The 56,796-nt window shown below is 53.7% G+C and carries 58 protein-coding genes and 2 pseudogenes (1 of these 60 only partly in view); 34 read left to right on the top strand and 26 right to left on the bottom strand.

From position 1 onward, the window contains the following. Window positions 1–502: 502 nt before the first annotated feature. The 17 genes from AC19YQ_RS20480 (at window position 503) to galE (ending at window position 19,623) form a co-directional block, all read left to right on the top strand. The gene (locus AC19YQ_RS20480) at window positions 503–943 is read left to right on the top strand and encodes a low molecular weight protein-tyrosine-phosphatase (RefSeq protein WP_500595813.1); all 441 of its coding nucleotides are present in this window, start codon (window positions 503–505) and stop codon (window positions 941–943) included. A 40-nt stretch (window positions 944–983) separates the two neighbouring features. Continuing rightward, window positions 984–3,212, top strand: coding sequence for a polysaccharide biosynthesis tyrosine autokinase (locus AC19YQ_RS20485; RefSeq protein WP_500595814.1), 2,229 nt, complete (start codon window positions 984–986; stop codon window positions 3,210–3,212). 755 nt (window positions 3,213–3,967) lie between these two features. After that, window positions 3,968–5,449, top strand: coding sequence for an MATE family efflux transporter (locus tag AC19YQ_RS20490; protein WP_500595815.1), 1,482 nt, complete (start codon window positions 3,968–3,970; stop codon window positions 5,447–5,449). A 14-nt stretch (window positions 5,450–5,463) separates the two neighbouring features. Then, window positions 5,464–6,447 carry a nitroreductase family protein gene (locus tag AC19YQ_RS20495; RefSeq protein WP_500595816.1) on the top strand — a complete coding sequence of 328 codons (984 nt, stop codon included), beginning with the start codon at window positions 5,464–5,466 and terminating at the stop codon, window positions 6,445–6,447. Between the two features lie 17 nt (window positions 6,448–6,464). Beyond that, window positions 6,465–7,586 (top strand): polysaccharide pyruvyl transferase family protein, encoded by a 1,122-nt coding sequence (locus tag AC19YQ_RS20500; RefSeq protein WP_500595817.1) that lies wholly within the window; start codon window positions 6,465–6,467, stop codon window positions 7,584–7,586. Window positions 7,587–7,660: 74 nt separating this feature from the next. Further along, on the top strand, window positions 7,661–8,983 hold the full coding sequence (locus tag AC19YQ_RS20505; protein WP_500595818.1) for an O-antigen ligase family protein: 1,323 nt from the start codon (window positions 7,661–7,663) through the stop codon (window positions 8,981–8,983). Beyond that, the gene (locus tag AC19YQ_RS20510; RefSeq protein ID WP_500595819.1) at window positions 8,980–9,954 is read left to right on the top strand and encodes a glycosyltransferase family 2 protein; all 975 of its coding nucleotides are present in this window, start codon (window positions 8,980–8,982) and stop codon (window positions 9,952–9,954) included. Before AC19YQ_RS20505 ends, AC19YQ_RS20510 begins: the two co-directional genes overlap by 4 nt. A 125-nt stretch (window positions 9,955–10,079) precedes the next feature. Further along, entirely contained in the window at window positions 10,080–11,255 is a 1,176-nt protein-coding gene (locus AC19YQ_RS20515; RefSeq protein WP_500595820.1) for a glycosyltransferase, read from the top strand. Further along, window positions 11,248–12,444 carry a glycosyltransferase family 4 protein gene (locus AC19YQ_RS20520; RefSeq protein WP_500595821.1) on the top strand — a complete coding sequence of 399 codons (1,197 nt, stop codon included), beginning with the start codon at window positions 11,248–11,250 and terminating at the stop codon, window positions 12,442–12,444. Before AC19YQ_RS20515 ends, AC19YQ_RS20520 begins: the two co-directional genes overlap by 8 nt. Continuing rightward, a complete protein-coding gene (locus AC19YQ_RS20525) occupies window positions 12,437–13,204 on the top strand; it encodes a WecB/TagA/CpsF family glycosyltransferase (RefSeq protein WP_500595822.1) in 768 nt (255 codons plus the stop codon). The genes AC19YQ_RS20520 and AC19YQ_RS20525 overlap by 8 nt, the downstream gene beginning before the upstream one ends. Window positions 13,205–13,258: 54 nt before the next feature. Continuing rightward, on the top strand, window positions 13,259–14,383 hold the full coding sequence (gene gmd, locus AC19YQ_RS20530) for a GDP-mannose 4,6-dehydratase (RefSeq protein ID WP_500595823.1): 1,125 nt from the start codon (window positions 13,259–13,261) through the stop codon (window positions 14,381–14,383). A 2-nt stretch (window positions 14,384–14,385) separates the two neighbouring features. Further along, window positions 14,386–15,360 carry a GDP-L-fucose synthase gene (gene fcl / locus AC19YQ_RS20535; RefSeq protein WP_500595824.1) on the top strand — a complete coding sequence of 325 codons (975 nt, stop codon included), beginning with the start codon at window positions 14,386–14,388 and terminating at the stop codon, window positions 15,358–15,360. Next, window positions 15,361–15,585, top strand: a complete 225-nt coding sequence (locus AC19YQ_RS20540; protein ID WP_500595825.1) for an NUDIX domain-containing protein — start codon at window positions 15,361–15,363, stop codon at window positions 15,583–15,585. It abuts the gene before it with no gap. 56 nt (window positions 15,586–15,641) lie between these two features. Next, entirely contained in the window at window positions 15,642–16,553 is a 912-nt protein-coding gene (locus tag AC19YQ_RS20545; RefSeq protein ID WP_500595843.1) for an IS5 family transposase, read from the top strand. Between the two features lie 178 nt (window positions 16,554–16,731). Then, the gene (locus AC19YQ_RS20550; protein ID WP_500595826.1) at window positions 16,732–16,962 is read left to right on the top strand and encodes an NUDIX hydrolase; all 231 of its coding nucleotides are present in this window, start codon (window positions 16,732–16,734) and stop codon (window positions 16,960–16,962) included. Between the two features lie 24 nt (window positions 16,963–16,986). After that, complete coding sequence (locus tag AC19YQ_RS20555) at window positions 16,987–18,417, top strand: mannose-1-phosphate guanylyltransferase/mannose-6-phosphate isomerase (RefSeq protein ID WP_500595827.1); 1,431 nt, start codon at window positions 16,987–16,989, stop codon at window positions 18,415–18,417. A 183-nt stretch (window positions 18,418–18,600) separates the two neighbouring features. After that, window positions 18,601–19,623: a UDP-glucose 4-epimerase GalE gene (gene galE / locus AC19YQ_RS20560; protein ID WP_500595828.1), complete on the top strand. Its 1,023-nt coding sequence runs from the start codon at window positions 18,601–18,603 to the stop codon at window positions 19,621–19,623. 422 nt (window positions 19,624–20,045) lie between these two features. On the opposite strand, the gene AC19YQ_RS20565 is transcribed toward galE, so the two are convergent. Genes AC19YQ_RS20565 through AC19YQ_RS20580 form a run of 4 tightly spaced genes read right to left on the bottom strand, consistent with a single transcriptional unit; the run spans window position 20,046 to window position 21,767 of the window. Further along, window positions 20,046–20,321: a type II toxin-antitoxin system RelE/ParE family toxin gene (locus AC19YQ_RS20565; RefSeq protein ID WP_016502317.1), complete on the bottom strand. Its 276-nt coding sequence runs from the start codon at window positions 20,319–20,321 to the stop codon at window positions 20,046–20,048. After that, window positions 20,321–20,593, bottom strand: a complete 273-nt coding sequence (locus AC19YQ_RS20570) for a CopG family ribbon-helix-helix protein (protein WP_016502318.1) — start codon at window positions 20,591–20,593, stop codon at window positions 20,321–20,323. Before AC19YQ_RS20570 ends, AC19YQ_RS20565 begins: the two co-directional genes overlap by 1 nt. A gap of 13 nt (window positions 20,594–20,606) precedes the next feature. Continuing rightward, on the bottom strand, window positions 20,607–21,020 hold the full coding sequence (locus AC19YQ_RS20575) for a hypothetical protein (protein WP_016502319.1): 414 nt from the start codon (window positions 21,018–21,020) through the stop codon (window positions 20,607–20,609). Between the two features lie 6 nt (window positions 21,021–21,026). Next, window positions 21,027–21,767, bottom strand: coding sequence for a GIN domain-containing protein (locus AC19YQ_RS20580; RefSeq protein ID WP_019334897.1), 741 nt, complete (start codon window positions 21,765–21,767; stop codon window positions 21,027–21,029). A 314-nt stretch (window positions 21,768–22,081) separates the two neighbouring features. Here AC19YQ_RS20580 and AC19YQ_RS20585 point away from each other — a divergent pair, with 314 nt between their 5' ends. Then, entirely contained in the window at window positions 22,082–22,321 is a 240-nt protein-coding gene (locus AC19YQ_RS20585; RefSeq protein ID WP_081791613.1) for a hypothetical protein, read from the top strand. A 720-nt stretch (window positions 22,322–23,041) separates the two neighbouring features. On the opposite strand, the gene AC19YQ_RS20590 is transcribed toward AC19YQ_RS20585, so the two are convergent. The 4 genes from AC19YQ_RS20590 to AC19YQ_RS20605 all read right to left on the bottom strand — a co-directional run bounded on the left by AC19YQ_RS20590 (window position 23,042) and on the right by AC19YQ_RS20605 (window position 25,536). Beyond that, entirely contained in the window at window positions 23,042–23,836 is a 795-nt protein-coding gene (locus tag AC19YQ_RS20590; RefSeq protein WP_048377547.1) for a SprT-like domain-containing protein, read from the bottom strand. Between the two features lie 133 nt (window positions 23,837–23,969). Further along, window positions 23,970–24,359: a hypothetical protein gene (locus AC19YQ_RS20595; protein ID WP_048377548.1), complete on the bottom strand. Its 390-nt coding sequence runs from the start codon at window positions 24,357–24,359 to the stop codon at window positions 23,970–23,972. 5 nt (window positions 24,360–24,364) lie between these two features. Beyond that, complete coding sequence (stbB, locus tag AC19YQ_RS20600) at window positions 24,365–25,087, bottom strand: StbB family protein (protein WP_048377549.1); 723 nt, start codon at window positions 25,085–25,087, stop codon at window positions 24,365–24,367. Further along, complete coding sequence (locus tag AC19YQ_RS20605; RefSeq protein WP_048377550.1) at window positions 25,084–25,536, bottom strand: hypothetical protein; 453 nt, start codon at window positions 25,534–25,536, stop codon at window positions 25,084–25,086. Before AC19YQ_RS20605 ends, stbB begins: the two co-directional genes overlap by 4 nt. Window positions 25,537–25,965: 429 nt before the next feature. Between AC19YQ_RS20605 and AC19YQ_RS20610 the strand changes: the two genes are divergently transcribed. The 4 genes and pseudogenes from AC19YQ_RS20610 to AC19YQ_RS20625 all read left to right on the top strand — a co-directional run. Further along, entirely contained in the window at window positions 25,966–26,352 is a 387-nt protein-coding gene (locus AC19YQ_RS20610) for a hypothetical protein (protein ID WP_048377551.1), read from the top strand. Then, complete coding sequence (locus AC19YQ_RS20615) at window positions 26,352–27,905, top strand: type IV secretion system DNA-binding domain-containing protein (protein ID WP_048377552.1); 1,554 nt, start codon at window positions 26,352–26,354, stop codon at window positions 27,903–27,905. The genes AC19YQ_RS20610 and AC19YQ_RS20615 overlap by 1 nt, the downstream gene beginning before the upstream one ends. 10 nt (window positions 27,906–27,915) lie before the next feature. Then, the gene (gene mobF / locus AC19YQ_RS20620; protein WP_048377553.1) at window positions 27,916–30,882 is read left to right on the top strand and encodes a MobF family relaxase; all 2,967 of its coding nucleotides are present in this window, start codon (window positions 27,916–27,918) and stop codon (window positions 30,880–30,882) included. Window positions 30,883–30,911: 29 nt separating this feature from the next. Continuing rightward, window positions 30,912–31,527 (top strand): annotated as a pseudogene (locus tag AC19YQ_RS20625) (LysR substrate-binding domain-containing protein); the annotation flags it as partial. Window positions 31,528–31,533: 6 nt separating this feature from the next. Here AC19YQ_RS20625 and AC19YQ_RS20630 read toward each other — a convergent pair. Continuing rightward, window positions 31,534–32,463: a LysR substrate-binding domain-containing protein gene (locus AC19YQ_RS20630; RefSeq protein ID WP_009682420.1), complete on the bottom strand. Its 930-nt coding sequence runs from the start codon at window positions 32,461–32,463 to the stop codon at window positions 31,534–31,536. Between the two features lie 381 nt (window positions 32,464–32,844). Between AC19YQ_RS20630 and AC19YQ_RS20635 the strand changes: the two genes are divergently transcribed. The 7 genes from AC19YQ_RS20635 to AC19YQ_RS20665 all read left to right on the top strand — a co-directional run bounded on the left by AC19YQ_RS20635 (window position 32,845) and on the right by AC19YQ_RS20665 (window position 39,422). Further along, window positions 32,845–33,615, top strand: a complete 771-nt coding sequence (locus tag AC19YQ_RS20635; RefSeq protein ID WP_009682421.1) for an ABC transporter substrate-binding protein — start codon at window positions 32,845–32,847, stop codon at window positions 33,613–33,615. Between the two features lie 116 nt (window positions 33,616–33,731). Next, a complete protein-coding gene (locus AC19YQ_RS20640; protein WP_009682422.1) occupies window positions 33,732–34,421 on the top strand; it encodes an ABC transporter permease in 690 nt (229 codons plus the stop codon). Further along, complete coding sequence (locus AC19YQ_RS20645; protein ID WP_009682423.1) at window positions 34,418–35,131, top strand: ABC transporter permease; 714 nt, start codon at window positions 34,418–34,420, stop codon at window positions 35,129–35,131. The genes AC19YQ_RS20640 and AC19YQ_RS20645 overlap by 4 nt, the downstream gene beginning before the upstream one ends. 27 nt (window positions 35,132–35,158) lie before the next feature. After that, on the top strand, window positions 35,159–35,926 hold the full coding sequence (locus AC19YQ_RS20650; protein WP_009682424.1) for an ABC transporter ATP-binding protein: 768 nt from the start codon (window positions 35,159–35,161) through the stop codon (window positions 35,924–35,926). A 23-nt stretch (window positions 35,927–35,949) separates the two neighbouring features. Continuing rightward, entirely contained in the window at window positions 35,950–37,062 is a 1,113-nt protein-coding gene (locus tag AC19YQ_RS20655) for a DUF2817 domain-containing protein (RefSeq protein ID WP_095003307.1), read from the top strand. A 186-nt stretch (window positions 37,063–37,248) separates the two neighbouring features. Beyond that, the gene (locus tag AC19YQ_RS20660) at window positions 37,249–38,322 is read left to right on the top strand and encodes an aromatic ring-hydroxylating dioxygenase subunit alpha (protein ID WP_009682426.1); all 1,074 of its coding nucleotides are present in this window, start codon (window positions 37,249–37,251) and stop codon (window positions 38,320–38,322) included. Then, on the top strand, window positions 38,319–39,422 hold the full coding sequence (locus AC19YQ_RS20665) for an FAD-binding oxidoreductase (protein WP_009682427.1): 1,104 nt from the start codon (window positions 38,319–38,321) through the stop codon (window positions 39,420–39,422). Before AC19YQ_RS20660 ends, AC19YQ_RS20665 begins: the two co-directional genes overlap by 4 nt. A 72-nt stretch (window positions 39,423–39,494) precedes the next feature. Here AC19YQ_RS20665 and AC19YQ_RS20670 read toward each other — a convergent pair. The 15 genes and pseudogenes from AC19YQ_RS20670 to AC19YQ_RS20740 form a co-directional block, all read right to left on the bottom strand. After that, window positions 39,495–39,689 (bottom strand): annotated as a pseudogene (locus tag AC19YQ_RS20670) (phospholipase D-like domain-containing protein); the annotation flags it as partial. 27 nt (window positions 39,690–39,716) lie between these two features. Continuing rightward, window positions 39,717–39,845, bottom strand: a complete 129-nt coding sequence (locus AC19YQ_RS20675) for a hypothetical protein (protein WP_254925078.1) — start codon at window positions 39,843–39,845, stop codon at window positions 39,717–39,719. Beyond that, entirely contained in the window at window positions 39,835–40,161 is a 327-nt protein-coding gene (locus AC19YQ_RS20680; protein WP_053070061.1) for a TrbM/KikA/MpfK family conjugal transfer protein, read from the bottom strand. Before AC19YQ_RS20680 ends, AC19YQ_RS20675 begins: the two co-directional genes overlap by 11 nt. Before the next feature lie 29 nt (window positions 40,162–40,190). Further along, window positions 40,191–41,105 (bottom strand): lytic transglycosylase domain-containing protein, encoded by a 915-nt coding sequence (locus AC19YQ_RS20685; RefSeq protein ID WP_048377555.1) that lies wholly within the window; start codon window positions 41,103–41,105, stop codon window positions 40,191–40,193. Further along, window positions 41,089–42,117, bottom strand: coding sequence for a P-type DNA transfer ATPase VirB11 (gene virB11, locus AC19YQ_RS20690; protein WP_048377556.1), 1,029 nt, complete (start codon window positions 42,115–42,117; stop codon window positions 41,089–41,091). The genes AC19YQ_RS20685 and virB11 overlap by 17 nt, the downstream gene beginning before the upstream one ends. A gap of 9 nt (window positions 42,118–42,126) precedes the next feature. Further along, the gene (locus AC19YQ_RS20695) at window positions 42,127–43,386 is read right to left on the bottom strand and encodes a TrbI/VirB10 family protein (RefSeq protein WP_048377557.1); all 1,260 of its coding nucleotides are present in this window, start codon (window positions 43,384–43,386) and stop codon (window positions 42,127–42,129) included. A gap of 2 nt (window positions 43,387–43,388) precedes the next feature. After that, window positions 43,389–44,168, bottom strand: a complete 780-nt coding sequence (locus AC19YQ_RS20700; RefSeq protein ID WP_053070063.1) for a TrbG/VirB9 family P-type conjugative transfer protein — start codon at window positions 44,166–44,168, stop codon at window positions 43,389–43,391. A gap of 27 nt (window positions 44,169–44,195) precedes the next feature. Further along, window positions 44,196–44,861 (bottom strand): VirB8 family type IV secretion system protein, encoded by a 666-nt coding sequence (locus AC19YQ_RS20705; RefSeq protein WP_048377558.1) that lies wholly within the window; start codon window positions 44,859–44,861, stop codon window positions 44,196–44,198. Continuing rightward, the gene (locus AC19YQ_RS20710; RefSeq protein WP_048377559.1) at window positions 44,861–45,721 is read right to left on the bottom strand and encodes a TrbL/VirB6 family protein; all 861 of its coding nucleotides are present in this window, start codon (window positions 45,719–45,721) and stop codon (window positions 44,861–44,863) included. Before AC19YQ_RS20710 ends, AC19YQ_RS20705 begins: the two co-directional genes overlap by 1 nt. Continuing rightward, window positions 45,709–46,098 (bottom strand): hypothetical protein, encoded by a 390-nt coding sequence (locus tag AC19YQ_RS20715; RefSeq protein ID WP_048377560.1) that lies wholly within the window; start codon window positions 46,096–46,098, stop codon window positions 45,709–45,711. Before AC19YQ_RS20715 ends, AC19YQ_RS20710 begins: the two co-directional genes overlap by 13 nt. After that, window positions 46,091–46,303, bottom strand: a complete 213-nt coding sequence (locus AC19YQ_RS20720) for a hypothetical protein (protein ID WP_048377561.1) — start codon at window positions 46,301–46,303, stop codon at window positions 46,091–46,093. The genes AC19YQ_RS20715 and AC19YQ_RS20720 overlap by 8 nt, the downstream gene beginning before the upstream one ends. A gap of 29 nt (window positions 46,304–46,332) precedes the next feature. Beyond that, window positions 46,333–47,019 carry a TrbJ/VirB5 family protein gene (locus tag AC19YQ_RS20725; RefSeq protein ID WP_095003316.1) on the bottom strand — a complete coding sequence of 229 codons (687 nt, stop codon included), beginning with the start codon at window positions 47,017–47,019 and terminating at the stop codon, window positions 46,333–46,335. Beyond that, window positions 47,019–49,673: a VirB4 family type IV secretion/conjugal transfer ATPase gene (locus tag AC19YQ_RS20730; protein WP_238938553.1), complete on the bottom strand. Its 2,655-nt coding sequence runs from the start codon at window positions 49,671–49,673 to the stop codon at window positions 47,019–47,021. The genes AC19YQ_RS20725 and AC19YQ_RS20730 overlap by 1 nt, the downstream gene beginning before the upstream one ends. A 16-nt stretch (window positions 49,674–49,689) precedes the next feature. Next, complete coding sequence (locus AC19YQ_RS20735; RefSeq protein WP_082149917.1) at window positions 49,690–49,989, bottom strand: VirB3 family type IV secretion system protein; 300 nt, start codon at window positions 49,987–49,989, stop codon at window positions 49,690–49,692. After that, the gene (locus AC19YQ_RS20740) at window positions 49,986–50,456 is read right to left on the bottom strand and encodes a TrbC/VirB2 family protein (RefSeq protein WP_053070065.1); all 471 of its coding nucleotides are present in this window, start codon (window positions 50,454–50,456) and stop codon (window positions 49,986–49,988) included. Before AC19YQ_RS20740 ends, AC19YQ_RS20735 begins: the two co-directional genes overlap by 4 nt. Window positions 50,457–51,370: 914 nt before the next feature. On the opposite strand from AC19YQ_RS20740, the gene AC19YQ_RS20745 reads away from it, so the two are divergent. The 5 genes from AC19YQ_RS20745 to AC19YQ_RS20765 all read left to right on the top strand — a co-directional run bounded on the left by AC19YQ_RS20745 (window position 51,371) and on the right by AC19YQ_RS20765 (window position 55,317). Beyond that, on the top strand, window positions 51,371–52,138 hold the full coding sequence (locus AC19YQ_RS20745) for a ParA family protein (RefSeq protein WP_048377563.1): 768 nt from the start codon (window positions 51,371–51,373) through the stop codon (window positions 52,136–52,138). A 10-nt stretch (window positions 52,139–52,148) separates the two neighbouring features. Continuing rightward, entirely contained in the window at window positions 52,149–53,057 is a 909-nt protein-coding gene (locus AC19YQ_RS20750; protein WP_048377564.1) for a ParB/RepB/Spo0J family partition protein, read from the top strand. Next, on the top strand, window positions 53,054–53,404 hold the full coding sequence (locus AC19YQ_RS20755; RefSeq protein WP_048377565.1) for a TrfB-related DNA-binding protein: 351 nt from the start codon (window positions 53,054–53,056) through the stop codon (window positions 53,402–53,404). The genes AC19YQ_RS20750 and AC19YQ_RS20755 overlap by 4 nt, the downstream gene beginning before the upstream one ends. A 223-nt stretch (window positions 53,405–53,627) precedes the next feature. Further along, window positions 53,628–54,251: a recombinase family protein gene (locus tag AC19YQ_RS20760; protein WP_048377566.1), complete on the top strand. Its 624-nt coding sequence runs from the start codon at window positions 53,628–53,630 to the stop codon at window positions 54,249–54,251. A gap of 514 nt (window positions 54,252–54,765) precedes the next feature. Continuing rightward, window positions 54,766–55,317, top strand: coding sequence for a helix-turn-helix domain-containing protein (locus AC19YQ_RS20765; RefSeq protein ID WP_032901689.1), 552 nt, complete (start codon window positions 54,766–54,768; stop codon window positions 55,315–55,317). Window positions 55,318–55,509: 192 nt separating this feature from the next. On the opposite strand, the gene istB is transcribed toward AC19YQ_RS20765, so the two are convergent. Both istB and istA read right to left on the bottom strand, forming a co-directional pair. Next, window positions 55,510–56,313, bottom strand: a complete 804-nt coding sequence (istB, locus tag AC19YQ_RS20770) for an IS21-like element ISPsy20 family helper ATPase IstB (protein ID WP_029241171.1) — start codon at window positions 56,311–56,313, stop codon at window positions 55,510–55,512. Then, window positions 56,306–56,796, bottom strand: partial view of an IS21 family transposase gene (gene istA / locus AC19YQ_RS20775; RefSeq protein ID WP_102619021.1) — the end only. The gene runs 1,009 nt beyond the window's last position; only the last 491 of its 1,500 coding nucleotides appear in the window; its start codon lies beyond the right edge, outside the window; it ends in the stop codon at window positions 56,306–56,308. The genes istB and istA overlap by 8 nt, the downstream gene beginning before the upstream one ends.

Genomic DNA, 56,796 nt, shown 5'->3' on the forward strand with positions numbered 1-56,796 from the left:
GAGCACTCAAGCACGTTAAGCGTCATTGAATATGAATTGGACCATGTGCTTTTAGCATTTAGCATTTAGCATTTAGCATTTAGCATTTAGCATTTAGCATTTAGCATTTAGCATTTAGCATTTAGCACAGGCTGTAGGCCTCAGGCATCAAAGCAATGACAAATGTTATTTTACGTCAGGCTTAATGTAAAACTGTTATCTATTGCCTCTTCTTGCCGGCTGACTCAGCTTGCAAGGTATGCTAGCTATAATTTAGGGGCTGCTGTTGCGGGGAATTCGCAGTTAGAATTTTTCACCATCGTAAATTCGTATATCATGGCAAATGCTGAGGCACGTCTGACCAGGGTCTCTGCAAAGAGAGGTCATTCCAGCACGCTGTCATGAAAAAGAAACAACTTGACCATTACCCTTGGAAACTGTTGTTCATCGGTAAACAACAGCAGGCCGAATAGTGGCGAATTGATTCTCCCGGGCGAGCACTGACGGCATAAAGGAAGTTGTCTTGTTTAAGAAAATTTTGGTTGTCTGCATAGGCAATATCTGCAGAAGCCCCACCGCCGAAAATTTATTGCGCACTGCCCTGGAATCGACAGACATTGTCGTTAGCTCCGCAGGCCTTCACGCGCTCAAGAATAGTCCCATCGATGCTACTGCCCTGAGTGTCCTTGAAGAACATGGTCACATCTCGCACGACCATCGCGCCACGCAACTGACCTCGGCAGCCATCAATGAATCTCATCTGTTCCTAGTGATGGAACACCAGCACATCAACGCGATCCTCAGCATCGCGCCGGCGGCCCGAGGGAAAATTTTCCTGCTGGGCAAGTGGCAGGACGACCGTGAAATCAAGGATCCATACCGTCAAGGCAAACCTGCTTTTTTGCATGCTTATGCGTTGATTGAAACAGCCGTACACGCATGGGCCAAGCGTCTTGCACGCTGAGCCACCTCCCAGAATACCGCGAAGAAGATAGAACCGACTTATGCAGCAGTTACCCGATTTAACGCCCCATGACAACGTTGATGATGAAATAGACCTGATGGGGCTATTGGGCACGCTGCTCGATCATAAATGGTTGATTGCCGTGATAACCGTTGTCTTCATGGCCGCAGGGGTTGCTTACGCAATGTTGGCCACCCCGGTGTATCGGGCGACAGCCTTGATCCAAGTCGAAGCCAAGAAAAATGATATGCTGGGTTTCTCCGACGTCGGCAGCATGTTAGGCAAGGAATCCCCTTCTGCCACAGAAATCGAACTGATCAAGTCGCGCGTCAACATCGGCACCGCTGTCGACAATCTGAACCTGGACCTTGAAATCGAGCCGAATCGCTTTCCGCTTGTGGGTAACTTTATTGCCCGTCACTTCAAAGCAGACGCGGACCACACCGTCGCCAGCCCTTGGTTTGGCATGAACAATTTTGCCTGGGGGGGCGAAATCCTGACGATCTCCGAACTCGAGCTCCCACAAGAGTTGCAGGGCAAGAAACTGACCCTGGTTAGCCGTGAGGCGGGCAACTTTACCCTACTCGATGAAGACGACAACCTGTTAGTCAAAGGACAGGTGGGTCAAGCCTATTACCAGGACGGCATCAAGCTGCAGGTTGAAGCGCTGCAAGCCAACCCAGGCACAATCTTCAACGTTGTCCGTATGCGGCGCTTGACTAGTATCTTAAATTATCAAAACGTTTTGGATGTAGCAGAGCGCGGTAAAGAATCCGGAATGATCGGGCTGGCTCTAGAAAGCAAAGCTCCCGAAAAAGCTATTCAAATCCTCAATGAAATCGCAAGGGTCTATGTACGGCAAAACATTGAGCGAACCTCGGCCGAAGCCGCGCAGAGCCTGGAGTTTCTCAAAGATCAACTGCCCCAGGTCCGTAAGGACCTGGAAAAAGCTGAAACTGCGCTGAATCAGTTTCAGATTCGCAGCAAATCCATTGATATCAGCTTGGAAGCCAAGGCCATTCTCGACCAGATCGTGGCCCTCGATACCAACATCTCGGTGCTCAAACTGCAGCAAGCTGAAATGGATCGAAAATTCACCCGACAACACCCGGCCTACCGGGCATTGCTAAGTCAGATAGGCGAGTTGACCGCGAAACAAAATGGCCTGGCCAAAAAAGTCGAGGGCCTTCCAACAACACAACAGGAATTGCTAAGCCTTACTCGCGACTTGAAAGTCAGCACCGACATTTATACCCAACTCCTGAACAAATCCCAGGAACTGGACGTCATGCGTGCCGGTACTGTCGGCAATGTGCGCTTAATCGACACCGCGGACGTGGACCTGCGAGATCCGGTAAAACCGAAAAAAGCCCTGATCGTACTCATTTCGACCCTTTTTGGTGCCTTCCTGGGTGTTGCACTGGTACTGTTCCGCAAAGCCCTTAACCGCGGCGTGGAAAATCCAGCTGAAATCGAAAAACTCGGTTTGCCGGTGTATGCCGCGATTCCACTCAGCATGCTGCAGAAAGTGGAAGACGAAAAAAATACCCGCGGTCGCGGGCGCCCCAACAACGCTACGCCATTGTTGGCTGCTAGTCATCCCACAGACATGGCAATTGAAGGCCTGCGCAGCCTACGAACCAGCCTGCATTTCGCAATGCTTGAAGCAGACAACAACCGCTTGATGATTTCCGGTCCCAGCCCCAAGGTCGGTAAAACCTTCGTCTCGGCCAACCTCGCCGCTGTCGTCGCGCAAACCGGTCAGCGCGTACTCCTGGTCGACGTGGATATGCGCAGAGGATACCTACATAAAGTATTTGGAGTACCGGTTGAAAACGGGCTGTCGGATCTTCTGGCGAAACGTTGCGACCTGACCACTGCTATTCATAAAACCGCTGTCGCAAACCTTGATTTTGTCGGTCGCGGCCAAATACCACCCAATCCATCCGAACTGTTGATGCATAGCAATTTCAGTGCCTTTCTGGAACAAGTTAGTGCTTTGTATGACCTGGTTATTCTCGACACGCCACCACTCCTCGCCGTGACCGATGCTGCCATTGTTGGTCGCCAGTCTGGCACCAGCTTGATCGTAATCCGCTTTGAGCTAAACCCAGCCCGTGAAATTGAATTGACCATTCGTCGCTTCGCGCAAAATGGCATTGACTTGAAAGGCGCAATATTCAATGGAGTAGAAAAACGTGCCTCCGCTAAATACGGTTATGGTGCTTATGGTTATTACAACTACGAATATAAATCAGACAGCGTTTAATCACTGGGCTGTTTTTAATTATACCAAGCGCTCCTGAAGCTCTGGAGCCGCTCACTTGCTACATGTGCAACATAAGATACATACATATCAATAAATCATACATATCAATAAATAAAGCCGCTTTCAGGGACTAGTATGTAATCCTGGGGCGGTAGCTTGCCTGATCAACACCCCACTTAATTTATCAGTTGGTGTACGCGCATCCGCAAACCCTTCTACATCTTGTTCATGCCATTACACAGCTTTGCGCTGCCAGCCTCACCGGTCTATTGCAAGCAACCCAGTCGCGCCGTGGAAGCCGGGTTACGGACGGTCAATCTTTGCTTTCCGTTGCCGGAAGACCGCAATCGTCAAAACCGGGAACTTCCAGCCCAAACTACTGGACCGGCCCCTAGCCAGTCCTCGCCCACCGCATCGAGCCCGGCATAGCCGGCCTGGTTCTATCAGCGACTGCCGCGGCGAGAACTAAACCCTGGATAAGATGGAAAAGCGCGCCGAACTCGACCTCGCCTTCATCAACACCTTTGGCTGGACCTCAAGATCCTGATCAAGACGCCCCTTCACGCTGCTATGCAAGGACATCGACTGACCTAGCCCCCATGAAGTGAACGTGCTGCTGGTGGATCATAAAGAACTGAAGGCCAGGAGCTATAAGGCAAGCATCACCAAGGTCTTTGTAAATACCCCACGAGTAATCGAGTCATGCTGAAACAATGTTAGCCCGTAACCACAAGCGTATGTTACGCAACACAGCCATGCTTTACATGCGCATGTTGCTGGCCATGGCCGTAACCCTGTATACATCGAGAGTGGTGTTGGATGTACTAGGTATCGAGGACTTTGGTATCTACCAGGTAGTAGCCGGATTCGTCGCCTTGCTGGGTTTCCTGCAGGGTGCGATGACAAGCGCCACACAGCGCTATTTCGCTTTCGACCTTGGAGAGTCTGGCGGAAAGGACCTGAACAGAATTTTCAACACCAGCGTGGTGATTCATAGCCTACTCGCCCTCTGCATTGCGCTCCTAGCAGAAACGGCAGGTTACTGGTTTGTTTCCACACAGCTGACTATTCCTGAGGCGCGCATGGGGGCGGCCTTGTCGGCTTACCATCTTGCCGTTGTCAGTTTCGTGGTCAGCGTGGTTATGGTGCCCTTCACGGCAATGCTAATGGCCCATGAGCGTATGGGGGTCTTTGCAGCCATCGGCATACTGGATGTGCTGATCAGACTGGTAGCAGTGATACTTTTGCAACACATCGATAGCGACAAACTGATTGCATATGCATTCCTGCTATTAGCGGTAAGCTTCATAACTTTTACATTATACGCCAGCGCTAACTCGTTGCTGTTCCCAAAAATCCGGCTACATTGGCAATGGCACTCTCGGCAATTCCGCGCCATGCTCAGCTATACTGCATGGAGCACTTGGGGAAACCTAGCTGCTGCACTATCAGGTCAGGGCAGCAATGTACTGCTCAATATGTTCTTCGGACCCAGCATAAATGCTGGAAAAAGCATTGCGTCACAGGCTAATGGCGCACTCAATAGCTTTGTGCAAAATATACAGGCAGCGATCAACCCACAAATTATTAAGCTGTACGCCAGTGGTGACATGGCTCAGATGCACAGCCTTGTGCTTCTTGCGTCGAAGTACAATTTCTTTTTGCTTTTTACGCTTGCCTTACCAGTATTGCTCAATACAGAAGCATTGATGGGAATCTGGTTAGTAGAGGTTCCACCTTATTCAGCTATTTTCCTGCAGCTGACAATTGTGTCGTCGTTGATTGACTCTTTCGCTGGCCCGCTGATGACTTCGGCGAATGCAACCGGAAAAATAAAATCGTACCAGATCATAATTGGTGGCATTTTGCTTTTGAACTTACCCGTAAGCTATCTAGCTCTTCTAAAATGGCAAAAACCAGAAATAGTGCTTGCAGTAACAATAGGTATCAGTTTGGTGGCATTTATAGCCAGACTGATTATCCTGAGGAGCCTGGTAAAACTTATGGCTATGGACTACTTCATAAAAGTTATTGTCCGATCCGCCTGCATGTCCATAGTCGCAATAGCTGCCGCCTACGCACTCAACATTACGCAAGCATCAGGTATAAGTGAATTAATATTAAACGCTTTTTCTGCTGTAGTGATTTCTCTTTTAGCTATTGCGACAATAGGAGTTACCGCTAAAGAACGATCAAAGATAGCTAAACTCATCATGAGTATCAAACAAAAACTCTGAAATGGAAAAAATTCGTGGCTTGGTTAAGAAATAAAATATATCAACTGTTTTTTTTCAGAACACCTGTTGGTGAAGTTTGCTCGATAATGCACAGCATGTACTTGCATTTGAGATATTCGTTTAGCGACAGATCACCTGGAACAGATCGAGAAAAACTAAAATACTACCTTGCAAAGCATTGCCACATTATTGAGAAGGGACTCGCGCTACCAACTCCTAGACCTGCTTTTGGGCAGCCTAAAATCATTGACCTAATTAAGAAAACAAGACACTACGAAAGTCAATACGGCAAAGACGACATAACAAAAGTAGTTCGCGACACAGTACGCGAGTACATTTCGTTCCATAACACCAAGAAAGAAATATTACCTGATAATTTTCTTACCAATCTTTTTAATTTTGTAAGTGAGGCCCCCCCCGAAGCCAAAGGTGGACTCAAACACCTAAATAAAAAAATGTGGGGAGAATTTTCGCTAGAAAATTACGAAAGATTTTTATCGTGCAGACACAGTGTCAGGAACTTCAGCAACGTCCCGGTTGATGATGAAATTATACGTAAAGCAATTTCGACAAGCCTGAATACACCTTCGGTGTGTAACCGACAAGGCTGGATAGTTCATTATTATAATAATAGATCAATGATAAGTGATCTATTGAGCTACCAGAACGGTAATGCGGGTTTTACAGAGAGCATAGACAAACTATTGATTGTTACGGGGAATACTAAGGCATTTACCCGCTACGAACATAATCAACAATTTATTGATGGCGGATTATTATCGATGAACCTCATGCTTGCATTGCATTCAGCAGGTTTAGGCTCATGCCCATTGAATACATGCATGCCTTTCTACAAGGAGGAGAAGCTGAAAACCGCCGCAAAAATACCAAACCATGAGAAACTGATAATGATGATCGCGGCGGGAAATCTCAAAGACTCGTTCAGTGTTGCACAATCAGAAAAATATCAACTTCAGCAAGTATTGAGGCCTCACTGAGTATGAAAATCGCCATAATGACCCAACCACTGGGTGGTAACTACGGTGGTATCATGCAAGCTTGGGCCTTGCAGCAGGTCCTCAAGCACATGGGGCATGAGCCTGTAACCATAGACCGCCAGCCCAAAGCCCCCAGCGCAGCATACAAACTGGCCCGCCTTGGTTACAGGGCCGCTCTAAAAGCTGTAGGTAAGCGAAATGCCCCTATAAATTTTGAAAGACATTTTCCAATCATCTTCAAAAATACGCAAAAATTTATTGAAAACCGCATCGCAAGGTCAGAACCTTTGTTGAGCACAAGTGCACTGCAAAAACACTTTGAAACAATAAATTACGATGCGGTTATTGTCGGTAGCGATCAAACCTGGAGACCAATGTATTCTCCTAATATATTAGATTACTATCTAAACTTTTTAAATAATGACAAAATTAAAAAAATATCTTACGCATCTTCATTTGGAGTAGATCATTGGGAGTACAACGAAGAACAAACACAGGAATGTCAGAAACTAGCTGAGAAACTTGACGCCATTTCCGTGCGAGAGACTTCTGGAGTTGAACTTTGCAGTAAATATCTTCGCGTTTCTGCCGAGCTAACCTTAGACCCGACACTATTATTAACCTCCCAAGATTACCTTTCGCGACTCAACATAACTATAACCTCCAAAAATCCTTCAAAGCTATTCACCTATTATCTGGATAGCGACATAAACAAGAATGAAGTTGCCACCAGAATAGCAGAAACCCTGAACCTCATTCCCTTCACCAGCCAGCCTTCTGTCAAACTTTCAATAGGTAGCCATAAAAATTTAGATGATTACACTTTCCCTAAAGTCGAAAACTGGATAAAAGCTTTCAATGATGCCGAATTTATTGTGACTGACTCATTTCATGGCTGTGTATTTTCCATCATATTCAACAAGCCATTTTTAGTATTTTCGAATACTGAGCGCGGCGGCGCTCGATTCAAATCACTACTTAAACTGTTCGATCTCGAAGACAGGCTTATAGCAAGCCAAGAAGACGCTCAAAACAAGTGCCTTCAATGTATCGACTGGTACAAAGTAAACCGTCTTCTCGACAGCTACAAAACATCATCACTTGACTTCCTAAGAAAAAATCTCGAAGACGTGGGTTAGTAACCGCATCTAGTATAAAATACTCAACAATCCCAGCTTCATTTTTTGAAAAAGAATACTTTCAACCCAAAATTATGAATATCACAGAAGATCGCCACCATCTCCAAAAGGTCAGTGTCTTTAATGTTTCACTTACCATTCTACTCATTTTGGAATCCGACAGATTAATCACCTCGATAATCGGACTAGATAAAGTTTTAGCTTCGTGGCTATACTCTGCACTTATTTTTGTTTCTTTTTTTTGCGCATTAGCAAAACTTGCGTTAAAAAACAAATTCAAAGAAAGTAAATACTTCTACTACCCAATTATTGTGTTTGCTGTAATTTTTATTGTGTCCGCCATTTCGGCAACCGTTATATTTCCCAAACCAACGACTGACTGGCTGCCGTCTTTATATACCTTTGCGCCTTTATTTATTTTTTATGCCTTTTATCTTTTAGACATCCAAGAGCGCGAGCTATCTATAACATTCATTTCTATAGCGATAATAGTCTCAACCCTACTTATTATTGACAGGATTCAACCTATTGACTTTCTAAACGATTACTTTCGTCCTTCTTCATTTATCGACGAAAAAAGAAGGATTGTAATATTGAAGAACGAAGTAATATTTGGCATCATAGCATTGCTCTCCCTTATAATTTGCGGAAAAATGAGCCTTATAAAGAGGCAAGCACTTATTGCGATTGCGCTCCTCCTTTTCTTAACACAGGTTTTAGTCATGGAGAGCCGGCTCGGACTTATTGCAATATTTGTTGCTTCAGTTATGCTTCTTTACTTGAACGGATTATCGAAAAAAGTTTTTGCCACCATATGTGTATCTTCAGTATTGGGCTCAATTCTAATCCCTACCATTTTCGATCAGTACATCGAAAAACTGATGTCCATGTCCGTTGACGACAAATCGAGCAATATCGGAATCCGAATAGATTCAGTTGAACATGCTTTTAAGATTTATCTTGAAAGCTATGGCCTGGGTGTTGGATCAATGTCACCGACTGGGGTTATAAATAACATACTTACTTCGGACCCGCGATATAATATTGCAGACACGGGGGCTTTTTCTACGTTAGCCCAATTTGGCCCGTTCGGACTATACATTTGGATATTCCTCACAGTTAAGTGCTTAAAATCTTTCAAACAACGTTTTTTTGAAAGCAAGAAAACAAGTTATTTCTCTGCAGCTTCCTACGCACTCCTTATGGGATTCACGGTATCTGTATTACCCCTAAGCTTTTTCACGCAGTCATGGAATATAACCATGGGAGGGGTTCTTTTATATCTCCTATGGATTTACAAAAGAAAACCTCTATACGGCAAATCTGTTAGTAGAAAATCGAAGATCATCAAAGCTGTTCCTATTCATTATGCACATAACAACCAAATTCCATCATGAAAATATCAATCATAATAAAAGCACTTAATGAAGAAGAAAAAATAGCAAACTGCATCGAGTCAATATTAAATACTACTCGAAATTATGATGCTGAAGTTGTTCTCATAGACTCGATATCAACCGACAATACTGTTGAGATCGCAAAAAAATACCCAATTTCCATCTATCAATTCTCCAGCATAAAAGACCGCAACTGCGGCGCTGCTGCTCAGTTGGGATTCCTTAAATCTACTGGCGACTTTATATATCTAATTGACGGCGACATGGAATTTGCAACTGGCTTCTTGCAAAAAGCAATTGACTACCTTATATCTCATGAAAACGTTGCTGGCGTTGGTGGAATACTAAAAGATACAGATATTACATCTATTTCAGACCAAAAAAGAGCAGATACTTACAAAACGATAGAGTCAGAACATTTTGTAAGCTACCTCGGTGGCGGCGGCTTATACCGAAGAGAAGCAATTATATCTGTAGGTTATTTTTCCAATCCTGACTTGAAAGCTTGTGAGGAAGCTGAGTTAGGAGTTCGCCTCCACTCAGCAGGCTGGAAGCTTGCACGCCTTCCAGAGGTTTCTGTTTTTCACACTGGCCACAAAGCAAGTACCACAACGCTAATGCGGCGTTCGTTGCGTAATGGGCGGCTTGCAGCAAATGGTGTATTCATTAAAAGCTCCCTTGGGAAACCTTGGTGGTGGAGAGTTTTATTGCGCGAGTGGTTCGTTGTACTCCCGTTCTCCATTAATTTTTTAAATTTAATGTTAATACCAATTCTTGGTTTCCAAGCCATGATCAATCTCCTCCTAATTTGGATTGTTATCTTTTTATTGATATCCATAAAAAGCAGAAGTTTTACTAGTGCCGTCTACTCAATTTTCTCTTGGAATTTGTCGATGCTTGCATCTCTAAGCTCAATACCAAAAAAAATTGGAGATCCTGAAAGAAACATTGATTCGATAAGAATTTTATAACAAGTTATATCCAATGCTCTCGCGCACTGGCTGCGGCCTCCATTTCTTCGCCGCGCTGTAACATCGAAGGGGGAGCGAAACAAAGCTATTCAAGAGCTTTCCCAAAGCACACGAGGTTTAATCTAGTGACCAATTCTTCAATATACCTAGTTGAAGCTGGAAATTTTATCAACTATCCTAAAGGAGGACAATTAACGTTCTGCTGCCAACTAATACAAGCGTTTCCGGAAGATACGTTCAAACTAATTGGGATAACTACCGACCCTCTTGACAAAATTGGTGAGTGGCAAAAAAAAGAAATTCAAGGAAAGTCAGTCGATTTTTTTCCGGTGAGGTATAGCAATGGCGCAATAAAACCTTCGATAGTACCCAACAGAGCAAGCTTCCTTATAGCTCTATGGAGATACAAATCAAATATATTTACTGATTGCTTGTCGTATTTGTTAACAAATGCACCTGAATCATTGATGCTCTTTGCAGGAAGGCAAGACTTCAAAATACTTCATTTTCTGCATGGAGTTGAAAACCCTCTGGATAATTCCAGGTTTTGGTGGGCGTCAGCGATAAAGAAATCTTTATGGATACGATACCTTTCGAGCGTATCTAAGGCTGATTATATAGCAGCCGCTGCCGACAGTAAAAATATCACTCGTTTCAAAGAACTTTATAATATAAACAAACAGATAGAAAAATTCCCAACCAGATTTGACGATCAAGTATTCAATCCACCAAAAGAACTAAAAACTGGAATCCCGAGTTTCGTTTTTACCGGTAGACTTAGCTTGGTAAAAGATATAAAATTTTTGCTCTTGAGCTTCAAGAGTTACCTTGAAAAATTCGGAGACGCCCGACTTTTAATAATTGGGGATGGTGAGCTCCGGAAAGATCTAGAAAAATACACCGACGAACTTAAGATATCTTCACATGTTAGGTTTGCTGGTTTTCTGGAAAAACAGGATATTGCGAAAGCACTAAATTCAGCTCATGTATTTCTGCTCACATCAAAAATTGAAGGCTGGCCCACCGCACTTGTTGAAGCCATGGCTTGTGGACTGCCGGCAGTATCTACCAATGTCAGCGGCGTTTCAGATATGATTACGAATGGTATAAACGGATTTGTTGTAGACCAACGAGACCCGGATATTTTTTCCGAGCACATGTTTCTTGCCCTTGCACTTGAACCTGTCAATTCGGAAAGCATAAGGACCGTAAAAAATTACAAATTATCACAAATCCCACAAAGTATGGCATCCATTTTTCCAGACTTCTTCGCACATACTCTCGACGCCAAAAATGTATAAAGTGATTTGCGCCCACAATTTCTATAAGACGGGGGCACCATCCGGCGAGAATCAAGTATTTAACGTAGAAAAAGAACTATTGACCAAAAATGGCAATGAAGTCAGCGAGTTCTCTAGAGCGAGCGATGAGATTCATGTGCAGGGTATTTTGGGAACTATCTATGGCGCTTTCGCAACACCGTGGAACCCGTGGATGGCTAAATCAATCCGGCAGGAAATTCATAAATTTAGACCGGATATTGTCCATGTCCACAATACGTTCCCGCTGTTGTCCCCGGCGATCTTCCACGCGATTGGCAAAAGTGCTGCACGGGTATTAACTCTACACAATTATCGTCTTTTCTGCCCTGCAGCCATCCCGATGCGTGACGGCCAGGTCTGCACTAAATGCCTCGACCAGCGCTCACCCGTGCCGGCCATGATCCACGGCTGCTATCGCGGAAGCCGGGCCGCCACGCTGCCGTTGGCTCTAAATGTGGCCCTGCACCGCGTACTGGGGACCTGGGCGAATCAGGTAGATGCCTTCATCTGCCTGTCCGAATTCCAACGCGAACTAATGATCGAGGCAGGGCTTCCGGCGGAAAAAGTTCATGTCAAACCTAATTTCTATCCAGGCAATCCAGCTGTTGTAGCTTGGCCCGAACGCAAACCCTATGTGGTGTTTGCCGGACGATTGACAGCAGAAAAGGGCGTTATCAATCTGATACGTGCCTGGCAAGCCTGGGGACAGGGGGCTCCCGAACTTCGACTGGTCGGTGATGGTGAGTTGCGTCCTGAACTGGAACGAATGGCGTCCGGATTGCCTGTTCGTTTTCTTGGTCAGCTTTCAGCGGAAAATGCACAAGCTGAGATTGCCAATGCTCGTTTGCAGATCCTACCATCTGAGTGGTTTGAAGGCTTTCCGATGGTGGTACGCGAGGCCTTCGCTTTCGGTACACCGGCTGCGGTTTCCGATATCGGCCCTCTCCCCTCCATCGTCGAGCACGGCAAAAGCGGGATAGTCTTCCGGCCCGCCAATCCTCAATCGCTTTTGCATGAGGTGCGCTCGGCCTGGGAAGCTCCGGGATTGCTGGAGCGACTAGGCCAAGGCGCACGTGCAGAATTTGAAAGCAAGTACACCGAAGAGGCTAACTATGCCACTTTGATGGAGATATATCGCAAGGCTATCGAGGTTTCTCGCAATGGATAAGCAAGCGCGCAACGATTCACGGGCATTAAGCCCGGTGATAGGTGCCCCCATAGACTCTATTAGCTGGCCCGCCGCACTGTCGCGTGTTTCAGGCTGGGCTGCTGCGCGACAAAGCCGCTATGTATGCATCTGTAATGTGCATTCGGTGGTCACGGCTCGGCGGGACAAGTCCTTTGCAAATGTTATCCGCGAGGCTGATATGGCCACGCCGGACGGTGCGCCCGTTGCTTGGCTGATGCGCCGTCTAGGCGTAGCCAGCCAGCAGCGAATTAATGGCCCCGACCTGATGTGGCGCTACTGCGCTGAAGCGGCTAAGCGTGACGAATCGATCTACCTTTACGGTGGGCAGCAGCAAACCTTGGACATTCTGCAGCGCAAGCTGTTGGCTCAGTTCCCAGGGCTTAAGATTGCCGGGGCCTACTCACCACCTTATCGTCAGCTTACTTCCGAAGAGGATGCTGCTGTGGTTGAAGCCATCAACGCTTCAGGCGCTGGCACCGTGTGGGTCAGCCTAGGTTGCCCAAAGCAGGAACATTGGATGGCTGAGCATCGCGGGCGGATTAATGCGGCGATGGTCGGGGTTGGTGCCGCTTTTGATTATCATGCCGGCACAATCCAGCGTGCGCCGCTGTGGATGCAGCGCAATGGCTTGGAATGGTTCCACCGGGTATGCAGCGAACCCCGTCGCCTGTGGAAGCGTTACTTGGTAACTAACAGCCTGTTTATTTTTTATGCGGGACGGCAATTGTTGGGCTTTTAGTCCTTATCAAGCCGCTCGTAGCTTCATCTTCATTGATTTGTCGAGATTTTTCAAATGACCAAGAAAAAAGCCCTTATCACCGGCGTTACCGGCCAGGACGGCTCCTACCTTGCAGAGTTTCTGCTAGCAAAGGGCTACGAAGTTCATGGCATTAAGCGCCGCGCTTCCTCTTTTAACACCCAGCGTGTGGACCACATCTATCAAGACCCGCATGTCGACAACCAGAACTTCGTTTTGCATTACGGTGATTTGAGCGATTCTTCTAATCTCACCCGCATCCTCCAGCAGGTGCAGCCAGACGAGGTGTATAACCTCGGCGCACAATCCCACGTGGCCGTGAGTTTCGAGTCGCCGGAATACACTGCTGATGTAGATGCTATGGGTACCTTGCGTATTCTCGAAGCCATTCGCTTGCTGGGGCTGGAGAAGAAAACTCGTTTTTATCAGGCGTCCACTTCTGAGCTGTACGGTTTAGTACAGGAAACTCCGCAGAAGGAGACCACGCCCTTCTACCCGCGCTCGCCCTATGCGGTAGCCAAGTTATATGCCTATTGGATCACCGTGAATTACCGCGAGGCGTACGGCATGTATGCCTGCAACGGCATCCTGTTCAACCACGAGTCGCCGCGCCGTGGTGAAACATTCGTTACCCGCAAGATCACCCGCGCCCTGGCCAATATCGCCCAGGGCCTGGAGCAATGCCTGTTCCTTGGCAACATGGATGCGCTGCGGGATTGGGGCCATGCCAAGGATTATGTGCGCATGCAGTGGATGATGCTGCAGCAGGAACAGCCCGAAGACTTCGTGATCGCCACCGGCGTGCAATATTCGGTGCGCGAGTTCGTACGCTGGTCGGCGGCCGAACTGGGGATCACCTTGCGCTTCGAAGGACAGGGCGTGAACGAGGTTGCCATAGTCGAGCGTATCGAGGGCGACAAGACTCCGGCGCTTAAGGTTGGCGATGTGCTAGTGAAGGTCGATCCGCGCTACTTCCGCCCGGCCGAAGTAGAAACCCTGCTGGGCGACCCGAGCAAGGCCAAGAACAAGCTCGGTTGGGTGCCGGAGATCACCGTGCAGGAAATGTGCGCCGAGATGGTGCGCGAAGACCTCAAAATCGCCCAGCGCCATGCCCTGCTCAAAGAGCACGGCCATGACCTGCCAGTAGCAACGGAGAACTAAACGTGGCCCGTGAATTAAACCATCTCGTATTTGTTGCCGGTCATCGCGGCATGGTCGGTTCGGCCATCGTTCGTCGTCTCCAAGCATTGGGTTACGCCAATATCCTCACCGCTGCTCGCGATGAGCTGAACTTGCTCGACCAGGCGGCGGTGCAGGCTTATTTCCAGGCCAACCGGGTCGATCAGGTCTATCTGGCGGCGGCAAAAGTCGGCGGCATTCATGCCAACAACAGCTACCCGGCGGACTTCATCTACGAGAACCTGCTGATTGAGGCCAACATCATCCAGGCCGCGCACAGCAACGGCGTGCAGAAGCTGCTGTTTCTCGGTTCTTCGTGCATCTACCCTAAGCATGCCGAACAGCCGATGCAGGAAGCGGCATTGCTTACTGGCATCCTTGAGCCGACCAACGAGCCCTATGCTATCGCCAAGATCGCTGGGATCAAGCTGTGCGAAAGCTACAACCGCCAGCATGGCCGCGATTACCGCAGTGTGATGCCGACCAACCTATATGGTCCGCACGACAACTATCACCCGGAAAACAGTCATGTGATTCCAGCGCTGCTGCGCCGCTTCCATGAGACGGTGCAGCGCGGTGGCGAGGAGGTGGTGATCTGGGGCAGCGGTACGCCGATGCGCGAGTTCTTGCATGTGGACGACATGGCGGCGGCCAGTGTGCATGTAATGGAACTGGATGATGAAACCTACCGGGCCAACACTCAGCCGATGCTCTCGCACATCAACGTTGGCACAGGTGTGGACTGCACCATTCGCGAGCTTGCGGAAACCATAGCCAAGGTTACCGGTTTCGGAGGGCAGCTTAGCTTCGATGCCAGTAAACCTGACGGCGCGCCGCGCAAGCTAATGGACGTGTCGCGCCTCAGGACGCTGGGCTGGCAGCCTAGCATCAGCCTGGAAGAAGGTCTGCGCGATGCCTATGGCTGGTATGTCGAACACCAGCTAGATGCAAGAGGGTAAGTGGTGTTTCTTGATGAGGGAAGCTTTCACGACGTAGTGGCTTCAACACCGCTGGTGTCCATCGACCTGGTGGTGCAAAACCCAGAAGGCGAAATTCTCCTGGGCCAGCGGCTGAACCGCCCTGCTCAGGGTTTCTGGTTCGTACCTGGCGGGCGCATCTTGGAGAACGAAAAGCTGGATGCGGCCTTTCGCCGGCTGACATTGCAAGAGCTAGGGAAATTCTGAAAAAGACTTCCTGATTTGGCAGAATCCCCGAACACCAAAAGCCGAGCTTTTCGATGATGAAGCAAATGACCTTCGCCGACGCCGAGTTCGCCGGTAAGCGCAAGCAGACCCGTAAGGAACTGTTCCTGATCGAGATGGATCGGGTCGTACCCTGGAAGGGTTTGATCGCTCTGATCGAACCTCATTACCCGAAGGGCGAAGGCGGTCGTCCGGCGTATCCGTTGATGGCGATGCTGCGGGTTCATCTCATGCAGAACTGGTTCGGTTACAGCGATCCGGCGATGGAAGAGGCGCTGTACGAGACGACGATCTTGCGCCAGTTTTCAGGCCTGAATCTGGAGCGAATCCCGGATGAAACTACCATTCTCAACTTCCGTCGCCTGTCGCTGCGACAAGGCACCATCGTCGATGCCACGCTGATTCATGCGCCCAGTTCGACCAAGAACAAGGCCGGTAAACGCGACCCGGAAATGCACCAAACGAAGAAAGGCAACCAGTATTACTTCGGTGCCAAAGCGCACATTGGTGTCGACGATGACTCGGGGTTGGCGCACAGCGTAGTGGTCACGGCGGCCAACGTCGCGGACGTAACCCAAGTCGACAAACTGCTGCACGGTGATGAGAACGTCGTCTGCGCTGATGCGGGCTATACCGGTGTTGAGAAGCGCGAAGAGCATGCGGGACGCCAAGTCATCTGGCAGGTTGCGGCCCGCCGCAGCACCTACAAAAAACACGGAAAACGCAGCGTATTGTACAAAGCGATACGCAAGATCGAGAGAGCCAAGGCTCAGGTTCGCTCCAAGGTTGAGCATCCATTTCGGGTGATTAAGCGTCAGTTTGGTTATACGAAAGTGCGCTTCCGAGGCTTGGTGAAAAACACTGCTCAGATGGTGACGTTATTCGCCTTGTCGAATCTGTGGATGGCACGTCGATATTTGCTCTGCGGCGCAGGAGAGGTGCGTCCGTAATGTGGGAAATGACGACTGCGAGGCGCTTGCAGCGGCAAAAACGGATGAAATAGACGGCAGATTTGCCTGATTTTGAACGGCTGCCGTGTTTTGAGAGCGCCGATGACTCAGTAGCCGGAAAACAGGGGAGTACTTCAGACCATCCCTAGGGCAAATATTTGAGCGGCGCCATGCGCGATTGTTGGGGGTGTACGAGCACTTCTATGCCGACAGCGTTTTTACCGAGGCGGGGCAGGGGCCGGATACCCACTACGTGACGCTTGGTTATCTATTGATCTTACCCGAGCAGCAAGTGCTCGAACCGCCGCGCAACCAGTATGAGCACTATAGCTGGTGGCCAATCCGTGACATGCAAGGCAACGGGGAGGTGCATAACAATAGCCGCGTCTATCTGGATGCCTTGCATTAAGTACCCAATTCAAAGGATGAACCCATGTTGTTTCCCCTAATCATGGCCGGCGGTTCTGGCTCACGGCTGTGGCCGCTGTCGCGCCAACTCAATCCAAAGCAGTTTCTGCCGTTGGCCGATGCAGAGTTATCCATGTTACAGGCCACCATCAAGCGCCTGGATGGGCTCGATGTGGCGCTGCCACGGTTGATCTGTAACGAGCAGCACCGCTTCCTGGCCGCCGAGCAGCTGCGCTTGCTGGGCATGGAACAGGCTAACATTCTGCTCGAGCCAATAGGCCGCAATACCGCGCCAGCGATTGCCTTAGCGGCATTGCAGGTCTGCAGTGAGGCGGACGATCCGGTACTGCTGGTACTGGCTGCCGATCACTTAATCCAGGATGTGCCAGCCTTCCACGCCAGCATCAATACTGCCTTGCCACTGGCTGAGGCGGGCAAGCTGGTAACCTTCGGTATCGTCCCCAGTCATGCGGAAACCGGCTATGGCTATATCGAGCAGGGCGGGTCGGTGAGCCCGGGTGGCTTTGCCGTCAGCCGCTTTGTTGAAAAGCCAGACCTAGCCACCGCACGGGACTACTTGGCCTGCGGCAATTACTTGTGGAACAGCGGCATGTTTATGTTCCGCGCCAGTCGCTATTTGGCCGAGCTTGAGCGCTTCCGCCCCGACATTCTGGCGGCCTGTCGCTCAGCCTTGGCCGGTGGTTCGCAAGATATGCACTTCACCCGTGTCGATGAAGTGGCCTTTGCGGCCTGCCCCGATGATTCCATAGACTATGCGGTGATGGAGCCTTTATGTAACGCCGAGGCGGGCTCACCGGCTGTAGTGGTGGTGCCACTGAATGCGGGCTGGAGCGATATCGGCTCCTGGACGGCGCTGGCGGATGTCACCGCTAAGGATGAGCAGGGCAATGTATTCAAGGGAGATGTGCTCGGCCAGGGTTCGCGAAATTCTTATGTGCACGCCGACAGCCGCCTGGTCGCGATTGTTGGGGTCGAAGACCTGGTGGTAGTCGAAACCAAGGATGCCGTGCTGGTCGCACACAAAGACCATGTACAAGACGTTAAGAAGATAGTTGATCGGTTGAAGACCAATTCACGTAATGAGCACCTCAACCATCGAGAGGTATATCGCCCATGGGGGGTCTACGACTCCATCGATAATGGTCATAGGTACCAGGTAAAACGCATTACCGTAAAGCCGGGCGCCAAGCTATCGGTGCAGATGCATCATCATCGCGCCGAGCATTGGATTGTTGTCAGCGGGACCGCAAATGTGACCAATGGCGAAAAGACCTATCTGGTCACTGAAAATCAATCCACCTACATTCCCATAGGCCAGGTCCATGCCTTGGAAAACCCGGGGGTTATACCTCTTGAACTGATCGAAGTTCAATCCGGTTCTTACCTTGGCGAAGACGATATAGTGCGCTTTGAAGACAAATATGGAAGGGCGTAAAGGGCAGGGATTGTTTTACCCCATGATCCGTCAGCGACAGCGCTACAGGGCTGAAGACGCGATACCTAACCACGAGCAGTAGATCACTTTGGAGTGATAATTCAAGCGATCTTGATTGTCTCCCCGCGCTATTATTTTTCGTAAATTGATCCCTGTATACCTCACTTGATAGGACTAATTCTTTTGACCGAAACAATCCTGGTTACGGGTGGTGCGGGCTATATTGGCTCGCACACCACACTAGCCTTGCTCCAAGCGGGATACAACGTAATAGTATTGGATAACCTCAGTAATAGTTCGAAGGAATCCATTCGCCGAGTGGGGATTCTCTCTGGTAAGTCGCTGAAATTTATTCAGGGCGATATTCGCGACCGCGTGTTACTGAATGAGCTATTCGCTTCGAACCCGATCAGCGCCGTATTACATTTTGCCGGTTTGAAATCTGTAGGGGAAAGTGTCCGCATACCGCTGGACTACTATGACAACAACGTCGCAGGCAGCGTTACCCTGTGTCAGGCCATGGCCCAGGCCGGAGTTTTCACTTTGGTGTTCAGCTCTTCCGCCACCGTGTACGGCGAGCCGTTGCAGATGCCGATCAGTGAAGACTTTCCTACGGGCGTACCGACCAATCCGTATGGTCGATCCAAGTTGATGGTCGAAGAATTGCTGCAGGACCTCGCAAAATCGGAGCCGCGGTGGAGCATCGCCCTCCTCCGCTATTTTAACCCCGTGGGTGCACACCCCAGCGGAATGATTGGCGAAGATCCTAACGGCTTACCGAATAATCTCCTGCCTTATGTCAGCCAGGTGGCGATTGGTAAGCTCAAACATCTGTCCGTATTCGGTGACGATTACCCTACGCATGACGGGACTGGGGTTCGCGATTATATCCATGTGCAGGATCTGGCCGAGGGGCATCTGAGTGCGTTGAGTGCTATTGAGCAAAAGACAGGCGTGAGCATTTGGAACCTTGGCACCGGTGTTGGTTATAGCGTGCTGGAAATGATCCGAGCATTCGAGCATGCCAGTATTCGAACCGTTGCTTTTCGCGTGGTTGAGCGTCGCCCCGGCGATATTGCCGAGTGCTGGGCAGACCCGAAAAAAGCCGCTCATGAGCTGAACTGGAAGGCCAAACGTGGTTTGCAGGAGATGATGACCGATACGTGGCGCTGGCAGGTAGGCAATCCGAAAGGATATGACCAATAATTCTACAAGGCGCATACGTTTCGAACCATCAGTCCTGTACCAAAACTCAGCAACAGTGTTATAAATCGTCAGCAACCTAAGTCGCTCTGCGCGGGTATTCTTAAGGTGATATTGCGAAAATGAATTCCGGCAACGTAGCCTCAAATGTCATATTCGATGCATCTGGTATTCGGGCAATTTTCCGGCACACCAGTGCTCGATATCAGTACCCTTGCATATGCACTCAAGCATCTTTTGTACAGCCCCAACTCTTGGCGGGCATGACTTATTGCCTCATTCTTGATGTAATCTTCATATCCGCTGAACACAGGGTAATCGTTAAATGGGGAGCCTACAGAATTCGGAAAAAATCGTACGCTAAGGTTTTCTGATCAGTCGTAGGCTCGCCAGTTTGATGTATTCCGTTCCTGGCCCAGCCAAACCTATCGGTCTTCGCGGGTGTGCCACAGGCGCAGTAGGTAGATAGTGGAATCCACTATCTCGTAACGCATCTCGTAATGGCCGATCTGAATTCGGCGCACATCCCGTGGATCGAATTCTTCCAGGCGTTCGCCAATGCGCGGGTTGGCCAGCAGCGTGGAAGGTGCGGCTGTGAGTTGCTGCACTGTTCGTGCGGCGGCAGGCTGATTCACCGACGCCAGAAACTCATACAACCGGGCAATGTCGGAAAGCGCCTTGCTTGTCCACTTCAACTCCATCAGCGCGGTACCGGCAACGGAGTGTCAGTGCTGAGGCTTTCAGCCCAGGCCTGGACAGCTTGATGATCGATCACGCGACCAGCATCCACATCGGCCAATGCCTCACGGGTCAGGCGACTACGTTCTTCTTCCTGGTCTATCCAGGCGGCCAGAGCCTGCTTGACGATCCAGTTCTTGGAGCGTTCCAGGCGCTCAGCCATCAAATCGACCTTTTCGGCCAGTTGCACAGGGACGTGAGCCGTGACGGATCGGGTTTTCGCGGTGGTTGCCATGATGGGGTTACTCCTAATCAATGGTAGGTACAAGGTGCATGCTCTGCCGGCGTTCAGTAACCGCCGCTTCCGATGCCATCCGGCGCAGAGTGACGGCATGTTCGCTGGCCTGGCGGGCACCGGCCTCATCGCCATTAGTTTTGAGCTTGTTGGCCTGCCATTCAGACGCTTCAGCGCCGGCAAGTAACGACGTGGCCAGCGTTACTTTTGGACGAGACTTTTCACGCTGCTCCTGCGCGCCTCGCTGACGTTCGACAACCTGCGCGGCCTCGTTGGCCGTGATACGCAAGTTGGTGCGAGCAATGTCAAAGCTGCCATCGGCGTTTGTGGCCTCGGGCGCTTCGAGGCAGGTTTGCATCGAATCCACTGCCGTCAACAGCTTGTCGATCTGCTGCAACAGCTCGGTTCGTTCTTGGTCATTCTTCATGGAGCGTCACTTCTTCTTGAACTTGATGTCGCCTGAGCCGGCAACGGAATGGTCGCGGGTCGGCGGGTTACCGCGCACCACGATGTCACCGGAACCCGCCACGCGTGCCTTCACTGAGTCGCTGACATAGGCGTCGATATCACCGGAGCCGACTACCGACAGTTTGGCGGACGTAGCGACCAGCTCGCTGGCGTCCACGTCGCCCGAACCGGCTATCTCGGCGTCCAGAAGACCCACGCGACCAAAGGCCGTGATATCGCCCGAACCTTGGATGCCTAGATCGAGGACGGTCTGCTGAAGGTCGTACAGGGTCACGTCGCCACTGCCCTTGATGCGGATACTGGGGGCTTCAGGCAATGCGATTCCAACGATGCTTCGCCCCTTGGACTGCATAGTGACGCCGCCGTGGCGTCCACCGACATTGATCGTTCCGCCCACGAAAATGTTGCCGGTACCAGAAACGTGAATATTGCCCCCATAGCCGCTAATGGAAATGCCCTCCTGCTCGATGATCAGCTTGTCACCCTCGAAGCGGGTCTTGATGTTACGAATGGCTTCCACGTTTTCCCCTGCCACGACCAGGTGCGCTGATGACGAGCGAAAGAACACAACATCAACCGCCCCCTTGATCACAATTTTGCTAACTGGGTGGATGGGGCGCTCTTCCTTCTCGTAGTTGGCAGCACGCTCCCATGCGGAATCGCGATGGTTGGCATCCTGGTGCGTCAAAGGGCTGGATTGGCTCATCATCTATCCTTTGTGATTTATTTTGAGTGACTTTGCCATAGCTCGACTCAGGGTTAATCATAGTGAATAATAATGAGCTGTCAATCGATCCGTCAGGTTGGGCTATGCCTCAACCTGGCGTCAGACCGGACGACCGAAGTACGTCAAGATAGGGGCTATTTCGGCTTTTCCTGACGTTTCCCTACAAACCTCTATGACTTCAACCTGACAGGCCACGGCTTCAGGCTGCTTGGTTGTCATTGGGTTTATCAAAACTTGAAGAAGTGGCGGGCTGCCGCTATTAGTTAAGATTCACTCAACACAAGGACGCGACGATGATTCAGAGATTTGTTGTTGTTCCTGCGATCCCCATCGAAACAGGATCGATTCGTAATGGAACTCGCTTTCACTCCACTACAGTTCCTGGCGGGTTTGATATTTATGACAATCAAGATAAGCAGCGATTGCAGTTCACCTACCCGACACAGATAGAAGCAGATGCTGAATGCGAAAGACTGAACATGGAGCACTATCAAACCTCTATGACAACACCTACCGGCATCAGCTCACCATGATCTAGTCGTTCTCTGCTCAACGGTGTGGACTGAAAACAAAAGCCCCGGCATCTTGACGGGGCTTTTGTTGAGGGGATCTGATCCTTCAGCTCCCACGATTGTAGTCAAGAAATGAAAGGCAAACCGAGCAAGTGCAAACACTCTGACAGAGACATGCCCGAACTTTGCGGGTCACAGGGCCTATCGTACGATTTTTTCCGTTTTCTCTATGCACCCCTTCTCTGTACCCCCGATTGAACATAGGGTGCGTTACCCGCAACGCGAGCCGGTGTGACCCCGCCGCTGTGCGTGTTCGGCCTCGCCGAAACGGCTCTCGTAAACCAAGCCCCGGCCAAAAGCGCGCCGGGTCTTGGCCCTTCGGGCTTCGATCCTCACGCCTTCGCCCGTCCCGGGCTGCGCGCTCCGCTTGCACCAGGTCAACGTCCCCCACTCTTTATATCGATACAGGGAAAAAGCCGATAGCCCGGGCGATGCAACAGCCCGCGTCCTGGATCTGCGCACGACTCAGGAAATCACCCTGCAGTTATCCACCGCCCGGGCAAGAAACCTCCCGGCCCGTGGATAACTGCATCGCTCGCTCTGGCCTCTGACGGGCCCCGCTCGCTGGGCGATTTTTCATGCGCTGGCCATTGCATCGGAATGCCTTCGGCGACCAAAGGGGTGCCCCCCTTGGATCCGCAAGTTGGAATGGTTCGGGCTTCGCCCGCGATCTGCGCGGGCCTATTCGCCGCTCTCAGCCGCCACCTCTGGCGGGACTTCGACCAGCTCTTTCGAGTCCACAAACGGGACTGCGCACTCAATACATTGAATCCGACCGCTAAGCCCCGGTTTGCCCCATAGATTCAGGTGGCAACTCGGACAGGTGTACTTGCGCTTGTTCTTCGGGTCTTCCTTGCCAGGATCTGGCTGCAGCAAACCCGCCGAGGTCAGCGCCGATATATCTATCGTCGGATCTTCCGGCGTACCTGGCACCGGCTCGCCGCCAGGCCCGTAGAGCAGCACTGCCGACATAGGAACCCGTTTGGTTACCACGTCGATCCAGGACAACATGCGGCCCTGTTCGATCAGTTCCTTGCTGGAAAGATCGAACGGCCCGCCCTCGATGATGTAGTGCGTCATCTGCTGGCCATGACGTTTCCCGCCAGGCTCGCCGGTGTCGGACGGCATCAGCCCGATGGACTGCATTTTGTTCGCCCATTCCGCGTTGTGATACCCGGATCGGGAGCGCTTGCCGAAATGGGCCTGCCACTGGTGGACTTGCTCATGTGCCAGTGTGGATAGGGTCTGCTCTACGCGACGGTGCGCGAAATATGCAGGGTTCAGCGCAATCTCATCGCTCTTTCCTTCGCCGTTCCGGCGAAGAAAGCGCGACTCAGAGTAGTACCCGAACGTGTTGCTTTTGCGCTGCAACGTGAACAGACAGCCAGGGAGTTGGCCATCAAACAGCACCTCGTTGAAGTACGCATAGGCGCCTTCGATTTCTTCGTACAGTTCCTGACTGGCAGTTGCGGTCATGTGTCCTCCTTTTCTCGCACGCGAGAAATCCCCCCTGGCCTGATCGCCTACGGGGGGAGGGTTGTGGCAATACGGAAAGTTTATCCTGTATCGTACGATACAGGATAAACCCCAATAAAAGGGGGCGCCCCCCTTACATTGTTGCCAGTCGATACCCGATGAAAGCACCCACGGCACCGGCGACAATCGCTGATACCAACGCCGTAAGCGTGAACGCCAAGAACCAACGGCGCAGCCCTCCGGCTGCTAGGATCAGCGGCGCCGAACTGCGGTTCAGCTCGTTACCGATCCTGGCGGCGGCCTCACGGCCAGCCTGCAGCAACGCCACCTGCTGGGTTTCCATCATTGACTCGAAGTTCAACCGCGTCTGCAGCAACGCCTTGGCCGCGCCGTCCTTGATCGCCTGGTCCAGTTTCGCCCCCAGTTCGCCGTCCACTTCTTCGAGACGGCGCACCAGGGCGTCAATGTCTTCCATCATCTGAACCGCCAACGCTTCGCGGGCGGTTGTCGGATCCTTGCCCATCGCCGTTACTTCCCTTTCCCGAACAGCGCCGCGTACACGTCATCGAGGTTCTTCCAGGCCGACTTAGCCAGGCGCTGAACCGATATCATCCGTATGGCGTGCTCCTTGTCTTCTTCGGTCTTCGCGTCTTTCAACTGCTCACGGTACGGCGTGGTGTCTTTCACGACCTCGGAAATGTTTTTCTTGAACGCACGCAGCCGCTCGAACACCTCGTTGGAATAGATCACCGCGTCAGGGTTGAGGGTGAATTTCTTCTCCAGCTTGTGAAAGCCGAACACCGCCGAGAAGGTTTGCGGCAGGTCGTCTGCATCGTCAATCTGCACCTTGTTGAACACGACCAGGATTCGCTTGGCTGGTACGCCAAGCGCCGATAGCGTCTTGATCGTGTTGATCGTGTCGGCCTGCTGCTTCTTCTCGCTGACCGTGGGCACCAGGAAGTAATCGAACTCTTCCTGCGAGCCAGCGAACTGCCCCATGTACTTGAAGAAGTCTTCGACGTTCGAGGCTCCCACGTCGACCACAGCTTTGCTCTCGACCATCAGCCATTCTTGCAGCTCGCCGAACTGACGCCCCTTCATACGCTCGATCTCGGCGGCAGTGTCAGAAGCCCCCGCGTTGATTGTCTCGATGGCGAAGCGCGGCGCGTCCATCCGGGGCGACAACAACTGATCAGATACAGTCGTCTTGCCGGTGTTGCCGCTGAAATTCACTACGGCGATTTTACTCATGTGCGTCTCCTTCTGCTTGGGCTCGCACTCTCGTAGCGAGCCAGTTCTGAGGCGTTCACATCATCCCCAGGGTTCATGATCTTGCTCAATTCGTTCGGCGCCATTATTGGCGCCGGTAGATCCTGACTTTCCGTCTTTGTATCGTACGATACAATTTCCAGCTTTTCGGCGGTTGCCTCTGGCACTACCGCAGCTGACTGCGAATTTGGCACATTTGCCGGTGCTTCGACCGTTCCGGCCTTGACCGACTTGCGATACCGATACAGGTAACTTTTCAGCGTCTCCATGCTGATCTCGATCCCCTGCTCCTTGAGCACATTCAGGATCGCTTGGCGTCTAACTCCCGCCTTCAATTGCTGCTCGATAATCGGCATCACCTGGCGTATTTGTGCCGCCTTGGTTTCCGGTTCAACTGCCTGCAATGCAGTCGCTAGGTCTAGCTTTGCCATATTGCACCCTATATGCACCCTTATTGCTCTCTTTGTGCATCCTACTTACCCCCTACACATAGTCAAGCTAAACCCTTCCTGCATCCATTGTGCAGCCTTACAGCACCCACCTTGCACCCTACCTGTACCCTCTTCTACGGTCTTCGACCTAAATGATGGATACGCCCTTAACAAGAGCATAATTTTTGATCCTTAACAGGATCAAAATCTTAATACACATCACGCACCTCCCTAGCGGGAGGTCAGCCCAGCATATACAGTGCTTCCAGTGGGTTTTGCCTGAATGCACATGTGATACAGATGTATTACAAATATACAATATGGACCATATTTTAATAGTGTTTTGTGTATTACATTTGTTATACATGAACTCGAAGACCTGGACCCCTCCATTTCAAGGGGGGATTTTGACCGCCATGAGGGGGCAATGTGGGGAAGACCGTACCGATACGTTTGAACGATGAGCAGCTGGCCAGGGTCGAGGAATCGGCTGCTTTGGCAGGCTACAAACACCTGTCCACCTACATGCGTGATCGTCTGCTTGAGCCGTCCAAAGTGGACAGCCACCAGGGCGGAATCGACCAGTGGGCAGACCAACAACGAATCATGAGTTTGCTCGAATCACTCGACCAGGCGCAGGCCACTAACCGAACCATTCTGGCCATCGTGGTCTACCTGCTACGACAGAACAGCACGCAAGGAAAGCTCAGCGAGCTGCGTGCCGAACTGTCCGCATTGGGGAGCAACGAGGAAGCATTAGCCGCTCTGTTGCCCGAGTTGGCTAAGGACATTGAACGTCTATCAGGAGAGGACTAGTGCACAAACAAGAAGTCGATAGCGCAATATTGACGGCGGGGATTGCTCTGCCAATCGCCGGTTGGGTCGGCGGCGCCTACCTGGCGCAGATGCCGTTTACACCATTCCCCGGCGCCTTCCGCGAGACATTGCACCAGACACTGCAGAACCCAATCATGGCCGGATGCACGGTGGCCACCTCCGTGGTGGCCGGTGCCCTGGTCTACTACCTCAATGAGTATTGCGACGATGGGTTCCGTGGCGAACGGTTCATTGAGCATTTGCGCGGTTCTCGCATGCGAAATTGGCACTACGTGGACAGCAAAGTCCGTAGACGTAACGCCCAAACCAACCGTGAACGCCGCAAAAGTGGGCTGGAAAACATCGAACCGATCATGGTCGGCAAAGTGCCGATGCCACTGCACCTTGAAGATCGAAACACCATGATTTGCGCGTCCATCGGTGCCGGTAAGTCCGTCACCATGGAAAGCATGATGGTCTCGGCGTTGAAGCGTAACGACAAGATGGCCGTTGTCGATCCCAACGGCACCTTTTACTCAAAGTTCAGTTTCAAAGGCGATGTGATTCTCAACCCCTTCGATGCTCGGTCAGCAGGTTGGACGGTGTTCAACGAGATCAAGGGTGTTCACGACTTCGACCGTATGGCGAAATCCATCATCCCGCCGCAGGTGGATCCAGGTGATGAACAGTGGTGCGCGTATGCCCGTGACGTACTGGCCGACACCATGCGTAAGCTCAAGGAAACCAACAACCCGAACCAGGACACGCTGGTAAACCTGCTGGTTCGGGAGGATGGGGACACCATTCGGGCGTTCTTGGCCAACACCGACTCCGAGGGCTATTTCCGCGACAACGCTGAAAAGGCGATTGCCAGTATTCAGTTCATGATGAACAAGTACATTCGCCCGCTGCGCTTCATGACCAAGGGTAGTTTCTCGATCCATAAGTGGGTGACAGACCCGAATGCGGGCAATCTGTTTATCACCTGGCGGGAGGACATGCGCTCGACCATGCAGCCATTGGTGGCCATGTGGATTGATACGATCTGCGCGACCATCCTCAGCTATGAGCCCATGACCGGGAAACGTCTCTGGATGTTCCTGGACGAGCTGCAGTCGCTGGGCAAACTCGAATCGTTCGTGCCAGCAGCCACCAAAGGCCGGAAACACGGCCTTCGTATGGTTGCCAGTCTGCAGGACTGGTCGCAGTTGATCACCAGCTATGGCCAACACGATGCAGAAACGGTGCTGTCTTGCTTCCGTAATTACGTGATTCTTGCCGCATCCAACGCACAAACCTCGGACAAGGCCAGCGAGATCCTTGGCCAGCAGGAAGTCAGGCGTATGCGTGTCTCTTTCAGCAACGGCCGCAGCAACCGCTCGCCAGAGATCAAGAAAGAGCCCGTGGTCATGGACTCCGAAATCTCAAATTTGAAAGACCTTGAGGCTTATCTGAAATTCGGTGAGGACTTCCCTATCACCAAAATCAAGCTGCCCTATGTGAATCACAAAGAGAGAGCGCAGGGAATAGTCGTTGCCGGTCAGGCTGCGTAACGGAGGTTGCATGCTCAACGTCACGCCGATTCGAGGAAACAACCAGTACGCTGCAGCACGTTATTTCTCTGCTGCAGACGACTACTACGCCAAGGAAACACCCGGCGAGTGGCAAGGCGAAGGTGCCGAACGGCTCGGCCTGGTCGGCCCCGTCGATCAGCTGCAACTGGCCAAACTGCTTGATGGCAAGTTGCCGAACGGCGAGCGGATCCACACCACGTTCAATGCCGAAACCAACAAGCGGCGCATGGGCTTGGACATGACATTCTCGGCGCCGAAATCGGTGTCGATGCAAGCACTCGTCGCCGGCGACAAAAATGTCACCCTGGCTCACGACCGGGCGGTGGCCAAGGCCATGCACCACGTCGAAAAGCTCGCCCAGGCACGGCGCAAGGTACAGGGCAAGTTCCTGCGCGAACGCACGGGGAACATGGTCATTGGCAAGTTTCGCCACGAAATGAGTCGCGGCAAGGATCCCCAACTGCACACCCATGCGGTGATCATGAACATGACGCAGCGCGCCGATGGTAAATGGCGTGCCTTGTTCAACGACGATATTTTCAAGGTTCAGCATGAAGTTGACGCCATGTACAAGGGCCAACTGGCCTTGGAGCTGCGCGAGCTGGGCTACGAGATCCGCGTACTCGATGGCAAAGGCAACTTCGAGCTGAATCACATTTCACGGGAACAGATCGAAGCATTCTCCAGCCGCAGCAAAGTCATTGAAGAAGCGTTGGCCAAGGACGGGAAAACCCGGGCCGACGCGACCACTCTGGAAAAACAAGTTATCTCAATGGCCACCAGGCCGCACAAAGACGAGCGCGACCACGATCTGGTGAAACAGTATTGGGTGACGAAAAGCCGCGAGTTAGGGATCGACTACGGCCCACAAAGCCGATTGGATGGCCGCGAGTATGGTGAATCAGGCCCAGCGTCAGGCGCTGGCCGCGTTCCATCTGATCCCAATCTACCCGCAGGGCTGACACCGGCCCAAGCCGTTGTGCAATACGCAATCAATCACCTGACCGAGCGTGAACAGGTTGTTACCCAGTTGGACCTGTTGACCGTGGCGCTCCAGCGTTCGGTAGGGTTGGCCGGGCCTGACCAGGTACGGGCCGAAATAGCCCGGCTGGTACAACAAGGTACGCTCATAGAGTCAGCACCGGCCTACTCAATGGCACAGCCCACGGAAAACGCGCCCGTGTTGTCGCCTGCAGGTTGGCAAGCTCACCTGCAGGAGTTGAAAGGCTGGACGGACAAGCAGGCAAAACAGTACGTGGCCACCGCCATCGAGCGCGGTTCATTGGTGCCAACCGAGAAGCGCTACACCACACAGAAAGGCTTGAAGCGCGAGAAAGCCATCCTTGCCATTGAGCGCACTGGCCGGGGCCAGGTGACGCCGCTCATGTCCCAGGAGCAGGTCGCTAAAGCACTTGAAGGATCAACCCTCACCGCTGGCCAACGGCAAGCCGTCGAGACCATCGTCAGCACGGAGAATCGGTTTGTCGGCATTCAGGGTGATGCTGGTACGGGCAAAACCTACTCCGTTGAGCGGGCCGTGCAACTGCTCACATCCGTCAACGAGGCAATGAGTTACGGCAAGACAGAGGATCAACTCGGCTATCGAATCCTCGCATTGGCGCCGTATGGGAACCAAGTTGCCGCACTCAAAAACGAGGGGATGGACGCTCATACCCTGGCCAGCTTTTTCAACACCAAAGACAAGACCCTGGACGAGAGGACTATCATTGTTCTCGACGAGGCCGGTGTCGTCGGCGCTCGCCAGATGGAACAGCTCATGCGGCTGGTGGAAAAGTCCGGGGCCCGCCTTGTTCAGCTGGGCGATACCAAACAGACCGAGGCCATCGAGGCGGGAAAACCATTCGCCCAGCTCCAGCAGAACGGCATGCAAACCGCCCGGATCAAGGAGATCCAGCGGCAGAAAGACCCCGAGTTGAAATTAGCCGTCGAGCACGCCGCCGATGGCAATACTCCCAAGTCGCTGCAGCACATCAAGCACATTGAGGAACTGCGCAACCCTATCGATCGACATCAAGCGATCGTCAACGACTACATGCAACTGACTGACCAGGAGCGTAGAGAGGTATTGATCGTTGCCGGTACAAACAAAGACCGCAAAGAGATCAACACTTTGGCGCGCAAGGCATTGGGCCTTGAGGGCCGGGGGGCGAAGTTCGACACGTTGAACCGCGTTGATATGACTCAGGCAGAGCGGCGCTACGCACCGACCTACCAGCAAGGAATGGTCATTCAGCCGGAGAAAGACTACAAAAAAGCGGGCTTGGTTCGTGGCGAGAACTACACCGTCAAACAGGCGTTACCGGGAAACATCCTTGTCGTGACCGGTGCCGATGGCCAGAGCCGTCAGATCAACTCGCGACAGGTTACAAAGCTCAGCGTCTACAAGGCAGAGCGCCCGGAGCTGTCCATTGGCGACCTGGTACGCATCACCCGCAACACGCCATCACTCGACCTCACCAACGGCGACCGGATGCGAGTTATCAGCACAGCCAACGGCATGATCGAGCTGGCTTCGACCAGAGAGCGCGACGGAAAGCCGGAGCGCGTGGTGAAGCTGCCATCGAACAAACCGCTGCACCTGGAACACGCTTATTCCGCGACTGTTCACAGTGCGCAGGGCCTAACCAATGATCGCGTGATGATCTCCGTGAACACCAAGAGCCGTACCACTTCGCTAAATCTGTTCTACGTGGCCATCAGTCGGGCGCGGTTGGAAGCGAGGATCTACACCGATGCTATCGCCGGTTTGCCGGGTTCTATTGCCAAGCGCTACGACAAAACCACGGCACTGGCGCTGCAAAAAGAGCGGGACGCCCAGCGCCTGCAGAAAGCGCACGCCCCGAAAACGGTTGTGGATGGGCCAAAAACCGAGCGAGCTTTGGAACGCGAAAAACGCATGCGGCCCAACAGCCCAAGCGGCGGCATACCAAATTAGTGAACTTTGCCTTATCTCGGCATGCCCCCTATTACCGTGCCATCCGCTCGGCTTTCGCGGTATTGCACAGCGCCACCGAGCATGTGCGCGAGAAGTCCGTCATGCGCCAGGTGACCATCAGCTTGATTCCGCTGTTTGGCATCAACCTGTTCATTCCGAGGCTGGTCGAGTTCCTGGCGCAAAACCCGGAACTGGACATCAACGTCACCTACGCAAACCACCGCAGCTATTCCAGCGAACCAGCCACTGGCCGGGCAATCACAGCGAGCCGCTGATCTCGGGTGCCGTCTCGCCCTATTGCAGCCGCGAATTCCTTCAGCGCCACGCCCCCATCGACTCGCCCCAGGCCTTGAGCCAACTGCCGTTGCTGCACGACGAAGAACGCGGCACCTGGGCCGAATGGTTTCAAGTCGCCGAGGTCAAGCACGCCAGTGCGCTCAATGGCTTGCTGCTCGAAGACGGGCAACTGGCGCTGACCGGCCTGGGTTGCTCGCTGCTGCGCGAGCCGTTGGTGGCGCCGATGTCGCCAGCGGCGAACTGGTAAAGCTGTTCGACCTGCACGTGGATGACGGCCGCCAGTACTACCTGTGCCGGCGCTCCAACAGCGAACTGTCCGACGAAAACCTGAGCTCAAGCGCAGCCTAGTGAAGGCTACGCCAGCAACCGCTGATTGATCACCATTTGCTCACGCCCGCGCGCCACAATCCAACGGTGGAAGTCGCGGCAGTGGGCCTTGTCGAACGCGCCCTTGGCACCCACCAAAAAATACGCCGACGGCAAGGGCAAGGCCCGGGCAAACGGCCTGATCAAACGCCCATCTGACAACGCATCAGCCACCATTGAGTATTGCGCCAGTACCACACCCTGCCCCGCCAATGCGGCCTGGATTGCCATGGCAGACAAGGAATACACGCGGTAGCCATCGCGAATGCTTTCGCAGTCCACCTGTTGGGCCTTGAACCAGTCACGCCACGAAGGCGGCGAGGCAAACTTCGGTAGCCAGTCGATGGACAGCAGCGGATATGCCAGCAGGTCTGCCGGTTTGTTGAGCAGCACATCAGGCCGCAACAACCAAGGGCTGCACACCGGCACCACGCAATCGCGAAACAGTTCGATGGCGTTTTCCGTGGCCACGTAGTCGCCGTAGGTGAAGCGAAAATCGATGTCGTAGCCCTCTGGCGAAGGTTCGGCGTGACTGCCATCGAGAAACAAATTGAGTTCCGGGTGCTCGTCCTGCCAGGCATAGATGTGCGGTGCCAACCAATCCGACAGCAATGACGGCAAAGCGCTGATGCGCAGGTTGCTGGCGTTTTTCGACCGCTCGACCTCGACCTGGGCGATGCGCAGGCTCTCGAATGCCGCTGCGCAGCTATCGTGATAACGCTGGCCGGCGGCGGTCAGGCGAATACGCTTGCCGACCTTCAAGGTCAGGCTCAAGCCCAGGGTGTCTTCCAGCAGTTTCATTTGTTGGCTGACGGCACCGGCCGAGATACCCAGACGCTTGGCGGCCTCGACAATGCCGCCGAAACGTCCCACGGCTTCAAAAACCTGCAGCGCGCGCAGGGAAGGCAAGCTGTTCATCATCATCTCCATAGCAATCGACGGTTTTATACTTTAGCTGAGCTATAGCAAGCCACAGTTTTCGACATTTTTTGTATATGAAAAGCCTCGTATTCTGGCTTTGGCGGGTATTTACCTGTCCCGGTCAGGAGACGCCCCATGTTGTTACGCAAGACCCGATACGGTGCAGCCTCTGATGTAACCATGCGTACCAAAAAACCATAGTGGCCCGGCGACTCAGCCACCCCGGGCTTATCAGCACCGCGAAAAACAGCACCTTGCAGGCATTTTCCGTGAATTGGCCTGCATTTTGCATTAAATGTATATACAGGTACTATCATATAAAGATTTTTCTGTAATACATCGTTAGCGTTCGATCCGTCAGACAAAGGAAAAACAACAATGAAAAAATTTGTACTCGCCACCGTCTTTGCATTGGCTTCCACCGGCGTCCTGGCCAAGGATTTAAGCGTCATTCGCTTTGGCGTCGATCCGACCTTCGCTCCGTTCGAATCGAAAAACCCCGACGGTCAACTGGTGGGCTTTGACATCGACCTGGGCAACGCCATTTGCGCCGAGCTGAAGGTCAAGTGCGTGTGGGTGGAAAACGCATTCGACAGCATCATCCCGGCGCTGCGGGCGAAAAAGTTCGATGCCGTGTTGTCGGCAATGACCATCAACGACCAGCGCAAAAAAAACGTGGACTTCTCCGACCGTCTCTATAACTCCCCCAACCGTTTGATCGCGAAAAAGGACAGCGGTCTGCTGCCTACGCCAGAATCCCTGAAAGGCAAGCGCGTCGGCGTAGCCCAAGGCACTACCCAAGAGACGTACGTCAAAAAAATCTGGGCGCCTAAAGGGGTGATCATGGTCACCTACCCCAATCAGGACTTGCTGTATCCGGACCTGGTCAGCGGCCGTATCGACGCCAGCCTGACCGATGCCGCCGTGGCCGAACTGGGTTTTTTGCAAACGCCTAAGAACACCGGTTTCGCCTTCGCCGGCGACGCTGTGTACAACCAGGAACTGCTGGGCGAAGGCATTGCCATCGGCCTGCGCAAGAACGAGCCGCAGCTGATGGAAGCCATCAACCGGGCACTGGCCGAAATGCACAAGAACGGCACCTACGACACCATCCAGAAGAAGTACTTCACCTTCGACATCTACAACTAAAAGCCCTGCGCTTGACCGGTGCCGGAACGCTCGCGGCTTGGTGATCCGGCGCCTTGCCCATCCATTTCGCGCAAGGGCCGGCCCCCGGGCCGCCCTTGCCAACGGAGAGACAGAACATGCTTTTACAGGGCTATGGTTCGCTCATTCTCGAAGGTACGTTGGCGACCATCCAGCTGGCACTGATGTCCATGGTACTGGCCGTCACGCTGGGCCTGATCGGCGCATCAGCCAAACTATCGAAACAACCGCTGCTGCGTCACCTGGCCGCCGGCTACACCACGCTGATTCGCAGCGTGCCGGACCTGGTGATCATGTTGTTGCTGTTCTTCAGCCTGCAGATCTGGCTGAACAACCTGACTGAATGGCTGGACACCGAACAGATTGACATCAACCCCTTCGCGGCCGGGGTGCTGACCCTGGGTTTCATCTACGGTGCCTATTTCACCGAGACCTTCCGCGGCGCTTTTCAGTCCGTGCCAGCCGGCCAGTTGGAAGCTGCCGTGGCCTACGGCATGAATCGTCGGCAGGTGTTTGTGCGGGTGCTGTTTCCACAAATGATGCGCTTCGCCCTACCGGGAATCGGCAACAACTGGCAGGTGTTGATCAAGGCCACGGCGCTGGTGTCGATCATTGGTTTGATCGATATCGTCAAAGTCACCCAGGACGCGGGCAAGAACTCCATGGACCTGTTTTTCTTCAGCGTGGTCGGCGGCCTGATCTACCTGGCCCTGACCACCGTTTCCAACGGCGTGCTGATGTGGCTTGAACGCCGCTACTCGGTGGGCGTCAGAGGTGCGCAGCTATGATCGATATCGTCCAGGAGTACTGGAAAGCCTACCTTTGGTTTGACGGCTACCAACTCTCAGGCGTGGCCATGACCCTCTGGCTGCTAGTCGCTTCCATCGCCATCGGCGGCACCCTGGCCGTGCCGCTGGCCGTGGCACGAGTCTCGTCCAATCCGCTGCTGCGCATGCCCGTATGGTTCTACACCTACGTGTTTCGCGGCACGCCGTTGTATATCCAACTGCTAATCCTCTACACCGGGATCTACAGCTTGCAAGTGGTGCGCGACCAACCGACCCTCGATGCGTTTTTTCGCGAGGGCATGAACTGCACCCTGCTGGCCTTTGCCCTCAACACGTGCGCCTACACCACGGAGATTTTCGCCGGCGCCATCCGCGCCACGCCCTATGGCGAGATCGAAGCAGGCCGCGCCTATGGCATGTCCACCTTCACCCTGTACCGGCGAATCATCCTGCCCTCGGCATTGCGCCGTTCGCTGCCGTACTACAGCAACGAAGTGATCCTGATGCTGCACTCCACCACTCTCGCCTTCACCGCCACCGTGCCCGATCTATTGAAGGTCGCTCGCGACGTCAACTCTGCGACCTACTCCTCGTTCGAAGCCTTCGGCCTGGCGGCGGTGCTGTACGCGCTGATGGTGTTTACCCTGGTCTGGCTGTTTCGTCGCTGCGAAGTGCGCTGGCTGGCCTTCTTGCAACCGCAGGCGCATTGAGTGACCGTCCTTTTGGAGACATCGAACATGTATAAGCTAAGCGTAGATGAGCTGCACAAGAAATACGGCGACCACGAAGTACTCAAGGGCGTATCGCTCAAGGCCAAAGCTGGCGACGTAATCAGCATCATTGGCTCCAGCGGCTCGGGCAAAAGCACCTTCCTGCGTTGCATCAACTTCCTGGAACAGCCGTGCGCCGGAACCATCACGGTAAACAACGAGCAAATCCGCACCAAACAGGATCTCAACGGCGCGCTGCGGGTGGCCGACCCGCGTCAGCTGCAAAAAGTGCGCACCAAACTGGCGATGGTGTTCCAGCACTTCAACCTGTGGCAGCACATGACCGTGCTGGAGAACATCATCGAAGCACCGGTGCATGTGCTGGGCGTCAAGCGCAAGGACGCAGAGGCACGCGCGCGGCAGTACCTGCATAAAGTCGGTCTGGACCCGAGCGTTGAGAAAAAATACCCGTCCCACCTGTCCGGCGGCCAGCAGCAAAGGGTCGCCATTGCCCGTGCCTTGGCCATGGAACCGGAAGTGATGTTGTTCGACGAACCCACTTCCGCGCTGGATCCGGAACTGGTGGGCGAGGTGCTGAAAGTGATGCAGGCCCTGGCCGAGGAAGGTCGCACCATGGTCGTGGTCACCCACGAGATGGGGTTTGCGCGCAACGTCTCCAACCATGTGATGTTCCTGCACCAAGGCCGGGTTGAAGAGCAAGGTCCGCCGGGTGAAGTGCTGGTCAGTCCGCAAAGCGAGCGCTTGACCCAGTTCCTCTCCGGCCGCCTGAAGTAACCCCATTTCGACAGGAGACAACCATGAGTAACGGTTTTCCATCACACCGCAGCTTTACCCAGCAGCGTGAACAATTCCTCGCCGCCGCCGAGGCCGTCGGCGCCCGTCTTAGCCATTACCCGCACCCATTGCGCGGCCCGTTCGCCGAGGCCCTGGGCACAGATGTGGCCCTGCTCGGCAACCCCCAGGCCAAACGGGTGTTGGTGGCCTTGAGCGGCACCCACGGCGTGGAAGGTTATTACGGCTCGGATTGCCAGCGCCAATGGCTGCAAACCTTCAGGGAGCGCAGCCTGCCCGACGACGTCGCGGTACTGATGATCCACTTGATCAACCCGTGGGGCACGGCCTGGATGCGTCGGGTCAACGAGGACAACATCGACCTCAACCGCAACTACCTGGACTTCACTAAGACACCACCCGACAACGCGGCTTATGAAACTCTGCACCCGATCTACACCTGTACCCAACTGCGTGGCCCCGAACGTGAGCGCGCCGATGCCCAGCTCAATGAACGGATCAGCCGCGAGGGCTGGTCGGCGGTGATGTCGATTGTCGAGGCCGGTCAGTATCGCCATCCCGATGGCCTGTTCTACGGCGGTAACAGCTCAAGTTGGTCGAACCAGACCCTGCACCGGATCCTCGGCGAACACCTGGCACACGCCGAGGTCGCGATGTGCTTCGACCTGCACACCGGCGCGGGCGATTATGGCCATCCGATGTTGATGACCATTGCCCAGGCCTCGTACCCGGCACTGCCCCAGGCCCAGGTGTTGTTCGGGCCCTGGCTGTTCACCCTGATGACCAGCGCCAACAGCCAGAGTGACACCGGCGTTGCTGCCACTGCCACCGGTTACACCTCCCAGGCCATCATCAACGCCTTGCCTCATGTGCAACTGATGCCGTTCGTGATCGAGTGCGGCACCTACCCTGGTCAACAAATCCATGCGGTGCTGCGCGACGATCAGTGGCTGCACCTACGCGGCGACCCAACCGGCCCCGAAGCACGGCAGATCAAGTTGCAACTGCTTGAACAATTCTTCCCCGCGGACAGCGACTGGCAAGAGTTGGTGTGGGTGCGAACGCGGCAGATCTGGGAACGGGCGTTGTCCGCGATAGGCACGCGCGGCGGTCTGTAAAACGCACAGCACCCAGTGTGGGAGCGAGCAAGCTAGCTCCCACAGGAGATGTTCGTGGGGACGCGATAAACACTTAAGAGAACCTAAACCAAATATCAGTTTTATCCATCTATTCTTACTCAACTGGCCTCTCGTATTCTGGATCCGTCGTTAGCCACGATCCGAAGAATAATAAGGAGAGACCCCATGTTTATGCGCAACGCCTGGTATGTCGCCGCCAGTGAAACCGAACTCGGTGAGCAACTGTTTGCGGTCAAGCTGCTGAATGAGGCGGTAGTGCTTTACCGCAAAGGCGATGGCACCCCGGTCGCCCTAGAAGATGCCTGCCCGCATCGCAAACTGCCGTTGTCCTTAGGGCGGCGCCAAGGTGACGACATCGAATGCGGTTACCACGGCCTAACCTTCGACTGCTCGGGCAGTTGCGTGCGCGCCCCCGGCAGTAAGCACGTTCCCCAAGGCGCCAAGGTGCGCAGTTATCCGCTGGCCGTGCGCTACGGCCTGATCTGGATCTGGATGGGCGATGCCGAGCTGGCCGACGCCAGCAAGATTTGCCACGTGCCCGAATGGGGCGATCCGGCCTGGGGCCTGAATCGTGGCGACAGCATGGTCATCCCCTGCAACTACCTGTACATGACCGACAACCTGCTCGACCCCTCCCACGTGGCCTGGGTTCACCAGTCCTCCTTTGGCAGCGCCGCATGCGCCCAGGAGCCGCTGCAAACTACGGTGACAGACGTCGGCGTGATCGTGTCGCGGTGGATGCGCGACATCGAAGTGGCGCCGTTCTACGCCAAGTTCGTCAAGTTCAGCGGCAACTGTGACCGCAAGCAGCATTACGAAGTGCACTACCCGGCCCAGGCCATCATCAAGGCCATCTTCACCCCGGCCGGCACCGGATCGGATGCCGGGCCGGTGCACGAACAGGTGTTCTTGATGAACTCCTACAACTTCATGACCCCCATCGATGAGTCCACCACCCGCTACTACTGGTTCCAGGTGCGCAACTTCGACCAGGACAACGAGGAAGTCTCGCGCCAGTTCGATGAGGACGTACGTCACGCTTTCGCCGAAGACCGCGTGGTGCTCGCCGCCGTCCATCAAGGCATGGCCAACAAGTGCAGCCCCAATATCGACCTGGCCTCCGACTCGGGACCCCTGCGTTTCCGGCGTAACCTGGCCAAATTGATTGCCCAGGAACAACCTGCGGACTTGATCCCGCTGGTACAAGGCCAGACCGCAAACAGCGGGGGTTTGAGATGAGCAGCCAACCCCAAGGTTTCAAGGCTTGGCGGGTGATCGAGAAAACGCCGGAAAGCGCGGTCATTACCTCCTTCGTCCTCGCGCCGCAGGACGGTCCTGCACCCATGGACTTTCGTCCGGGGCAGTTCCTCACGGTGCGGCTGGTGTTGGGCGACGGCACTCGAGTGCTGCGTAACTACAGCGTCAGTGCCCTCACGGACAACCCGCTCCAGGTACGAATTTCGGTCAAGCGTGAACCCGCCCCGTTCGATCGCCAAGACCTGCCGGCCGGACAAGGTTCCAACCACCTGCACGACGGCGTGCGGGTTGGCGACGTACTCGACATCGCAGGCCCATCCGGCACCTTTGTGCTGGACGAGCAAAGTCCAAGGCCGGTGGTGCTGTTCAGCGGCGGCGTCGGTTTGACGCCCATGCTGAGCATGCTGCATCGCCTGAGCGGCCAGTCGATGCGCCCGGTGCACTTTCTGCACGCCTGCGAAAACGGCGCGGTGCATGGGTTTCGCGATGAAGTGCTGGCCCTGGCCGACCGGCGCCCGGGCATTGAAGTGCACTTCTGTTATCGCAATCCGAGCGAGGCGGATCGTGACCGCTTTCACAGCCAGGGCCTGATCAGTCGCCAAACCCTGCAAAGCCTGCTGCCGTTGGACGACTATGATATCTACCTGTGCGGCCCCAGACTTTTCATGCAGGCCAACTGGCGGCTGTTGCGCAGCCTTGGGGTGGCCCGCGAACGAATTCATTACGAGTTTTTTGGCCCGGCGACGGTGCTTGAGGAAGACGACGTCAGTCCAGCGCCGCCACCTGAGCCGACGCTGAGCGAACCTGTGGCAAAGGACGGTGCCGTAAGTGTCTGCTTCATGCCGTCCGGCACCCGCGTAGCCTGGGATGAAAACTGCCATTCATTGCTCGAATTGGCCGAACAGGCGGGCCTGACTCCGGCGTTCAATTGCCGGGCGGGCTTGTGCAATACCTGCCAGGTGAGCTTGCGCGAAGGTACGGTCGAGTACTTCGACGACCCGCTGGACGCTCCGCAAAACGGTGACATCCTGTTGTGCTGCACGCGGCCCACCAGTGCGATCACGGTGCAACTGCGCCAATAGTAAGCGCCGTAGGCGAAGTCGGCCGCGTGTCTGATGCTGGGCGCGAAAAATCAGATCCAATATTTGGGTACCCGTCTTGGCTATAAGCGTCAGGGCATGGCGCCCAGCAGTTGAGCGCGCTTCTTCGAGGTTGCTGCGGTGATCGGCGACCACCGCCACGTCAACACCGCGTTGCTTGGCGGCAACCAGCGCTCGGGTAACGTCTGGACTGGTGAAGACGTACGCAGCAACGCGGATAGAGCTGGTGGCCGCGTAAATGGTGCGCAAGACTAGTTTCTGTGCAGAGCCCTCGGGCTAGAAACCGACCTCGATGCGACGGCTTGCGTCGCCCTCGTTGTCAGCAGCCAGGGCCAGCACTTGCAGGCTGCCCCCCGCGACCAGTGCCATCGTCAACGCCAGTGGCTTGAAAACTCTAGAAACCATGTTCTACAGGCCCCCAAATATCGTTGGCCTTTTTAGTCAAACCCTCATCGTCCTTGCAGGACTCAACAGTCTCCCCCCGTGCGGCTTTCGTGCGCGAAGGACTGAAATGTCCGTGCTTGTAACGCTTGATACTGAAATATTTCTGGATGTACTTGTCGCAGTCACCATCGCGGGTCATGCCAAGTAGACAAAGAACAGCACCGCAAGCGTCGGGGTTACTGTCATGGCCATAGGGCGGCTGGACCGGTTCATCAGCAACGGCTGGACCTGACAGCAATAATGCTCCCAGCAAAAAAACGGATGGAAGTTTTTGCATAAATCCCCCTTTTCTCGCGTGCGAGAAATTCAATTGATGATCTGTACGAAAGATGGCTCGACTTGCGCTTGCCCTTGGCCGGATGCCAGCGCAGCGGCTGGTTTGGGATCAGCGAAGCGTTGGAACTGTTCAACCGGCGCAGCATCGCCAGTGTCCAGCGCAACTTGAATCCTTGACTGCTCAGGGCTCGCCGGTTGCATCGCAGCCTGTTGAGCGGGTTGCGGTGCCTGGCCGTTTTCGTCGGTCACAATCACCCATGGGTCACTATGTTTTGACGAAGCTGTACGAGCGCGCACAGGCGTTTTTCGTGCCCCTGGTGATGCAACCGCTACGGGTATCGCCTCATCGCCTGCAGTGGCCTCCACAGCAGGCACAATCGGATCAGCACTCGAAGGATTCAGGGCACCGACCACAACTTTCTGCACGTAGGACAGATCACCCTCTTTGTCCGGGCGATAACCACGTACAGGGTTCCCGCTGTAGTACATCGAGAGCGAGTCGCGCAGGGCTTCTTGTGGGTTCGGATTCGCGGTCAGGGCTTTGGTGTAGTTCTTGACCATCAGCTCGCTAATCGCCTGCAGGTTGCGGCACGGCTCAAACGCTTGGGCGTAGCTCAGGCCGAGAGCCCGCATGTTCGTCACCAGGAGCTGGCCAATACCGACCGAGAAACGGAAGCCTTCGCGCTCCAACCGTTCGGCGGTGGCCACCGCTTCACGCAACGACTTGGGCTGACGCTCCAATCGGCCATCGACAACCCCAATAGCGTAAGGGTTGTAGGTCGATTCATTGCCGATCAATGACTTTAGGGTCTGCGGATGCACGGTAGGCGCGCACTTAACGGCCAGCTCAGAGAACGGCACCGGGGCTTGTTCATCGGCCCAGGCCTGGCCGAGAGTGCAGGCCAGTGCCAACAGCGTTACCGCGAACTTAGGCAGCTTTTGCATATTGAACCTCCGAGATGTAGCGACGGCCATCAAAGCCGTACTCCCACTGAATGACGACATCGATCAGTTGCCGCGAGTATTCGATCAGTTGCGACTTGTTCATTTCGGCGCCGCCACGCGCAGCCATAGACGCCAGGCGGTCGAACATCATTTCCGGCGAGTCCGAGTGAATCGAGGAAAGTGAACCGCTGTGACCGGTGTTCAACAGCTCCAAAAACGGGAAGGCTTCGCCGCCGCGGATCTCGCCCATGATTGCCCGGTCGGGGGTCAGTCGAAGAATCGACTCAAGCAGGTCAAACGGTGTGACCTTGGCGCGACCTTGACCGCCACGTGAATAGATCAGGTGAACCACGTTCTTGTTGGGTGTGCGGATCTCGCGGGTGTCTTCAATGGTGACGAGACGTTCATGCGGATCAATGTGCTCCAGCATCCCGTTGAGCCAGGTGGTTTTACCCGCGTTGGTCCCGGCTGAAATCATGATGTTCTTGCGGGCTTTCATGATCCCGATGAAGAACTCTTTCCAGCGCTTAGCGCGATACAGCGCTATCAGGTGATCGTCGGAATAATCGCTGTGCAACCGAGGCTCGTTGATATGCTCGAAAGCCCCGGTGTCCTGGTATTCGTCCAGGGTGATTTGCTTGATACCGGGCTTACGGATACAGACGATGCCGCCAATGTGCTGTTCGACCGCAGGCGCCAAGACAACCTGCACGCGGTAATCGCCGCGCTGGTTGTCTGGCACACCCTCGGCGAGATTGATCGGAATACGGCCCGACAGAATCGGCGTATACGAGTCAACCTGTTGCCCGGTATGAGCGGCAATCACCTCACCGAGCGAGGTAATTAATCCAGTTGTTACCCCCTCGATCTGCACCGGCTTCATGAACCGACTGCCGTGATAACCGGCCCAGACGTTGCCAGGGCCGTTGATCGCAATTTCGGTCACTTCTGGATCGTCCAGCAGCGTGACCAGGTTTTTCAGTTTGGCGCGGAACGATGCAATCTCAGACATACCGCTTCCTCACTGGATGAAGGTGACGCCGCCACTCTTGGCGTGCTCGATCTCGGCCTCGAATTGCGAGGTGAAATCCAAATCGCGCTGCAGGTAGATCACCACACGCGAGCCATGGGGCACGGTCAAAGTTGGTTGGATACTGGCGTAGCGACCCAGGATCGTTTGGGCCGACTCAGACGCGGCTTCCTGTACTTCCGTGCGATAGCGTGACGCCGAGTTTTCCTGATCGCCGGACGACACTCCGGTATTCGAGGCACCGGCGCCGATGATCGAAACCGCTGCAGCAACACCGAAGATTTGCCCCCAATGGTTATCGACTACGCCACCTTGACCAGCGGTGCCCAACTGGTCAGAGCCCGCGCTATTGATCGCGATCTCCATTGCTGGGCGTCCAGGCAGGTTCGGCGTACGTAACCAATTCCAGATGGTGAACAACCGTTCTTGACCAGGGCGAAGACTGGCGTTGTAGCTGCCGCAAACCGTCGAGCCCCACGGAATCAGAACCCGACGACCGACAGCCGCGTAAACGTCCTGCTGAATGTCTACGCAGATCTGCCCCGGCAACTGACTTTGGGCGCGGGGCTGCAACACAGCCTCGATAACAGCACCCTGCAGAACCTTGTACTCCAGGTTTTCCATCTTGCGTACCTTGGATACCGTAACCCCATCGGTGAACGTCGAGGATGCGTAAGCGCTATTGGCATTTGACGGGACAGGAGCGTTTCTATCGCTCCCCACGCCCAAGGATCCAGACCCACCCTTCTGACCCTCAGCTTCATCCGTGAAGCCCTCGTCTTTCGCAGTGGCGATGATGGCCGAGCGTTGACGTGCGGCCTGCATCTTCTGTTCTTCAAGCTCACGCTGCAGCTCAATGGCCTGGCGACGCTTCTCGGCTTCGCTCATACCAGTTTGATTTTGACGGTCTACCACAGTGCGCGGCGTGTCAGCGGGTGCAGTGCTGCCGTCATTGCTGACAGGAGCGACCTGCGCCGCTTGACGCTTGAGGGTTGGATCCTGCACACGGCGCGGCTGTGCGGCGGTGATCGCGTCATTACCAACGCTGTTCCCGGCTACAGGTTCATCACTGTGTTTTAACCAGTAGACAAACCCACAAAGCGCAACCGCCGTGAGCGCCACAGCGACACCGGCAGCCTTGTTTGAGCCGGGCTTCGCTTTGAGCATCGAGTTCGACTGTGATTCGTTCCACTCACGAAGTTCGTCCTCGCGAGTTTTCTCCGGAACGGGTTTGTTGTCGTCATTGTTCATGCTTAAGCCCCTCCGCCATCACGAGCGCCTCGAGTAACGGTGCGCTTATATGGGTTGGCCAGGTTCTCCACGCAGACATGGGCGTTGCCGTCACGCAGGACAAACATACTGTCCAGGCGCTCTACGACCACGTAATCACCCTCACGGCGTTTGTTGACCATGGCCTCAGTTCCATCGGGCAACACGCGGTAGAACTGCGGCATGTCAGCCCCTTTCTTGAGCAGGAACTTGGTGAACTGGCCATCATCCATGACCGACTGCAAACCAATGGAGTCCTTGTCACCTGCATAGCCGTAGTTGATGTTCGGGGAGCCTGGCGTGCCGGTGCTGACCACAGGCGGGGGCTCATGGCTCTTGACCTCAGTGAAAGAGGACACGCGGCTGCTTGGGTAAATGAAGCGAATCAGGTACGACTGGCCGGTGTTTTTCTTGGAGCTACCCAGCTGGAAATAGTAAGTACGCTTGCTGGTGATCACGGTCAGGTTGGTGTCCGCGTTTTCCTCGACCGGCTTGAGGAACAGACGATTGCGGAACGGGATGGTTTGCCAGGCGATGGTGTCGCCCAAGGCAACCACTTTCACCATTTCATCCGCTTCAAATTCGAGGGATGTTTGATAGTTATAAGTGCCCACCAGTTCGTAGACTTGGTTCGGGTCATAAGTAACTTGTTTAACCCGTTTATCGGTCAAGAGCGGGGTTGGCAACTTAGCGGCGTGTGCAAAACCACCAAAAAAACACAAACTCAGGGCGATAGCGGTCGGCAAAATGCAATGTTGCTTCATGATTTTAGTTTCCTTGAATTGAGTGAATTACCGGCGGCTCAGTTCTTCACTTTTTCGATAAAGAGTAATCACAGTACCGAGCGGGTTAACCCAGCGATCACCGAGCTGACGCGGTACAAGTGTGTTCGCTATTTTCAGATTCGCTGTGTAGTTCGTTGGTACGGGATCAGCTTTCCCTGCTTGATGAAAGTTTGACGTGAATGAAATTTGATAAATGTCACCTACTTTATTGATGCTGTACGCCTCGGCTTCAATCCACTCCTTTTCACCCAGCAATGCGTAGGGGTTTCTTGGATTATCTGGATTGATTTCCTGCTCGTACTGGCGCGCAACCTCCGGCGTTGTGTACAGGTGGCAGGTGTCAGAAAGTGACTGCCTTCTGCGTGGATCAAAGGTGTTGCACGCATTCACGAAGGCGTACAGGTCTGACTCGATCAAGGCTTGTTCTGCCGACACATTTTCCTTGTCAATGACGCGCATTTTCAGGACTTCACCGTCTGCGCCGATGGTGGCTACCACGGGAATTACAGTGTGCAGATCCGACAGGACATAGACCGCACAAGCCAAAGCAACAATGGAAATCGCCTGAGCACCATTGAGGAACAGGGAGCGATTGCGTTCCTGTTTGACCTTCTGCTGCTCTCGCAATGAATTGCGGCGCACGGCCTCATCATTCTTGAATGTCTTGTCCATTACATTTTCACTCCCAAAGTTCTAACAGCCATCATCACCAGCGACGACCCCCCTACAGTTGCACCAGAGGACAACGCAGCGGCCCAACCGCGAACTTGCAACATGCAGATAATCAAGACTCCTTCCACGATCAATAATGTGCCGTACTGTTGAGCCGTCATTAGGGCTGCGTCACTGATAGTAGCGGTTTGCGCAACTTCGTTAATGGCGTCTCCGAAGACAGAATAGCCGAATCGGATAATGGCGATGGACAGAATGTAGATAAGCGAGAAGTTCAACATCTTGCTTAGCCAATTCATTCCCCAACCCCGTGTTTGTGGAAAGAAGAAAAACGCGACCAAGATCGGCAGAATCGACATGCTGATAGCTGCACCAAACTTAGCAATCAGCATGTTCAAGATCGCGACCACGAACAGAATGCAGTTAATAACGAATAAGCCGTAGCCCATCATGATCATTGCAAACTGCCGCCAACTGACGTTCATCAGAACGCTGGCTACTTTCCCGACATTCACATACAAGGCGTCGAGCATCGACGTCGAATTGACACCCCCGCTCATGATTTTCGCGGCAATGGATTCTGTGAAACCGCCCCATGCCTGGTAGAACACAAGCCCTCCCGTAGACCAATTCAGCGTCAGGAACACCATGGCAGTGAGGAACATCCTTTGCGCCAGATCCCAATACTTGATGGCTTGGCCGTTGTAGATCGTGAACCCGAGCACTGCCCAGTAAGCAACGGCAATCAGGTACACGGCTGGGGAAACCAGTTCCGCCAAGTCAGGAAACACCTGGGCGACGAAGCTGGTAGTCAATTCGTCAGTGGCACCGATTAAGCCCTCAAGGGTCAGCTGCGCCATGGGTTCGATGCTCCGTACACACCCTGGAAGTGGGAGAGCACTTCGGGGTCGCGGAAGTCACTGGCACTCAACTGCACACCGGTTTGTGCCTTGATCTCCCTGGAAGTCTGTTCGATGCAGCCTTGAACCAGCGAACCGCCGTACGACGACGACTTCATGTAGATCTCAGCAAAGCAAGTGCCGGGGAACCAGTTGCCAACGTCGCGTTTTGATGCGCTCAACAGAGGGTTTTTCCCGACGCTGATCGGTGCTGTTGGATTGCCTGGTTCAGCAGGTTCCGTCGAGAAGTACGAAGCGGTATTGATGTAAACCACGCTACCGACAACGACCACGGCAACGACTACCGAAAGGACGTGATGTAGTTTGAATTTAAGCATTGCTGCGCTCCTGGTCTGCTGTGACAAACGGGGTGAACTGGCAAGCGCAAGGCGACTTATCAATCTTGCCGGTGTTGGTGACACAGCCCGAGGCCGCACTGACCACCACGGCCAGCAGCACCACTTTCCAGAGCTTGAACACCACCCACAGCGGGAGCCAGATCGGGAGGGTGACGCCTTTGAAGATGAAGACGATTGCTTTCATGCGGTTACTCCTTTTCTCGCACGCGAGAATTACTGATCTTTCCACTTGAAGAATTTTTCGTTGTCCGACGTAGCCTGGTTCTCAGCGTTGTTCAAGTTCGCTTGCAGGTTCATGTTCAACGCTGACAGCTTCGATTGAGCCGAGGACAACATGCCGTTTTCAGCGGCAATACGGTTTTGCAGGTCTGCGGCGTCTTTGGCATTGGCGGTGTGATCGACTTGCGCCGAGAGCGTGGCCAAGTTGTTCAGGTGGACTTGCACCTCGCTGTACAGCGCGTCACCACCAGACATTGCAGCGCGAACAGAGTCAGAACTGAGCTGATAATTCTGAGCCCGTTGGCCCTGCGGGTTGTTGAACAGTTCCTGCGGCAACGTGTTGATCAGTTGTTCGTAATACGACTGCTTGCTGCCATAAGCGCCCGAGCTTTGACGGGAAACGACTTCCTGCCATGAACCTGGCACGACCGAGGCCGAGTTGATCGCGTCATTCAGACCGATAGCGCCGCGACCGTACGAGCCTTTGAGGCTGTCCAGGGTTCGGCTTTGCGTCTCGTAGGAGTGTTTCAACGTGTCAAATTGATCTTTCAACACGAGGTATTGCTGGGCCAACGCAGCCCAGGTGCCAGCGTCACCAGTTGGAACACCCGTTGCGTGTGCTTGGCCGCTGATAGCCATAACCACCGCCGTAGCGAGGCACAGCTTTTTGATAGTCGTCATCATTTGACCGCCTTCAAGTTGTGAGTGTTTTTGGCTTTGGCTTCGGCCATGAAGACCGGAACCCATTGCTCTGGATCGTCAGTGCCCAGGCGCTTGATAATCGACTCCATCAGAGCCACACCAACATCGTTCGAGGACAGCACGGGGATGAAGTCGGACAGATCGGCCTTCGGATCCTCTGAGGTCAGATCGAATACAACCTTGATCGACTCTTTGCCGCGACGGATAAGGAACTTGCGAGAGCCCTGGCCGATTTCGCGGATCCACTTACGTTCAGCGACGGTCAGGTTTTGATGATCTTCATCAGTGGCCGCGTCGTTCGACAGATAGATCTTGGTGGCACTCTGTTTGTCGATTGAGTCGGTTTCACTGCGGAAATACTTGGCATCAGGCGTGACAAAGATAATCAGGCCGTTTTTGCGACGGATCTGCATGATGAAGTTGTCGATTCGCTTCTTCCAATACTCGTTCTTCACCAGGTTTTGCCCTTCCTCCAGTACCAGGATGAAAGGCGTGCCATCCATTGCTTGCTCGATGCGATGCAGTGGGTAGCTCAACACGACCGGAAGTTCTGGCCGCGCCTCACCGCCCTTGAGCAGTTCCATCATTTCAAAGCAGTAGTGCCGCGACGTGCTCAGGTCGATGGAGTCATTCACGTTGTCGAAGACACCGGCATTCGCGCCAGTGACACCCTTGGCGCCGTGCCAGATGGCCATAACATCGGCCAGCTCGCCCTGGCCATACGTCCACACGACATTGCGGAACCGGCGATCCTCGAACGGCAGGCTGTAGTTTTCGTCCACCAGAGCCTTGAAACGCTTGATGTCATCAGCAGACGTAGGGGTTGATGCGTAGCACTGACGCATCAGCACTTGCAGATCCACCAGAAACGCACGGTTTTCAGCCGTATCGGGCAGCTTGAAGGGGTTCCAGTTCATGCCGCTATGAGGGGAAAGCGTGGTATGCACACCGCCCATAGCTTTCATGAACACCTTTGCGCCGTAGCGGTTATCGAACCAGAATACTCGTGGCTCGGCTTTGTCGGCCTCACTGACCATCAGAGAAATAACGGTGGTCTTACCCGAACCCGTATCAGCGGCAATTGCCGTGTGCCCTGCAACCATCCCTTCCAGTTCGCGATGGAAGTTGAAGTTGTAGGAAGTCCCGCTCTCAGTTTCAAAAGCGGTAATGGCTGGCCCCCACAAGTTGCCATCCCGACGCCCCTTGGCGAAGTTGTGCAACGAAGCAAACCCCGCGAAGTTGGTCGATTTGATCTTGCCGCGACGACCAATCAGGTTCTGTGCTTGGCCTGGCAGCTGCGACCAGTAGAAGGTTTCCAGGCCCATCCACTCGCGTACCGATTTGACGTTCAGGTCAACAAAGCAGTTTTCCACCAGGCCCACGGCTTTATCGAGTTCGCTAGCGTTCTGCTTACGGTTCGCTTCCGAGTCCATAGGCAACGACGGCACATGCACAAAGATGGTCAGGTGGTGCAGACCGTTGACAGCATCACCACGGCGCAACGCCCGAATCCCCTCAGTCAGTTCCTTGCTGTCATCGTCGGCGATGCCGTGAGTGTCCGAGACAGTCAGGCGCCGTTGTTCTTGCGTCATCGCCGATTCAGCTTCGATTCGGTTAGAGAAGAAGAACGATTGCGTGATGATGTATTCCACCGGCTGCTGCAGGAACTTGTTCATCATCCGCGATGGAGTTCTGCGCGGCCATTCAGCCATGCTCAACATCGCGCCGATACGCGAACTGGTGCTGCCACGTACTTCGCACATGGTTGCCAACACACGAAAGTTAAGGCGAGCGTATGGCAACATTTCGCAGAGCTTCTGATCGCTCAGGGGGATCTTGCGATCCTCAAGGTTGATCAGGTAGTTGAAGAACGTACTGAGTTCGGAGAATTCCTCTCCCAGGAAGTCATACACGACCTCAGAAGGGTATTGCTGGTGATCGCCGTTGTGCTCTTTGAAATCCGCCCAGCTCCAACGGAAACGACGCACCGCGTCATAAGCCCGGTCACGGTCGATCATCTTTGAATCGGTTTTAGGGTGCCGCTGCACTTTCAGGCGAGTCGCACCGTACTCGGACAGTCCACCCAGCAGCAGATTCGCAGCCTTGTACAGATCCTCAGCCATGTCGTCATAGGATTCAGCATCCTGCTTAGTCGGGCTGGTCCCTGTAATCAGCGCAATGCCTCGATCCATCAGCCCTGGTACACCAGACCGGAAACGGTTGCGTACCAGCGAGATATAGATCTCGTTGACGTAGAACCCTTTGTGTTGATAACGGCCACGCCAAGCAGCGTTGAGTTGCTTGGAGAACCAGGTGCCGCCCTCGCCTTCAGGGAAATCAAAGACCTTACGGCGGATGGTATGCACGTACAGGCCCAAGTTACTGAATGCGACGGTACGTAGCAGCGTGTTACGGCGAACTTCAAACTGTTTAACCTGTTCTTCGGTCAGCGAATCAAAGAGCAAGCCATCAATTTTGATAACTTGGACTAACGCGCTTTCTTTGGTCATTACCGTCTGATCATCGTAGTGATAGTCATACGGCACCATTGCGCTGACTTCCAACTCCAGCAGATCCTCTTCGGATCCTGCTGGCTGTTGAACGCCTAGCGACAAGTCAAGATTGCGCGTCAATTTCCTAAGCGCTTTATCAACGAGGCGCATAACTCCGATACCCCCACAAGTTCCTATTCCGAGAGGCCCGTAAACGAAATGCAGATTGCAAGACACCAAATAAATAAACGTCTTTGCTGCAAATGTAATACGAAATTCCAAACAGAAGTGGTATTGCCCCAACCGGCCATAACGAGCGAATTACCAATGCTGTTATTAGCGGTCCAAAGATGCTGATAAGAATGCTCGATAGCGTGAAGGCGCCGACCATAGATGGTCGAGCCATCGCTAAGACAAGCACCTCACCCTCATCGGGTGCGTGCTCGACCGCACTCATTGCAGTGAGGTTGCAGCGCCGGATTTGATCTCGGCGACGATGTTCGGTGCGAAGAACACCAGGAACACACCGGCGACAGTCCAACCGAAGGTGGACCACTCGACACGGCCCGACTTAGCCCGGAAGCCCTGCACCACAATGGCCAGGATGCCCAGGTAGTAACCGATATCGAAGATGAGGAAGCTAACAATGTCTTTCAGCAGGTTCTTGACCGAACTGAAGTCCATCGCCGCGTTGGCAAATTCAGGGAGAAGGCTCAGGGAGAACAGCGACCCGATGACGACGATCTTTTCTGCCTTGGCAGTCCAGTCTTTGCGCATCAGGGCCGCATGGTTCATTCCGTGTTTCGGGGTGACGATATTGCGAAGGGTTGTTACCGTGTTGCTTTGTTGAAGCTTGGTTACCCAGGATTGTTTGTTAATGGTTTCTGACTTACGGAAATTCGATTTTCCTGTTTCGAGTTGCATACCGTTGCCTCTTCATAGTCATGACGGGGAATCCCCGTACGTTATGGTTATTGCTTTGTGCGGATTGTTAGGACAGGTCTCTTTTATAAAGTCGATAGCAGTATCGGCATTTTTAAAAAGTCTGGTCTTCCCTAACGCTGTAACAACCGAAAACACTTGCCCTGTTGACGGACTTTCGATGATGAGTTCCCACTTCCGAACATTATCCAAGTACCGCTCTTGTAGATGAACTCGGTAATCCGGTTGGGCGTTGGTGAAAACCACCAGGTCTTTTTTATCTAGGGATTGCATCATGTCCTCTGAATAGCTCAGCGCTAAAAACAGAGGGGATACTGTAGCCCCTGACATTTTTCTTCTAGATCCCACCTCGCATTTTCTTCCTCTTTAGCGTTTTGTTTAACGTTTTATGCATTTCGTTACTCAATATATTCTTTTCATTTTATGAAATCAACATTTCATGTTGCGTTTTTTGGATTCCGAAAAGGATGGGGACGAACGAATGCCCCAGGAATAAACCTGCGTACTGATGGGTAGCGATAAGTGATTGAGACATAAGGCGTTTCACGATCTATCCCTTGAGGCCTGGCGGCTTCATGTCGTGTATGAGGTAAGGCAAGAGGGCATAGCCTTCCACGCGGGTGTGACAGCAGGGATGGGATTTTTCTCAACTATTTGAAAAAAAGCTGATGACCGGTATTGAGCTGAGTTGAACGAATGTTCGACGTGAGGAGGGGCAAAGGTCGCGAAGTCGAGCAGCCGTGAAATGAATTCTCGCGTGCGAGAACGCGACGCGGTGTCGTGTATTTATCGCATGCGAGAAAAATACAAAGTAAACCCTATTTTGGGGTTGACCAAAGGGTTTACCATATGCAAACTTGAATCACGGTCCACTATCGGACAAGTCGGAGATCATGATGAAGATCACAACTGTAGCGAATCAAAAGGGCGGCGTAGGGAAGACCACCCTAGAGATTCACCTGGCAGCATGCGCGGCAGAGGATGGTAAGCGTGTCCTGGTCGTAGACCTTGATGAAGGCGACCTATCGCAGTTTTTTCCCCAAACAGAGGATGGCGATAATACGCCTTATCTAATGTCCAGCCAGTTGTTCAATGGCGAGCATGAAGGGCGTCAGCCACGCCAGGTCGGTCCCAACATCTGGTTGATCGAAGCTGACGTAGCACTGCTCGACGTGGACGATATGGATCTAGACGTAATCCACGCTCTACGGCCTGCACTGGAACGATTTTCTGACGATTTTGATCTCTGCATGATCGACACCCCACCGAACTTGCAACGTCGCATGGTTGCGGCCCTGACGGCCTCCCATGCCGTGGTGGCCCCGTTCAATATCAGCGCCTTTACCCTTGCTCGACTCCCAAAATTGATGAACACCATCGAAACTGTGCAAGACAGGTACAACCCTGATCTGCGCTTTTTGGGCTATTTGCCGAACTTGGTGAACAGCCGTTCGCCCGAGGAAATAGACGCCCTCCCCGGACTTCGCGAGAGCTACGGTGATGCCATGTTCGCGGAGCAGATCATCTACCGGCCTTGTATCAACAAATCGCTGGCCGCTGGTAATCCGGTCTGGTGGAAGGCCCGCAGCGGCAGTCAGCGTGAAGCGGGCCGGGAAATGAAACGGGCTTGTAAGGCCGTTCTCGATAAAGTTTGGGCTGAATGAGGGCCATGTCATGACAACGAAGAAACCCAACGCATTCGGGGGTGCAGTCAAAAAGCTTTCTGACTTTCAGAAGCAAAAAACGGCAGTTCTGGAAGGTGAACGCATCATCAAGGTCAACCCCGACGAGGTTGAGTGCAAGCCGCAAATCCGAGGCAAGGACAACCCAGGCTTCACACAAGAATCTCTGATTGAACTGGGCGACGACATTGAACAGAACGGACAGGCAGAGGCTGCCGTCCTACGGCCCCACCCAAACCCTGGAAGCGGGTTCAAATACCTAATGGTCGCGGGTGAGCGACGGTTGCGGTCTTGCGCACTCAAAGGCCTTTTGCTTGAAGCAGTAGTGCGCGACCTCACAGACGCCCAGGCCAAACGGATTCAACGTTCTGAGAATGTCCAACGCGAAGGACTTCTGCAAATCGAAATAGCCCTGTCCCTGAAAGCCGACAAGGAAGAATTAGGCACCCTGCAGGCAGTTGCTGCCGAATGGAAAAAGAGCATCAGTTGGGTGGCTGAACGCTTGTCCTATCTGGATGCCATCGAAGCCGGGGGAGCTACCAGCACAGCAGTACAGAACGGAATAACCGCTGACGTATCAGTGGTAAACGACCTAGCGCGCCTTGAACGTCTCGACCCCGCTGCAGCCGCCAATGTGGTACAGCGTGCCGAAGCTGATCCTGACCTGAACGTTCGCAACGAAGTACGCACGGAACTCAAAACAACCAAGGCGCTCAGGATAGGCGGGGGCAAAGCCAAACCCAAGACACCAGGCAAAGCGACAGAACTCGATTTGTTGAAAGAACAGGTTGCCCTCCTGACTGAGCAGGTAAATACCTTGAAGTCTGAAAAGGTGTATCTCTCTGAGGAACTGGAGAAAGCACGGCAACAAATCGCCGACCAGTGGAAGCCTGCAGAATGACTACCCGCCTCACTGACCAGGATCTACGAATACCACCCGAAGACTTCGAGCGTATCCGCAGTAACTCAAAGATGCATAGCCGCAGCCTTGACGTGGCTTTTGAAATCCTCGTTGAGGGCAAAAAGCTTGTAGCAGTGGCCAATGCTCACGGACTGACGAAACAGCGCGCTTTAGCCATAAGGGACAAAATCTACTCAGCCTATCTACTCCAGGCTCCCGAAGGCTGGAGCTATGCGCAGATCTGCGCCCCCGAGGAAATGATCAATCGTTTCGTCAAAGAGGCCGACACGGAGCGATTGAGGTATTGGCAGAGTAAATCCACAACAAAGAAGGACAAGGACGCATGATTCGGTAAAGCGACTATCGAGCAATCTCAAAACTGCTGAAACCGCTATCGGGGATGGCAGCACAGAAGCTTGAGCATTGACTGTGGGACTGTTTCTTTAGGGCATACATGAATTGAGACAGTCAGAGGCAAACCGGGCAGGGCTTTACTTAGATTAGTGATACGTTCAATTTGATACACTCTTAAATGAACACTCAAAATGATACGAAGGAGTAGAGCCCGTCATGTTCATCCGTTCTTACCTGCGAGCATCGACCATCGAGCAGGACGCTAACCGAGCCAATGACGCGTTGGAACAATTTGCAGCTGACCATGGCCAGGTTGTTGCCAGTACATACACAGAAAATGCCAGCGGCACCGAAGCGAACAGGCCAGAACTTCTTCGCTTGCTCAAGGATGCGCGCAAAGGCGACGTGCTCCTGGTTGAAAGCATCGACCGGCTGTCACGGATGGAAGATTCTGATTGGCGGATGCTCAAAACGACCATCGACTCAAAAGGACTTCGCATCGTCGCGCTGGATCTGCCCACCAGTCACCTGGCGTTAAGAGTCACCCAAGGCGACGAGTTCACCAGTCGCATGCTTGGAGCAATCAATAACATGATGATCGAAATGATGGCGGCTATTGCTCGTAAGGACTATCAACAACGCCGCGAACGGCAAGCCCAGGGAATCGCCAAAGCCAAAAGCTCCGGGGCGTATAAGGGCCGCCCCATTGATTCCGATCTGCACAAGCGTGTACGTGAACTGCTTGCTGCAAATTTGGGGATTAGAGCAACTGCCCGTCACGCTGGTTGTTCAACCACGACCGTTCTCAAAATCCGTGACCAGGTTCAACAGCTCAGTTAATTGAGCCGGTCGGAAGTGACTGACTAGCGGAGGCGAAGCCGTAGTCTGTCAGGCGCTTACGAGTGGCCGCCGCCGGCAGGCGACTTTGACTTATCAACCCCAAGGTTAACAGCGTGGCAGAGGACGACAGTTAGAGATCATAAGAGGCAGGACTTCTGACCCCTTGATTTACGGGGCCTCCAGAGCAGTAGATAGCTCAGCCTATGAGCGAACCTTCGGTCATCATCTGTGAACCAACCTCGCTCATAGACCGTGATCTAACCTAGCTCACGTTATGAGCTACCCCTCGCTCATCGGTGTTCGATAGCAAACATCCTTGAGCTACCCGTAGCTCACAACATGAGCTACCCCTAGCTCATTTTTTGCGCGATATCCGACAAGTCTGTCAGATAGCGAACAAATTTGATCTACCAATAGAGCACAGCGTGAGCTACCCTTCGCTCATTCTTGCTCGCTATCTGACAAGTTTGAGAGATAGCAAACATCACTTTTGGACGATCTGACAGGAGGGTCGATGTCTGAGGAAATCCGCAATCTACACCAACCCGCGCCACGCGGGACTTGGGTTCAGACAGAGCGTGCTGGACACGAAGCATGGGCGCAACTGATTGCGCACGCTCCACGTGCGGCCCAGCTGCTGCACATACTCGTGGCCAACATGGATAAGAGCGGTGCCCTGATTGCCAGCCAAGCTACTTTGGCCAAGCTGATGGAAACTTCTACAGCAACGACAAAGCGAGCGTTGTCGGTACTGATCGAGCAGGCTTGGATTCAGACAATCCGGCTGGGGAGTGATCGAGGCGGAGCGCTGGCCTACGTGGTGAACAGCAGGATCGCTTGGGCGGATAGCCGCGAAAATATCCGCTTCGCACGGTTCAATGCGCGTGTGCTTGTGTCGTCCGAAGATCAAAGTGACCTGGGCAGCGGCAAACTGTTGAAAGCACCGGTCATGGCACCAGGTGATTTGCAGTTGCCAGCTGGTGATGGTCTGGCCCCGCCAGTTCAAGAAACGTTCGAAAGCATGCTGCCAGACTTGCCGTCGATCTCCGACAATTCAGAAGCCTGAAACGACGAAACCCGCAGCACGGCTGTTGGCGCTGATTGAAAACTGACCCACCCTGCCGATTGAAAATTGACCCAGGACGGATTGCTGATTTCTGTCCCAGCAATTGTGGATAAGCTTAGCAGCAGTGGGCCGATTCAAGACGCATCAACCCCCACCGCATGTAGGCATGCAGCAGGGTATTTATGGTGCGGATCAAAATGGCTCATCGTCCTCGACATCATCTCCGTCCTTGCGCTTTCGTTCCCGTGACTTGATCTTTGTCTGGGCGGCCAAGGTGCTGTGTTGTAGGCGGTAGGACTCGTTGCCCGTTTCGACGATGTGGCAGTGATGTGTCAGCCGATCCAACAACGCGGTGGTCATCTTGGCGTCGCCAAACACACTCGACCATTCCGAGAAGCTTAGGTTGGTGGTGATGACCACGCTGGTGTGTTCGTACAGTTTGGACAGCAGGTGAAATAACAGGGCACCGCCGCTTTGGCTAAAGGGCAAATATCCCAGCTCATCCAGTATCACCAGGTCTGTGCGAAGCAGTCCCTGGGCGATTCGCCCTGCCTTGCCATCGTACTTCTCACGCTCCAGCAGATTCACCAGATCCACCGTGGAAAAGAAGCGCACGCGTTTGTTGTGGGCCGTGATTCCGGATACAGCCAAGGCACTGGCCAGGTGTGTTTTCCCGGTTCCAGGGCCGCCAATGAACACGACATTCTGCGCCGTTTCAGTGAACGCTAAGCTGGATAGATCGCTGACCAGCCGGGCATCAGCGCTGGAAGCGCTGAAGTCAAAGCCAGCTAAGTCACGGTGCATGGGGAGTTTTGCCATGTTCATCTGATGATTCACCGAGCGCACCGCGCGATCCGCATGTTCCTGCTGAAGCAGATGTTCCAGCAGCCATTTCGATGAAGCCGTCGACGCTGTTCCTTGAGAGACCAGTTCTTCCCAAGCACTGGCCATGCCGTGCAGGCGAAGTTCTTTGAGTTCAGTCATTAGGTCACGCATTGCGATTCTCCTCATCGGTCGCACGGAGCCGGTCGTAGCGTGCTGTATTGGCAACAGGCGCGACCTTGAGTTGCAGGCTGGTTTCTACACTGGGAGGTAGTGCGGTGGAGGTCAGGCGGGCAAGGACATTGAGGATGTGATCGGCGCTCAGACTTCCCGATTCAAGTACCAGCTCCACCGCCACCAGCACAGGTTCGAGCCCCGCAATTGGCACAGCAGCCAGTACCTGCATCATGATTCGATCACCGTTGGTGTGACGCCTCAGTCCTCGTTTGAGAAGCCGTAACGGTTTTGGCAGATCAGCAAATGGCGCACCGTTGCGCAATGCACCAGGCTTGCGTTCGATGAGTGGGATGTAGTGCTGCCAGTCAAAACTGACCTGATCTCGATCAAAGAGGCGCTCGTGACTGGCGATCACCGTTTCGTCAGCAATGACCACGATCCGCGAAGGGTACAAACGGCTACTGACCCACTGGCCGACGC

It is taken from the genome of Pseudomonas sp. MF06569 (assembly GCF_059862735.1).

Coding starts and splice junctions, on each gene's coding strand:
- AC19YQ_RS20750 (WP_048377564.1), top strand. CDS start 52,149: ATGACAACGAAGAAACCCAACGCATTCGGGGGTGCAGTCAAAAAGCTT.
- AC19YQ_RS20570 (WP_016502318.1), bottom strand. CDS start 20,593: ATGGCAACCACCGCGAAAACCCGATCCGTCACGGCTCACGTCCCTGTG.
- AC19YQ_RS20740 (WP_053070065.1), bottom strand. CDS start 50,456: ATGCAACTCGAAACAGGAAAATCGAATTTCCGTAAGTCAGAAACCATT.
- AC19YQ_RS20695 (WP_048377557.1), bottom strand. CDS start 43,386: ATGAACAATGACGACAACAAACCCGTTCCGGAGAAAACTCGCGAGGAC.
- AC19YQ_RS20545 (WP_500595843.1), top strand. CDS start 15,642: ATGAAGCAAATGACCTTCGCCGACGCCGAGTTCGCCGGTAAGCGCAAG.
- AC19YQ_RS20585 (WP_081791613.1), top strand. CDS start 22,082: ATGATTCAGAGATTTGTTGTTGTTCCTGCGATCCCCATCGAAACAGGA.
- gmd (WP_500595823.1), top strand. CDS start 13,259: ATGACCAAGAAAAAAGCCCTTATCACCGGCGTTACCGGCCAGGACGGC.
- AC19YQ_RS20630 (WP_009682420.1), bottom strand. CDS start 32,463: ATGAACAGCTTGCCTTCCCTGCGCGCGCTGCAGGTTTTTGAAGCCGTG.
- AC19YQ_RS20565 (WP_016502317.1), bottom strand. CDS start 20,321: ATGGAGTTGAAGTGGACAAGCAAGGCGCTTTCCGACATTGCCCGGTTG.
- AC19YQ_RS20575 (WP_016502319.1), bottom strand. CDS start 21,020: ATGAAGAATGACCAAGAACGAACCGAGCTGTTGCAGCAGATCGACAAG.
- AC19YQ_RS20640 (WP_009682422.1), top strand. CDS start 33,732: ATGCTTTTACAGGGCTATGGTTCGCTCATTCTCGAAGGTACGTTGGCG.
- AC19YQ_RS20505 (WP_500595818.1), top strand. CDS start 7,661: ATGAATATCACAGAAGATCGCCACCATCTCCAAAAGGTCAGTGTCTTT.
- AC19YQ_RS20665 (WP_009682427.1), top strand. CDS start 38,319: ATGAGCAGCCAACCCCAAGGTTTCAAGGCTTGGCGGGTGATCGAGAAA.
- AC19YQ_RS20510 (WP_500595819.1), top strand. CDS start 8,980: ATGAAAATATCAATCATAATAAAAGCACTTAATGAAGAAGAAAAAATA.
- AC19YQ_RS20710 (WP_048377559.1), bottom strand. CDS start 45,721: ATGGCGCAGCTGACCCTTGAGGGCTTAATCGGTGCCACTGACGAATTG.
- AC19YQ_RS20635 (WP_009682421.1), top strand. CDS start 32,845: ATGAAAAAATTTGTACTCGCCACCGTCTTTGCATTGGCTTCCACCGGC.
- AC19YQ_RS20485 (WP_500595814.1), top strand. CDS start 984: ATGCAGCAGTTACCCGATTTAACGCCCCATGACAACGTTGATGATGAA.
- AC19YQ_RS20700 (WP_053070063.1), bottom strand. CDS start 44,168: ATGAAGCAACATTGCATTTTGCCGACCGCTATCGCCCTGAGTTTGTGT.
- AC19YQ_RS20520 (WP_500595821.1), top strand. CDS start 11,248: ATGTATAAAGTGATTTGCGCCCACAATTTCTATAAGACGGGGGCACCA.
- AC19YQ_RS20685 (WP_048377555.1), bottom strand. CDS start 41,105: ATGCAAAAGCTGCCTAAGTTCGCGGTAACGCTGTTGGCACTGGCCTGC.
- AC19YQ_RS20655 (WP_095003307.1), top strand. CDS start 35,950: ATGAGTAACGGTTTTCCATCACACCGCAGCTTTACCCAGCAGCGTGAA.
- istB (WP_029241171.1), bottom strand. CDS start 56,313: ATGCGTGACCTAATGACTGAACTCAAAGAACTTCGCCTGCACGGCATG.
- AC19YQ_RS20765 (WP_032901689.1), top strand. CDS start 54,766: ATGTCTGAGGAAATCCGCAATCTACACCAACCCGCGCCACGCGGGACT.
- AC19YQ_RS20660 (WP_009682426.1), top strand. CDS start 37,249: ATGTTTATGCGCAACGCCTGGTATGTCGCCGCCAGTGAAACCGAACTC.
- AC19YQ_RS20745 (WP_048377563.1), top strand. CDS start 51,371: ATGAAGATCACAACTGTAGCGAATCAAAAGGGCGGCGTAGGGAAGACC.
- AC19YQ_RS20490 (WP_500595815.1), top strand. CDS start 3,968: ATGCTTTACATGCGCATGTTGCTGGCCATGGCCGTAACCCTGTATACA.
- AC19YQ_RS20755 (WP_048377565.1), top strand. CDS start 53,054: ATGACTACCCGCCTCACTGACCAGGATCTACGAATACCACCCGAAGAC.
- AC19YQ_RS20525 (WP_500595822.1), top strand. CDS start 12,437: ATGGATAAGCAAGCGCGCAACGATTCACGGGCATTAAGCCCGGTGATA.
- AC19YQ_RS20735 (WP_082149917.1), bottom strand. CDS start 49,989: ATGAGTGCGGTCGAGCACGCACCCGATGAGGGTGAGGTGCTTGTCTTA.
- AC19YQ_RS20500 (WP_500595817.1), top strand. CDS start 6,465: ATGACCCAACCACTGGGTGGTAACTACGGTGGTATCATGCAAGCTTGG.
- mobF (WP_048377553.1), top strand. CDS start 27,916: ATGCTCAACGTCACGCCGATTCGAGGAAACAACCAGTACGCTGCAGCA.
- stbB (WP_048377549.1), bottom strand. CDS start 25,087: ATGAGTAAAATCGCCGTAGTGAATTTCAGCGGCAACACCGGCAAGACG.
- AC19YQ_RS20650 (WP_009682424.1), top strand. CDS start 35,159: ATGTATAAGCTAAGCGTAGATGAGCTGCACAAGAAATACGGCGACCAC.
- AC19YQ_RS20715 (WP_048377560.1), bottom strand. CDS start 46,098: ATGCTTAAATTCAAACTACATCACGTCCTTTCGGTAGTCGTTGCCGTG.
- AC19YQ_RS20680 (WP_053070061.1), bottom strand. CDS start 40,161: ATGCAAAAACTTCCATCCGTTTTTTTGCTGGGAGCATTATTGCTGTCA.
- AC19YQ_RS20605 (WP_048377550.1), bottom strand. CDS start 25,536: ATGGCAAAGCTAGACCTAGCGACTGCATTGCAGGCAGTTGAACCGGAA.
- AC19YQ_RS20590 (WP_048377547.1), bottom strand. CDS start 23,836: ATGACCGCAACTGCCAGTCAGGAACTGTACGAAGAAATCGAAGGCGCC.
- AC19YQ_RS20705 (WP_048377558.1), bottom strand. CDS start 44,861: ATGGACAAGACATTCAAGAATGATGAGGCCGTGCGCCGCAATTCATTG.
- AC19YQ_RS20555 (WP_500595827.1), top strand. CDS start 16,987: ATGTTGTTTCCCCTAATCATGGCCGGCGGTTCTGGCTCACGGCTGTGG.
- virB11 (WP_048377556.1), bottom strand. CDS start 42,117: ATGTCTGAGATTGCATCGTTCCGCGCCAAACTGAAAAACCTGGTCACG.
- AC19YQ_RS20720 (WP_048377561.1), bottom strand. CDS start 46,303: ATGAAAGCAATCGTCTTCATCTTCAAAGGCGTCACCCTCCCGATCTGG.
- AC19YQ_RS20580 (WP_019334897.1), bottom strand. CDS start 21,767: ATGAGCCAATCCAGCCCTTTGACGCACCAGGATGCCAACCATCGCGAT.
- AC19YQ_RS20675 (WP_254925078.1), bottom strand. CDS start 39,845: ATGGTTTCTAGAGTTTTCAAGCCACTGGCGTTGACGATGGCACTGGTC.
- AC19YQ_RS20595 (WP_048377548.1), bottom strand. CDS start 24,359: ATGGGCAAGGATCCGACAACCGCCCGCGAAGCGTTGGCGGTTCAGATG.
- AC19YQ_RS20725 (WP_095003316.1), bottom strand. CDS start 47,019: ATGACGACTATCAAAAAGCTGTGCCTCGCTACGGCGGTGGTTATGGCT.
- AC19YQ_RS20645 (WP_009682423.1), top strand. CDS start 34,418: ATGATCGATATCGTCCAGGAGTACTGGAAAGCCTACCTTTGGTTTGAC.
- AC19YQ_RS20760 (WP_048377566.1), top strand. CDS start 53,628: ATGTTCATCCGTTCTTACCTGCGAGCATCGACCATCGAGCAGGACGCT.